We start from the raw sequence: 57028 nt of genomic DNA, 5'->3' as shown, positions 1-57028 counted from the left end.
GGGGGCGACAAAGCCCAGGCGGTGCATGCGCGGCATATAAAGGTGGCTGAAGGCCGCCACCGATCCGCCGCTGCGATCGGCCGCCAGCCCGGTGACGGTGGCGCGTTCCAGCAGGAAGTTGAGCAGATCGGCCTTGGCGAAGATGCGCGTCACCAGCTCGCAGTCCTTCAGGTTGTAGCGGGCCAGCGCCGGTTTGTCTTCGGCGAAGCGCCGGTCGATCTCCGCCATGCGTTGATAAGGGTTGTCGATCGCCTTGCCTTCACCCAGCAGTTCCTGCGAAACGTACTCCAGGCTGAAGGAGGGGAAGTTCCAGGTGGCGGATTTCAGCGCTTCGATGCCGTCGATGATCAGGCGGCCGGCGGCGGCGGCGAAAAAGTGGTTCTGTTTGAAGCCGTGTTCGCGCCACTCCAACAGGTTGCCGCCGCGCCCCAGCCGCAGCGGGATCTGGTAGCGTTCGGCGTGCTTTTGCAGCACCCGCAGATCGAACTGCACCAGGTTCCAGCCGATGATGGCGTCGGGATCGTGGCGCTCCAGCCACGCGTTGAGTCGTTCCAGCAGTTGGGGGCGGCTGGCGCAGTATTCCAGATCGAAATCCAGCGGCGCATCGCCGCCGTTGGCCGGCCCCAGCATGTAGACCTGCCGCTGGCCGCAGCCTTCCAGCGCGATGGAGTAAAGCTCGCCGTGGGCGGTGGTTTCGATATCCAGCGACACCAGCCTGAGCGTCGGGCGGTAGTCCGGCGCCGGCTTCATCTGGCCATTGAGCAACGGCCCGCCGCCGTTGGCCTGGCCGTTGAACCACACTGGCGCGGTGATGAAGCGCTCCATCAGATAGCGTTCGGGCGGGCGAATGTCGGCCTCGTAGACCGTAACGCCGCCTTCCCGCAGCAGTTTTTCCAGCTTGATGAGCTGACGGTGCTGGCGGCAGTACAGCCCCAGCATCGGGCGGTGATGAAAATCCGTCAGTGCCAGCGGTTTCAGTTCCACCTGCCGTTCTTCGCGCAGCAGCAGTTCCGCGCGCTGCTTTTGTTCGGCGGGGATAAACGCCACCGAGATTTGCGGCGGCAAGCGCAGCTGACGCGGGCCCGCGTCGGTCGCCAGCCAAAATTCGACCTCGGTGCCGGCGGGCGTGTCGCGCCAGTGGCGAGTGAGCAGGAAACCCTGTTGCAGTGCTGTCATAACCCCTTCGTCTTCCGCCGGGCGGCGTGCGCGACATTCAGCGAGATGTCGGTTTTGGCGCTAATATAGATAAATTATAGTATGTGTTTTTATACAGTCATTGTCCATCGGCGTTCGGCGCTGCCAAATACGCATACAATTCATCGATTGACTCGCCAGCGGCGGCACTGGAAAATCCTTCGCCCCGTTTGGCCGAATAATCCGCAGAGGTGTAATGGAAGCCTATTTACAAGATTTGATCACCCAGTCGCTGGCTTTCACCCTGATGGTCGTCCTGCTGGTCGCTTTTCTCGAGTCGCTGGCGCTGGTGGGGCTGCTGCTGCCCGGCACGGTGATGATGGCCAGCATCGGCGCGCTGATCGGCAGCGGCAAGGTGGACTTCTACTACGCCTGGGCGGCGGGGATCGTCGGCTGCCTGCTCGGCGACTGGATCTCTTATTTCGTCGGCCGCGCCTTCAAAGGGCCCTTGCACCGCTGGTCGTTCCTGAAGAAGAACAAAGCGCTGCTCGACAAAACCGAGCACGCCTTGCACCAGCACAGCATGGCGACCATTCTGATCGGCCGCTTCGTTGGCCCGACGCGCCCGCTGGTGCCGATGGTGGCCGGCATGCTCGATCTGCCGCCGTACAAGTTTGCCTTGCCGAACATCATCGGTTGCCTGACCTGGCCGCCGGTCTATTTCTTCCCCGGTATCCTGGCGGGCGTGGCGATCGACATTCCCGCCGGCGCCAACAGCGCGATGTTCAAGTGGCTGCTGCTCGCCGCGGCGCTCACGATCTGGCTGGCTGTGTGGCTGAGCTGGCGCTGGTGGCGTGAGGATAAGCGCAGCGCCGATCGGCTGAGCCGTTGGCTGACGCCGCTGCGGCTGCGCGTGGTTTGCGGATTGAGCTGGCTGGCGGCGCTGGCGGTCGGTTATCTGCTGAGCCAGCAGCCCTTGATGCCGGTGTATCGGCACCTGCTGTGGCAGGTGCTGTCCGGGCAATGATTGCGGGGGCGTAAGCCCCCTTCGTATTACTGAAAGAACGCTTCCAGCTGTTCAAATACCCGCACGTCTTCGCTGTGGCGCTTCACCTGCAGCACGTCTTCCAGCTTTTCCACCTGGCTGATCATTTGCTCCAGCCGCTGATCGTCGGCGACCAGTAGCCAAATGCGGCTCTGCTGGCCGTCCTTCAGCGGCAGACACAGAATGCCTTCGACGTTGAACGCGCGGCGAGCGAACAGCCCGCAAACGTGCGACATGACGCCGGGATGGTTGCGCACGGCCAGCTCCAGGATCACCTGGGGTTTATCTTGTGGTTGCAGCATGGCTTATTCTCCAATCATGTCGATGTTGGCGGCGCCCGGCGGCACCATCGGGAACACTTTTTCGTTGATATCGATCAGCGCGTGGATCAGGCAGGGACCCGGGCGTTGGATCGCTTCGGCCAGCGCCGCCTGCGGATCTTCCGCGGCGTTCAAATCGCAGGTATCCAGCCCGAATCCGGCGGCGATCTTCAGGAAGTCGGTGCGCTTCGGATAGGCGGCGGCGAAGATGCGCTGCTGGTAGAACAGGGTTTGCTGCTGGTGCACCAGCCCCAGCGCCTGGTTGTTCATCAAAATGATTTTCACGTCCAAATCGTGTTCGACCGCGGTGGCCATTTCCTGAATGTTCATCATCAGGCTGCCGTCGCCGGAGAAGCACAGCACTTTACGCTCGGGCTCGGCCAACGCCGCGCCGATCGCCGCCGGCAGACCGAAGCCCATGGTGCCCAGGCCGCCCGACGTCAGCCACTGGCGCGGCCGGCTCAGCGGATAGGCCTGCGCCACCCACATCTGATGCTGGCCCACGTCGGTGGTGATAATGGCGCTGTCGTCCACGCAGCGCGCGGCGGCCAGCACCAGGCCGTAATGGCTCAGCGGATCGTCGGCGTTCGGCATGTTGAACGGGAACTCGCGCTTCAGGTCGTTGACGGTGCTCAGCCACGCGCTGCGCGGCTGCGTGTCGATCTGCGGCAGCAGCTGTTGCAGTACCTGGCCGACGTCGGCATGGATCGCCACGTTGGCCTGCTTGACCTTGCCCAGCTCGGCGCGGTCGATATCCACGTGAATGATGGCGGCGTTAGGGCAGAACTGCTCGGTTTTGCCGATTGCCCGATCGTCGAAGCGCGCGCCCAGCACGATCAGCAGATCGGCCTCCTGCAGAATGAAGTTGGTGCTGCGCGCCGCGTGCATGCCCAGCATGCCCAGCGACAGCGGGTGTTCCACCGACATCGCCCCCAGCGCCATCAGCGTCATGGTGGTAGGCAGACCGGCGCGTTCGGCCAGTTCCAACGCCTGCCGGTGAGCCTCGGCGCAGATGATGCCGCCGCCCAGGTAGAGGATCGGGCGTTTCGCCTGGTTGATCATCGCGGCGGCCTGCGAAACCAGCGCCGGATCGAAGCTCGGTGCGGCGTCCGGCACAGCGATCGGCGGCAGCTCTTCCAGGGTGATGGTGGCGGTCTGCACGTCTTTCGGCACATCGATCCAGACCGGGCCGGGGCGGCCGGATTCGGCGATGCGGAACGCGTCGCCGATCACCTGCGGCAGCTCGCGGATATCGCGCACCAGATGGTTGTGCTTGGTGATCGGGATGGAAATGCCGTAGGTGTCCACCTCCTGGAAGGCGTCGGTGCCGATCATCGAGGAGGGTACCTGACCGGTGATGCACACCAGCGGAATGGAGTCGAGCTTGGCGTCGGCGATGGCGGTGACCAGGTTGGTGGCGCCCGGCCCGCTGGAAGCGATGCACACCGCCGCTTTGCCGTTGGCGCGCGCCATGCCCTGCGCCATAAAGCCCGCGCCCTGTTCGTGGCGCGCCAGTACGTGGTGAATGCGGGTGCTTTGGCTCAGCGCGTCATACAGCGGCAGCGCGGCGCCGCCGGGGATGCCGGCGACGGTGGTGATACCCTGCCGCTCCAGCAGATGAACGATCAATTGTGCGCCGGTGAAGCTGGTGCCCGGTTGAGGCGTGCCCGAAGTTGCCATGTTCCTGTCCTTTCTCAAGGCCGGTGAGCTTTTCTGGGCAGGGTGCTAAAACAAGAAACCCCGCCCGGTTTGCGCCGGCGGGGTTTGGGAATCGATGCGTTGATTCGGACCCTACGGCGCATTGCCGACGACCACCACCACACGCACGACGACCACCGCGGCTGGTAGCGCGGTAACTGGTAGGGTCGAAGTCAGCGAGGATGCGATCACAGGGAACCTTATCATCAGTAAAAAGAGTCAGGTTTTTATAAAAACACAGGCGCAAAATTCGCACAACAGGTTTATTGGCGCAGCATAAAAAACGCGCGTCAGATCACGCTTTACCCGAAATGCCCAGCACGCGCGCTTCGGGCGCGCTGCCGTCCAGCAGCGCCTGCGTCGGGCCGTCGTAATAGATGCGGCCGTCGACCACCAGCAGCGTGCGCGGGGCGATGCGCGCGGCGTCGTCGAGGTTGTGCGACACCATCAGCAGCGTCAGGTTGCGCTGTTCGCACACCGTCTGCAGCAGCTGCAGCATCTCGTTGCGCAGCGCCGGATCGAGCGCCGAGAAGGGCTCGTCGAGCAGCAGGATCGGCCGTTGGCGAATCAAACAGCGCGCCAGCGCGGCGCGCTGACGCTGGCCGCCGGAAAGCTGCGACGGCAGGCGCTCCAGGTGCTCTTCCAGGCCGACCTGACGGGCGATATGCGCCCGCTGTTGGCGCTGCTGTTCAGTCAAGCGCAGACCGGGATCTAACCCCAGCCCGATGTTCTGCGCTACCGTCAGGTGCGCGAACAGGTTGTTCTCCTGAAACAGCATCGACACCGGACGTTTGGCCGGCGGCGTGGCGGTGTGGTCTTCGCCGTTCAGCAGCAGCCGGCCGCTGGCCGCCGGCAGAAAACCGGCGATCAGGCTCAGCAGGGTGCTTTTACCGGCGCCGCTGGGGCCGAGTACCGCGACGCGCTCGCCCGGCTGGATGCGCAGATCAAAGCGCATCGGCAGGTGTTCATACAGATAGGTCAGTTTTTCAAGCGTCAGCATGGCGCCCCGGTAAGCGTTCGATCAGGGTAAACAACAGGAAGCACAACAGCAGCAACAGCAGCGCGGTCACCGCCCCGTCGTTGCTGCGGTAGGCGCCAATCTGCTGATACAGGTAAAAAGGCAGGGTACGGAAATGCTCGTTGCCAAACAAGGCGACTACGCCGAAATCGCCGATCGACAGCACGCAGGCGAAGGCCAGCGCCTGCGCCAGCGGGCGACGCAGCGCGCGCAGTTCGATCAGCCGCAGCCGTTGCCAGCCGTGGATATCCAGCGACAGGCACAGTGGGTTGTAACGTTCGGCGAGGTCGCGCATCGGGTTCTCCAACACCTTCAGCGCATAGGGCACCGCCATCAGCGCATTGGTGAGGATCACCAGCGCATAGGGTGACTGCGGCAGCCCGATCGTATCGCTCAGCAGCAGGAAGAAGCCGGTGGCCAGCACGATGCCCGGCATCGCCAGGATCACCATGCCGCTCAGCTCCAGCGCCTGGCCGCCGCGCAGATGCTGCCGCAGCTTCAGCTCGCGGCTGCTCCACAGCAGCATCATCGTGAGCGCCACGCACAACAGCCCGGCGCCGAGGGCGATGCGCAGCGACGTGAACAGCGCCTGCCACAGCACTGGCTGGCGCAGCACGCTGACGATAGCCTGATTGGCGCCGTCGGCGATCACCGCCAGCAGAGGCGGCAATAACAGCAACAGCGCGGCGGCGATCAGCAGAAAATCGCCGACGCGCCGCCACAGGCTGTCTTCCGGGTTGCGCCAGCGCTGGGCGTGGGTATGGCCCACCGGCAGCGCCTGGCTCAGCCGCTGGCTGAGCAACACCAGCCCCAGACAACAGCTTAACTGGATCAGCGCCAGCATGGCGGCGCGACCCAGCTCGTAGTCGTAACTCAGCGCCTGGTAGATCGCCAGTTCGATGGTGGTGGCCTGCGGCCCGCCGCCCAGCGACAGCACGGTGGCGAAGCTGGCGAAGCACAGCATGAAGATCAACGCGCCGCTCGGCAGGATCTGGCGGCGCAGCGCCGGCCATTCGACGAAGCGGAACTGCTGCCAGCCATTCATGCCCAGCTGGGCGGCCAGCTGGCGCTGCTCCACCGGGATATTCTCCAGCGCCTGCAGCAACAGGCGGGTGGCCAGCGGCAGGTTAAAGAACAGGTGCGCCAGCAGAATGCCCTGCAGGCCGTAGGGCGAGAAGCCATATTCGATGCCCAGCCAGCCGCACAGCGTCGCCAGCCAGCCTTGGCGCCCATAGACGCTGAGCAGGCCGAACACCGCCACCAGCACCGGCAGCACCAGCGTCATGGCGCACAGCCGCAGCAGCAGTTGCCGGCCGGGGAAACGGCGGCGATAGAGCGCACGTGCCAGCAGAACGGCGGGCAGCACCGAAATCAGCGCCGACAGTAGCGCCTGCCAGAAGGTGAATCGCACCACGTGCCACAGGTAGCTGTCCTGCCACAGGCCGCGCCAGTCGCTGCCAGGCGCGTGACGCCACAGCGAGCCCATTGCCAGCGCGGCGACCAGCAGGATCACGCCGGCGGCCAGCAGCCCCGGCCAGAGCCAGCGGGGGATCAGCGGCTGACGGCGGTTTGCCATGCCCGGATCCAGCCGCCGCGTTGTTTGGCCACCTCTTCGGCGCTGTATTGCAGCGCGGTCTGCGGCACGTTCATCTGCTCAAAGCCGACGGGCAGTGGGGTGTTGATCACCGGGTACATCCAGTTGCCGGTCGGGATGGTGTTCTGGAACGCCGGCGTCACCATGAACTGCATGAAGCGCTCCGCCAGCTCAGGCTGTTTGGCGGCCTTCAGCTTGCCCGCCACTTCCACCTGCAGGTAGTGCCCTTCGCTGAACGTGGCGGCGGCGTAGAGATCTTTTTTCTCTTCGATCAGGTGATAGGCGGGAGAGGTGGTGTAGCTGAGCACCAGATCGCCTTCGCCTTTCAGGAACAGGCCGTAGGCTTCGCTCCAGCCTTTGGTGACGGTGACGGTCTTCTTCGCCAACTGCTGCCAGGCGGCCGGCGCCTTGTCGCCATACACTTTTTGCATCCACAGCAGCAGGCCGAGGCCCGGCGTGCTGGTGCGCGGATCTTCGTAGATCACTTTCCAGTTGCGATCGCTGCTGACCAGCTCCTGCAGGCTTTTCGGCGGGTTCTTCAGTTTTTCTTTGTTGTAGACGAAGGCGAAGTAACCGTAGTCGTAAGGCACGAAGGTCGCGTCCTGCCAGCCGCCCGGCACCGTCAGTTTGGCGGTGTCGACGCCGCTCGGCGCGAACAGGCCGGTTTGCTGCGCCGCCTGCAACAGGTTGTTGTCCAGCCCCAGCACCACGTCGGCGGCGCTGTTCTTGCCTTCCATGCGCAGGCGGTTCAGCAGCGAGACGCCGTCTTCCAGCGCGACGAACTTCAATTCACAGTCGCACTCGGCTTCGAAGGCTTTTTTCACCGCCGGGCCGGGGCCCCAGTCGGCGGCGAAGGAATCGTAGGTGTAAACCGTCAGCGTCGGCTTGGCGAACACCGGCGCGGCGCACAGCAGCAATAAGCAGGGCAGATATTTTTTGACCACGTTGCACTCCTGAAAAATAAGGGGGCAAGGGCATCTGAGGGGGCGAGGCGGCGTCGCCGGTTCGCTGGGCTCAAATCCCTCCGCCGGTATTGACCGGATCAGGTTCGACGGGTGTGCTCTCAGCGGAAAATCGGGCTTATCACGCGGCCCGACTTACCGCACCCCGTTGAGACGGCGCTATTGTAAAGATTAACCGACCCGGGCGAAAGGCGCTTATGCCTCCGGCGGGGCAAACCAGGCGGACTTGAAGTCGAACCAGCCGAGGGTGTTCATCCGCACGCCGCGCATGCTGCGCTGGCCGTGCAGCTGCAGCCAGTGGTGGAACAGCGGATGCAGCTGGTGGTTGCTGACCAGACGCTGGCAGAACTCCGCCAGCGGCAAGCGGTTGGCGCGCCACAGCGCCGCGTCCTGCGCCAGATCTTCGTTCATGCAGTGCTGCACCAGCGGCAGTTCGTACAGCGTGGCGAACAGCGAAAACTCCAGCGGCAGATAGAAGTTGGCGCTGCCGAGCCACAGATCGCTGCGCGCGTCGCCCTGGTGCCAGGTGGCGTAATCCACGCTTTGCACGATCAGGCGGATGCCGTGCTGCGCCAGCAGCGGTTCGATCGCCTGGCGAATGGCGTGAAACTCCGAATGCTCATTGAAGTGGGTCATCGTCAGTTCGGTCAGGCCCGCGGGCTTGGGCTGCTGCGCCAGCGTGCGGTTATGGTGCCAGCGCGGCAGCAGGCCGTACGCCGGCGACCAATAGCGCTGGTAGAGCGGCCCGGCGTGGCTCAGCAGCGAAATGGGGTTGATCAATTCGCACAGCCAGCTGCGAATGGCGGGATCGGCAGCCAGCGGGGAGCGCTGATCGAACAGCAGGAAATAGCAGCCCTCTTCCAGCCGGCTTTCCAGCTCGCTGTTGCCGGTTTCATCGCCCTGCAGCTGTACGCCGGAGTGCACCAGCTCTTCGGAAAACTCCGGCAGCACCCAGATGTTCACCTCGTCGATCAGCGCCCGGTAGCCGAAATAGTCGTCGAAGGCGTGGATCTTCATCTGGCTGGGATGGTTGCGCACCATGCGGTAGGGGCCGGTGCCGACCGGATGGCGGGCGAAATCAGGCAGTTCGCGCCATTCGCGCGGCAGGATCATGGCCTGCACGCTGCCCAGCAGCCAGGGCAGCCAGTGGTCGGGGCTGCGCAGCTGCACGTCGATCACGAACGGCGTCGGCGAGGTGACGCTCTCGATATGCGAGAACAGCGGTTGCGAGGTCAGACGCGAGAGGGAAGTGATGACGTCCGCCATCTCCAGCTCGCGGCCGTGATGAAAATGGATCGCCGGGCGCAGGTAAAACCGCCAGTGCAGCGGCGTCAGCGCCTGCCAATGGTGGGACAGATCGGACTCGAGTTCCCCGTTTTCCTCATTTATGCGCGTCAGGCCGTTGAAGATCTGGCGCGCCAAATGGGTTTCCGAACGCCGCAGCGCCGAGCCGGGCAGCAGGTTGTACAGCTGCCGGTAGTAGAGCACCCGCAGGATATGTTTCCCCTGGCGGAAGCTGCGCCCCAGCTGCGACAGCAGCATCTGGCGCACCACGTTTTTATCGCCCACCAGCTGCACCAACTGATCGATGCGGTCCTGTTCCAACAGCTCCTCGGCCCGCTGTTGCTGCAGCGCCAGGCCGGTGTAGTGGAAGGTTAGCCGCGAACGTTTGCCGCGCCCCGACTCCGCCTGCCAGGTGAGCCAGCCCTCTCGCTGCATGGCGCTCAGCAGGGAGCGCACGTGGCGCCGCGAGCAGCTCAGCACCTCCGCCAGATCCTGCAGCGTGGTGTCGGTGGTTTCACCGTGGCAGCGCTGCCACAGGCGGATGAACTGCTGCTGCAATCGGGACGTGGACATAAAAGAGGAACGCTCCTGCCTCAACTCGTCAATTTTTCTTTCCCTATATTACGCCGATAATTTTCATCAATAAAAGGGGGAGGGCGTAATGATGAAAGCTTTCTTATCCAGACAGTTCTACCAGCGCTATTTCAGCGCGGTGCGCCGCCAGCGCGCAGACTGGCTGAGCGTGGTGCCCGAGCAGGCGCGGCTGGCGATGCTGGCGCACCTGACGCAATGGGACATCAAAGAGATGACCGATAAGCAGTATCGCGAGCACCTGTAGGGGCTCCGGCAACCAATTTCTGAGTAATGGTGCTGTTTCACCAGCCAGTGGGGCGACCCACTGGTTTTTTTATGCGTGGTCATGGCAATGCGCTTGCATTTTTCTCGCCGTGGCCTAAGGTTCTTTTTTCTGCTTTGAGGTCAGGGAAGACGATATGCAACGCCTGAGCCGGTTGTCACAGCGCATCAATCCCATCTTTGCCGCATTCCTGCTGATTGCTTTTCTTTCTGGCATCGCCGGCGCGTTGCTGACGCCGACGCTCAGCCTGTTTCTGACCACCGAGGTCAAGGTGCGGCCGCTGTGGGTCGGGCTGTTTTACACCGCCAACGCGGTGGCCGGCATCGTCGTCAGTTTTCTGCTGGCCAAACGCTCCGATACCCGCGGCGATCGGCGCAGGCTGATCCTGCTGTGCTGCCTGATGGCGGTCGGCAACTGTCTGCTGTTTGCCTTTAACCGCGACTACCTGACGCTGATCACCGCCGGGGTGCTGATGTCCGCCGTTGCCAACACCGCCATGCCGCAGATTTTCGCGCTGGCGCGGGAATACGCCGACAGCGAGGCGCGTGAAGTGGTGATGTTCAGCTCGGTGATGCGCGCCCAGCTATCGCTGGCGTGGGTGATCGGCCCGCCGCTGTCGTTTGCGCTGGCGCTCAGCTACGGGTTCACCGTGATGTTCCTGATCGCCGCGGCTACCTTCGCGGTCTGCGTGCTGCTGGTAGGATTCATGCTGCCTTCGGTGCCGCGCGCGGCGGATGGCGAAGGGTTGCGGGAAGGCGCTTCCGCGCCGATTGCGCCCGCCAGCGCCTGGCGCAATCGCGATGTGCGGCTGCTGTTCATCGCCTCGATGCTGATGTGGACCTGCAATACCTTGTATATCATCGATATGCCGCTGTATATCACCGCCGATCTCGGCCTGCCGGAGGGGCTGGCCGGGGTGCTGATGGGCACCGCCGCCGGGTTGGAGATCCCGGCGATGCTGTTGGCCGGTTATTACGTCCAACGCTTCGGCAAACGCAACATGATGCTGCTGGCGGTGGCGGCGGGCGTGCTGTTTTATCTCGGGCTGACGGTGCTGGAGAGCAAGCCGGCCCTGATCGCGCTGCAGTTGCTCAACGCGGTGTTTATCGGCATCGTCGCCGGTATCGGCATGCTCTATTTTCAGGATTTGATGCCGGGCCGGCCGGGCGCCGCCACCACGCTGTTCACCAACAGCATCTCTACCGGGGTGATCCTGGCCGGGGTGCTGCAGGGCGCGCTGGTGGAGAATTTCGGTCATGGCTCGGTGTATTGGATGGCGGCGCTGTTGGCGCTGGCGGCGCTCGGGATGAGCGCCAAAGTGCGTGAAGTGTGAGGTCAAACGACGGCATTCTTGATGCAAGTCATTGAGAAGGCTGAACCGGACGCCCAAGCTGAAGACATATGGCGCGCGATCGTTGCGCCCACGCCCATCTCGCTATTGAGATGCCGCCTTGTCGTTTAGAACAGTGGGAACGTTATGGATAAACTCACACCGCTCAAACCGCTTCCTTCCCTGTGCGCCCTTGCCGCCACGCTGATTATCTGGTTCCTCATTCCCGTGCCGGAGGGCGTCGCGCCTAATGCCTGGCAGCTGCTGGCGCTGTTTATCGGCACCATCATCGCCATCATCGGCAAGGCGATGCCGATCGGCGCAGTCTCGGTGATCGCCATCGCCCTGGTGGCGGTGACCGGCGTCACCAATCCCGGCAAGCCGGGCGCCGCGCTGGACGACGCGCTCAGCGGCTTTTCCAACCAGCTGATCTGGCTGATCGGCTTTTCGATCATGATCTCTCTCAGCCTGAATAAAACCGGGCTGGGCGCGCGCATCGGCTATTACTTTATTTCGCTGTTCGGCAAAAAAACGCTGGGCATCGCCTATGCGCTGACGCTGGCGGAAACCACGCTGGCGCCGGTGACGCCGAGCAACACCGCGCGCGGCGGCGGCATCATTCACCCGATCATGAAGTCGATCGCCGACAGCTTCGGCTCCAAACCCGAGCTCAATACCTCCGGAAAAATCGGCCGCTACCTGTCGCTGGTGAACTACAACATCAACCCGGTCACCTCGGCGATGTTTATCACCGCTACCGCGCCTAACCCGCTGATTGTCAGCCTGATCGCCAAAGGCACACACGGCAGCTTCGAGCTGTCCTGGTCGATGTGGGCAGTCGCCGCTCTGGTGCCGGGACTGTGCTCGCTGATCGTGATGCCGCTGGTCATCTATCTGCTGTATCCGCCGGAGGTGAAAAGTACCCCGGACGCGCCGCGCTTCGCGCGCGAAAAACTGCAGGCGCTGGGGCCGGTAACGCTGCCGGAGAAAATCACCCTCGGGGTGTTCGCGCTGTTGCTGGTGCTGTGGGCCGGCATTCCGGCGATGATCTTCGGCCCGGCGCTGGCGGTCAATCCCACCACCGCGGCGCTGATCGGCCTGGCGGTGCTGCTGGCCACCGGGGTGCTGAGCTGGGAGGATGTGCTCAAGCATAAAGGCGCGTGGGACACCGTGGTGTGGTTCTCGGCGCTGGTGATGATGGCCAGCTTCCTCGGCAAGCTGGGGCTGATCGGCTGGCTGTCGCAAACCGTGGGCAACGGCATCGACCATATGGGCATGAGCTGGGTGGGCGGCACGATCTTGCTGACCCTCATCTATTTGTATTCGCACTATTTCTTCGCCAGCACCACCGCGCACGTGACGGCGATGTTCGCCGCCTTCTTCGCCGCAGGCATTGCGCTCGGCGCGCCACCGGCGCTGCTGGGCCTGATCCTGGCGTTCTCTTCCTCGCTGATGATGTCGCTGACGCATTACGGCACCGGCACCGCGCCGATCGTCTTCGGCTCCGGTTACGTGACGCTGGGGGAATGGTGGAAAGCGGGATGGGTGATGAGCGTGGTTAACCTGCTGGTCTGGATAGTGATCGGCGGAGCATGGTGGAAGCTGCTGGGCTACTGGTGATACCCGTCATACTTGAAACTGCCGCTGTGTTGGCTGCGTAAGTGCACCCCTGTCACTTAGTACACTAAGCTCCAGGGGATTTACTGACTTGCCGCCTTGCCGCAGTTCCAATTATTTAGGGTATTCGCCGATGATCAGTTCAAAAACGCCGGCTGCTGTGCTTCGTAGCGGGAGATGTCCGCTTCGTGCTGCAGCGTCAGGCCGATGCTGTCCAGCCCGTTGATCATGCAGTGGCGGCGGAAGCTGTCGATTTCGAACGGATAGCTTTTGCCGCCGGCGTTGACCGTCTGGTTCTCCAGATCCACCACGAACTCCGTTCCCTCGTTGGCGTCCACCAGCTTGAACAGCTCATCCACCTGCTGTTCGCTCAGCGTCACCGGCAACAGCTGGTTGTTGAACGAGTTGCCGTAAAAGATATCGGCGAAGCTCGGCGCGATCACCACTTTGAATCCGTAATCGGTCAGCGCCCAGGGCGCGTGTTCGCGCGAGGAGCCGCAGCCGAAGTTCTCGCGCGCCAACAGGATGCTGGCGCCTTTATAGCGCGGTTTGTTCAGCACGAATTCCGGGTTCGGCTGCTGGCCGGCGTCGTCGAGGAAACGCCAGTCGTTGAACAGGTGCTGGCCGAAGCCGGTGCGGGTGACCTTCTGTAAAAACTGCTTGGGAATAATGGCGTCGGTGTCGACGTTGGCCGCATCCAAAGGCACCACTAAGCCGGTATGTTGAGTAAATTTAGCCACGTTAGCCCCTTAGTGAATATCACGGATGTCGGCGAAGTGACCGGCAACGGCGGCCGCGGCGGCCATCGCCGGGCTGACCAGGTGGGTGCGCCCACCGCGGCCCTGACGCCCTTCGAAGTTACGGTTGCTGGTGGATGCGCAGCGCTCGCCCGGATTCAGACGGTCGTTGTTCATCGCCAGACACATCGAGCAGCCCGGCAAACGCCATTCGAAACCGGCTTCGATAAAGATTTTGTCCAACCCTTCGGCTTCCGCCTGGGCCTTCACCGGGCCGGAGCCCGGCACCACGATGGCCTGCACGCCGCTGGCGACCTTGCGCCCCTTGGCGATCGCCGCCGCCGCGCGCAGATCTTCGATGCGCGAGTTGGTGCAGGAGCCGATGAACACTTTGTCGATCGGCACGTCGGTCAATTTGATGCCCGGTTTCAAGTCCATGTAGGCCAAGGCTTTTTCCGCGGAGGCGCGCTCGACCGGATCGCTGAACGATTCCGGCGCCGGGATCGCCTGATTGACGGCGATCACCTGGCCGGGGTTGGTGCCCCAGGTGACCTGCGGCGCGATCTCTTCGGCGCGCAGCGTCACCACGGTATCGAATTGGGCGTCGGCATCGGACTTCAGCGTGCGCCAATAGGCGACCGCCTGCTCCCAGTTTTCGCCGGTTGGCGCGAACTGACGCCCCTTCAGGTAGGCGAAGGTGGTGTCGTCCGGCGCGACCAACCCGGCCTTGGCGCCCATTTCGATCGCCATGTTGCACAGGGTCATGCGTCCTTCCATGCTCAACGCTTCGATCGCCTTGCCGCAGAACTCCACCACGTGGCCGGTGCCGCCGGCGCTGCCGGTTTTGCCGATCACCGCCAGCACGATGTCTTTGGCGGTAATACCCTCGGCGGCGTCGCCGGTGACTTCAATCTTCATGGTCTTGGCGCGGCCCTGCTTCAGGGTCTGGGTCGCCAGCACGTGTTCCACTTCGGAGGTGCCGATGCCGAACGCCAGCGAGCCGAAAGCGCCGTGGGTGGCGGTGTGCGAGTCGCCGCAAACGATGGTCATGCCCGGCAGCGTCATGCCTTGCTCAGGCCCGATCACGTGCACGATGCCCTGGAACGGGTGGTTCAGGTCATACAGCGAAACGCCGAATTCCGCGCAGTTCTTGATCAGCTCCTGCATCTGGATGCGCGCCATCTCGCCGCTGGCGTTGATGTCTTTGGTCTGGGTCGACACGTTGTGATCCATGGTGGCGAAGGTTTTGCCGGGCTGGCGCACCTTACGGCCCATGGCACGCAGGCCGTCGAACGCCTGCGGCGAAGTGACTTCGTGCACCAGGTGACGGTCGATATACAGCAACGGCGTTTCGTTCGGCGCTTCGTGCACCACGTGGGCGTCGTACAGCTTCTGGTATAAGGTCTTGGCCATGTTATGCCCCCTGAGCTACAAAGCGAGCGATGATGTCGCCCATTTCATCGGTGCTGACGGCTTTGCCGTCACCGGCCAGATCGGCGGTGCGGTAGCCCTGTTCCAACGCCTGGTTGATGGCGCGCTCCACGGCGTCGGCCGCTTCATCGGTGCCCAGGCTGTAACGCAGCAGCAGGGTGGCGGACAGGATCTGCGCAATCGGGTTGGCAATGCCTTTGCCGGCAATATCCGGCGCGGAACCGCCCGCCGGTTCGTACAGGCCGAAGCCTTGCTCGTTCAGGCTGGCGGACGGCAACATGCCCATCGAGCCGGTGATCATCGCGCACTCGTCGGACAGAATGTCGCCGAACAGGTTGGAGCACAGCAGCACGTCGAACTGGGACGGATCCTTGATCAGCTGCATGGTAGCGTTGTCGATATACATGTGCGACAGCGACACGTCCGGGTAATCCTTGGCGACCTGATTGACCACTTCACGCCACAGGATGGAGCTTTGCAGCACGTTGGCCTTGTCGATCGACGTCACCTTGTGGCGGCGCTTGCGGGCGGATTCGAAGGCGATGCGCGCGATGCGTTCAATCTCGAAACGGTGATACACCTCGGTATCGAAAGCGCGCTCCTGCATGCCCTGGCCTTCGCGGCCCTTCGGCTGGCCGAAGTAGATGCCGCCGGTCAGTTCGCGCACGCACAGAATGTCGAAGCCGCGGGCGGCGATGTCGGCGCGCAGCGGGCAGAATGCTTCCAGCCCTTGATACAGGCGCGCCGGGCGCAGGTTGCTGAACAGTTTGAAGTGCTTGCGCAGCGGCAACAGCGCGCCGCGTTCCGGCTGCTCGGCCGGCGGCAGGTGTTCCCATTTCGGGCCGCCTACCGATCCGAACAGGATGGCGTCGGCCTGCTCGCAGCCGGCGACGGTCGCCGGCGGCAGCGGGCTGCCGTGGCGATCGATGGCGATGCCGCCGACGTCGTATTCGGCAGTGGTGATGCGAATGTCAAAGCGTTGACGCACCGCGTCCAACACTTTGCGCGCCTGAGCCATTACTTCCGGGCCGATGCCGTCTCCGGGCAAGACGGCAATGTGATAAGTCTTCGTCATGTTCACACCGTTTCCTGATTATTTTGATGTTTGTTTTGCTGCAGGCGCTGCTTTTCTTTTTCTACCTGCTGTGAGCGCCAAATATTGTTCAACACGTGCACCATCGCCTTGGCGGAAGATTCGACGATGTCGGTCGCCAGACCCACGCCGTGGAAGCGGCGGCCGTTGTAAGAGACCACGATATCCACCTGGCCCAGCGCGTCGCGGCCATGGCCCTTGGCGGTCAACTGGTACTTCACCAGCTCGATCGGGTAGTCGGTGATGCGATTGATTGCCTGATAAACCGCATCGACCGGGCCGTTGCCGGTGGCGGCTTCGGCTTTCTCTTCGCCGCCGCAGATCAGTTTCACCGAGGCGGTGGCCATGATGCTGCTGCCGGACTGCACGCTGAAGTAGCCCAGGCTGAAGTGCTCCGGCTCTTCCTGCTGTTTGTTGATGAAGGCCAGCGCCTCCAGGTCATAGTCGAACACCTGGCCCTTCTTGTCGGCCAGCTTCAGGAAGGCGGCGTACAGGGTATCCAGGTTATAGTCCTGCTCCTGGTAGCCCATCTCTTCCATGCGGTGTTTCACCGCCGCCCGGCCGGAGCGGGAGGTCAGGTTCAACTGCACGTCCTTCAGGCCGATCGACTGCGGGGTCATGATTTCGTAGTTTTCGCGGTTCTTCAGCACGCCGTCCTGGTGAATGCCGGAGGAGTGGGCGAAGGCGTTGGAGCCGACGATCGCCTTGTTGGCCGGGATCGGCATGTTGCACAGCTGGCTGACGATCTGGCTGGTGCGGAAGATTTCCTGATGATTGATGTTGGTGTGCACGTTCATGATGTCCTGGCGCACCTTAATCGCCATGATCACCTCTTCCAGCGAACAGTTGCCGGCGCGCTCACCGATGCCGTTCAGGGTGCCTTCCACCTGACGGGCGCCGGCCTGAACCGCGGCGATGGAGTTGCCGACCGCCATGCCCAAATCGTCGTGGCAGTGCACGGAAATGATGGCTTTGTCGATGTTCGGCACGCGGTCATACAAGGTGGTGATGATGCCGCCGAACTGGTTCGGCGTGGTGTAACCGACGGTGTCCGGAATATTGATGGTGGTGGCGCCGGCGTTGATGGCGGCTTCGACCACGCGGCACAGATTGTCGATCGGCGTGCGGCCGGCGTCTTCACAGGAGAACTCTACGTCGTCGGTGTAGTTGCGGGCGCGTTTGACCGAGCGCACCGCCATCTCCAACACTTCGTCGAACGAGCGCTTCAGTTTCGATTCGATGTGCAGGGTTGAGGTGGCCAGGAATACGTGGATGCGGAATGCTTCGGCGACGCGCAACGCTTCGGCGGCCACGTCGATGTCTTTGTCCACACAGCGGGCCAGGCCGCAGACGCGGCTGTTCTTGATCTGGCGCGCGATGGTTTGCACCGACTCGAAGTCGCCCGGCGAAGAGACCGGGAAGCCGACCTCCATCACGTCGACGCCCATTCTTTCCAGCGCCAGCGCAATCTGAATCTTCTCTTTTACGCTCAGGCTGGCCTGCAACGCCTGTTCGCCATCACGCAGCGTGGTATCGAAAATAATGACTTGTTGGCTCATCGGTGCATTCCTTATCGTGTTGATTTCACGCTAAGCGGGCAAAAAAAAACCCGCGCAGTAGCGCGGGTTTCTTATGGGTGATCGGCTGAGTCAGCTCCGAACTTCGTCCACAGGCATACCGCGCAAACAAGATGCGTTGAGTAGTAGGCCTAGTAGACGATGAGTACGGATCATAAGGGTTCAGCTTCTCTTAAATTGGGTGTCTGCCTAATTTGATACGTGATTGGCCTGGCGATGTCAACACCTGATTGAATGCGGGGACAATGCACCAGCCCATTGGCCAAACAGAGGATCATTCGGCAAAAAAGCGACGCCTTAGAGAAAAAATGGGGCCAGTTTGCGCGCTGCTTAGCATAAACGAATCGAATATATACTGCGCTAATTGCTTCTGGATTTCGTTGCGTTAAGATTTGCGATGAAAAAATAAGAGGGATTAATCACGGGGGGCAACAAAATAACATTTTTTATACAAATGATTTAAATTGAATTCATATGATTAATTGATTATTTTAGTCATAATATAACAAAATAATGTAATTTTACACAAAGTGAGCGGTGTTTTTAGATGGTTTGATTGCTTATGATGTGTTTTTATAGTTTGTCTCATACAGTGCAGCTATGTTGTTTAGTTGTATTAATCATTGTTGATACCTAATTATTAGTACTACCTAGGTGGCATTCTTCCCGCTGACGGGAGAAACTACTGACATGTATTCCATATACGACTTATATCGTGTCGATAACACGAGGTTTTTTATCGGTTGATGACGGTAATGGCAGGATTTGTCGTGCAAAGATATGACAATGCGGCGTTTCATTGTTTGTCGAGCATAAGGATTAGATTATCTACACAGGATTTAGTGGAGTGAAATATGGCTGAATATGATTCAGAAATCACTATGGTCAAAGAGCCGGCGGACATTCATTTGCGCAGCGTCGATCTTAATTTGCTGACGGTGTTTGACGCCGTGATGCAAATGCAAAATATTACGCGAGCCGCTAATTCGCTAGGGATGTCGCAGCCGGCGGTGAGCAACGCGGTAGCGCGCCTGAAGGTGATGTTCAACGACGAACTGTTCGTGCGCTGCGGGCGCGGGATCCAGCCCACCATGCGGGCCAGGCAGCTGTTTGGCCCGGTGCGGCAAGCGTTGCAGCTGGTGCAGAATGAATTGCCGGGCGCCGAGTTCGAGCCGCTGACCAGCACGCGAGCGTTTTCCTTGTCGCTGTGCAGTCCGCTCGACTTGCGCCTGGGCGCCGGGATAATCAATCACGTCAAACAGATCGCGCCGCAGCTTAATCTGCAAATAAAGTCATACATCAACAATAATATCGAACATCAATTGCGTTATCAGGACGTCGAGTTTGTCATCGGCTACAGCCGTTTCGAATCGGCAGAGTTTCGCAGTTTGGCGATGTTCGACGACGAATTAGTGCTGGCGGCCGCGCAGGCGCACCCGAGAATGGGCGAGGAGGCGACGCCGGAGCAAATGCTGGCCGAACAGCACGCGGCGGTATCCCTGGAAAGTTTTGGATCGTTCAGTAAGCCTTTTTATTTAGAGGAACCGATGCTGCGCGCCGTGACGCAGCAGTGCACGGATCTCTACAGCGTGTTGAATATGGTGTCGCAAACGGAGATGGTGGCGATTGCACCTGCCTGGCTGGTGAGACAACAGACGGAGGCGTTGAAAATAAAGGCGGTTCCTTTGTGCGCCAATCACAATAAAGCAACCTGCTATCTTTCCTGGCATGAATCCTCTGAGCGGGATAAAGGGCACCAGTGGATGAAATCCGTCCTGATTGAGGCGGGTAACCCAAAGTAAAGCGATAAAAAATGGGAGCCATATAAAGATAATATTCAACTGAGCGTTTTTTTCTCATGATAAAAACTAAGAACTATCTGTGTTTTTATTAAGATGTTTCTTGGTTTTACGGCGATAAAATAACTTATTTTCATAGTGGGTTTGTTCGTTCAGCAAAAATAATTAATATAAATTAATATTCTGATTTTTACTTTCCGGCTAGTATATTAAACTAACTCGATGCGGCGGCCCGGATGGGCCGCGTTTTATTGCCGCCGGCAAACCTTTTCCTTCCCATTCTGTCCAACTGATGAAAGCGCGAAAGCCGGCCTGAGTTTTGGCTCACACTTCTACGCTGAAATCGCTTTTCCCCCTGCCTGAGAGTAGGTAGACTGCGCGGAAAAAAGTAAACACGTGTAAGCTGAGATGAGGGCCGCAAGGCGTCGTTCAGGCTTAACTGTATGATTCATTTCAGGCTTAGAGCACTATGATCACTAATCTGCTGCAATACCATCTGATCCATCGTATACAGCATCAAATCACCCACCGAGCCGATCGCACAGCTTTTCGCCAATGGTCGCCCAACGGCGAGTTGCAACTGACCTGGGGTGCGGCCGCCGCCCGCATCGATCGCATCGCCGCCGGGCTGCTGGGGCTGGGCGTCGAAGTGCAAGAACGCATCGGTATTTTCGCCAATAACACAATGGCCTGGTCGTTGACCGATCTCGCGATCCTGCACCTGCGTGGCGTCAGCGTACCGCTCTATTCCACCAATACGCCGGCGCAGGCGGCGTTTGTCACCAACGACGCCGACATCCGCATACTGTTCGTCGGTGAGCAGGCGCAGCTTGACGCCGCCATCGCGCTGCGCGGCGTCTGCCCACAGCTGCGGCACATTATCGTCTTCGACGAGGGAGCCGATCTGCGCGGCTGCGAGATCGCACAGCATCTGAGCGCCTTCGAGCGCGCTGCCGATCCGGTGGCTTTTGCCGCTCAACGTCGGCAGCGTATTGAAGAGTGCGACCTGCAGGATCTCTTCACCCTGATTTATACCTCGGGTACTACCGGCGAGCCGAAAGGGGTGATGCTGGACTACCGCAACCTGGCGGCGCAGCTCTACCTGCATGATGAAAGGCTGACGGTCGGCGAAGAGGATGTGTCGCTCAGCTTCCTGCCGCTGTCGCACGTGTTCGAGCGGGCCTGGAGCTTCTTTGTGATGCATTCCGGCGCGCAGAACGTCTTCCTGCCGAATACCGATTGGGTGCGGGAAGCGATGGGGCAGGTCCGCCCGACGCTGATGTGTGCGGTGCCGCGTTTCTACGAGAAGATTTTCAGCGCGGTGCATGAAAAAGTGGCGCGCGCCCCTTGGCTGCGCCGTGCGTTGTTCCACTGGGCGATCGTCTGCGGCGAGCGCAAGTTCCTGCAGGAGCGGGCCGGCAAACCGTTGGGCAAAGTGTTCGACTTCACCCACCGCTGGGCCGACAAGCTGGTGTTGAGCAAGCTGCGCGGTATCCTCGGCGGCCGGGTGCGCTTTTTGCCGGCGGCGGGCGCCAAGCTGGACGACAATGTGATCCTGTTTTTCCAGGCGATGGGCGTCAACATCAAGTACGGTTACGGCATGACCGAAACCTGCGCCACCGTCTCCTGCTGGGAAGAGGGGCATTTCCGCTTCGGCTCTATCGGCAAACCGCTGCCGGAGGTCGAGGTGCGCATTGGCGAGGAAAATGAAATCCAGGTGCGCGGGCCGATCGTGATGCGCGGCTATTTCAACAAACCGTTGGAAACCGCCGCGACCTTTACCGAGGACGGCTGGCTGAAAACCGGCGACGCCGGTGCGATCGATGAAGAGGGCAACCTGTTCATCACCGAACGGCTGAAGGATTTGATGAAAACCTCCGGCGGCAAATACATCGCGCCGCAGATGCTGGAAGGCACGCTGGCGCAGGATCGCTTTATCGAGCAGGTGGCGATCATCGCCGATGCGCGTAAATTCGTTTCTGCGCTGATCGTGCCGTGCTTTGAGTCGCTGGAAGAGTATGCGAAGTCAGTCAACCTGAAATACCAGGATCGCCTGGAACTGCTGCGCAACGGCGAAATCCTCGAGATGTTCGAAAAGCGCCTGCGCGAGATGCAAAAGGAGCTGGCGCGCTTCGAACAGGTGAAGAAGTTCACCCTGCTGCCGGCAGCCTTTTCCATGGAGTTGGGAGAGCTCACGCCAACGCTGAAGCTGCGCCGCAAAGTGATCCTGCAGCGCTATCAGCGCGAAATCGATTCAATGTACCAGGAACAGGCCTGACGCCGCCGCCGGGCCATGTGCCCGGCGAAAAAAGCGGCATATCCTTCACCTGATTTAGTTCTGTAATTTTCCCTCTGTTCGAAACAATGCCTAGCCTGACAACCCTGCGGCTAGCGCATTGTTTTTATAAAGCCATGATATCCAGCCGCTTGGCAATAACCATGCCTCCGCTAAGCCATTTTGTCGTTTGCCTGCCCCAAATTCTGACGTTATGTTAATTCGATAGCGACAACCCATAAAAACTTTGGGGCATTGCCCCGCAGCAGGCGCCACGTTCCGGCGCCAGAGAAGAATAAGCAAGCCTGGAGGCAAACCCATGGAGATGTTGTCAGGAGCCGAGATGGTCGTCCGATCGTTGATCGATCAGGGCGTTAAGCATGTATTCGGCTACCCCGGCGGGGCGGTGCTCGATATCTACGACGCCCTGCATACGGTTGGAGGGATCGATCATATTCTGGTGCGCCACGAGCAGGGGGCGGTGCACATGGCCGACGGCTACGCGCGCGCCACCGGTGAAGTGGGCGTGGTGCTGGTGACCTCCGGCCCCGGCGCCACCAACGCCATTACCGGTATCGCCACCGCCTATATGGACTCGATCCCGATGGTGGTGCTGTCGGGGCAGGTGCCCAGCTCGCTGATCGGCTACGACGCCTTCCAAGAGTGCGATATGGTGGGGATTTCGCGCCCGGTGGTGAAGCACAGCTTCCTGGTAAAACGCACCGAAGACATCCCGGCGGTGTTGAAGAAGGCGTTCTTCCTGGCTTCCAGCGGCCGGCCCGGCCCGGTGGTGATCGATCTGCCGAAAGATATCGTCGGCCCGGCGGTGCGGATGCCTTATGCCTACCCGCAGGACGTGAGCATGCGTTCTTACAACCCGACGGTGCAGGGGCACCGCGGGCAGATAAAACGCGCGCTGCAAACCATTCTGGCGGCCAAAAAGCCGGTGATGTACGTCGGCGGCGGCGCGATCAACGCCAGTTGCGAAGCCGAACTGTTGGCCTTGGCGGAGCAGCTGAATCTGCCGGTGACCAGCAGCCTGATGGGGTTGGGCGCTTTCCCTGGCACCCACCGGCAGAGCGTCGGCATGCTCGGCATGCACGGCACCTATGAAGCCAACAAAACCATGCATCACGCCGACGTGATCTTCGCCGTCGGCGTGCGTTTCGACGATCGCACCACCAACAATCTGGCCAAATACTGCCCGGACGCCACCGTGCTGCATATCGATATCGATCCGACCTCGATCTCCAAAACGGTGGACGCCGATATTCCGATCGTCGGCGATGCCAAACAGGTGTTGGTGCAGATGCTGGAGCTGTTGGCACAGGACGAGAAAGCGCAGGATCACGACGCGCTGCGCGACTGGTGGCAGTCTATCGAGCAGTGGCGTGCCCGCGACTGCCTGGGTTACGACAAGCACAGCGGCACCATCAAACCGCAGGCGGTGATCGAAACCTTGCACCGCCTGACCAAAGGCGATGCGTATGTCACCTCGGACGTCGGCCAGCACCAAATGTTCGCCGCGCTCTATTATCCGTTCGATAAACCGCGCCGCTGGATCAACTCCGGCGGCCTCGGCACCATGGGCTTCGGCTTGCCGGCGGCACTGGGCGTCAAGCTGGCGCTGCCGGAGGAAACCGTGGTGTGCGTGACCGGCGACGGCAGCATTCAGATGAATATTCAGGAGCTGTCCACCGCGCTGCAATATAACCTGCCGGTGGTGGTGGTGAACCTCAACAACCGCTATCTGGGCATGGTAAAGCAGTGGCAGGACATGATTTATTCCGGCCGTCACTCGCAGTCCTACATGGATTCGCTGCCGGACTTCGTCAAGCTGGCCGAGGCTTACGGCCATGTCGGCATCGCCATCCGCACGCCGGATGAGCTGGAAAGCAAGCTGGCGCAGGCGCTGGCGGAAAAAGAGCGGCTGGTGTTCGTCGACGTGACCGTCGATGAAACCGAACATGTTTACCCGATGCAGATCCGCGGCGGAAGCATGGACGAAATGTGGCTTAGCAAAACGGAGAGGACCTGATCATGCGCCGTATTTTATCTGTCTTGCTGGAAAACGAATCCGGCGCTTTGTCGCGCGTGGTCGGGCTGTTCTCCCAGCGCGGTTATAACATCGAGAGCCTGACGGTGGCGCCGACCGACGATCCGACGCTGTCGCGCATGACTATCCAGACCGTCGGCGACGAGAAAGTGCTGGAGCAGATTGAGAAACAGCTGCACAAGCTGGTGGACGTGCTGCGCGTCAGCGAGCTGGTGCAGGGCGCCCACGTTGAGCGCGAGATCATGCTGGTGAAGCTGCAGGCCAGCGGCTACGGCCGTGAAGAGGTGAAGCGCTGCGCCGACATTTTCCGTGGCCAGATCGTGGATGTGACGGCGACGCTGTACACGGTACAGCTGGCTGGCACCAGCGACAAGCTCGACGCCTTCCTGAGCGCGGTGCGTGAAGTGGCGGAGATCGTGGAAGTGGCCCGTTCCGGGGTGGTCGGCGTGTCGCGTGGCGACAAAATCATGCGCTGAGCGCGGTCTGGCGGCGAATAATCGGGGGCGCGGCGTGGCTGCGCCCTTTGTTTTTCGGTATTTTTTGCCCGATTGCTGGCACCTTTCGGCAAAAGCGGTTGCTAGGCAGTGTTTTCTGCTGTTAGATCGCAGAGGCTGGATTGAATAACCGCACGGGATGTCATGGTTAATCCGAGCACAGCCTTCACTTCTATTTTCAGCGTCATTAAGGGGTTCATGTGAAACTGGATGAAATCGCGCGTCTCGCGGGCGTTTCGCGCACGACGGCCAGTTACGTCATCAACGGCAAGGCGAAGCAGTATCGTGTCAGCGATAAAACCGTCGAGAAAGTGATGGCCGTGGTCAGGGAGCATAACTATCACCCGAATGCCGTCGCGGCGGGGCTGCGCGCCGGGCGTACCCGTTCTATCGGTCTGGTGATCCCGGATCTGGAAAATACCAGCTATACCCGCATCGCCAACTACCTGGAGCGCCAGGCGCGCCAACGTGGTTACCAATTGCTGATCGCCTGTTCCGAAGATCAGCCGGACAACGAAATGCGCTGTATCGAGCACCTGCTGCAGCGCCAGGTGGACGCCATCATCGTTTCCACCGCCTTGCCGCCGGAACATCCTTTCTATCAACGCTGGGCCAACGATCCGCTGCCGATTATCGCGCTGGACCGCGCGCTGGATCGCGAGCATTTCATCAGCGTCGTCGGGGCCGATCAGGAAGACGCCTTTGCGCTGGCGCAGGAGCTGCGCACCTTCCCGGCGGAATCGGTGCTGTATCTGGGCGCCTTGCCGGAGCTTTCGGTGAGCTTCCTGCGCGAGCAGGGCTTCCGTCAGGCCTGGCAAGAGGATCCCCGCCATGTCGATTACCTGTACGCCAACAGCTATGAACGTGAAGCCGCCGGCGCGCTGTTCGCCGAATGGCTGAAAACGCACCCGATGCCGCAGGCGCTGTTCACCACCTCATTCTCGCTGTTGCAGGGCGTGATGGACGTGACGCTGAAGCAACGCGGCCGTTTGCCTACCGATCTGGCGATTGCCACCTTCGGCGACCATGAACTGTTGGATTTCCTCGAGTGCCCGGTGCTCGCGGTGGCGCAGCGCCATCGCGACGTGGCCGAACGCGTGCTGGAGCTGGTGTTGGCCAGCCTGGACGAACCGCGTAAACCCAAGCCGGGTTTGACGCGTATCCGCCGCAATCTGTTCCGCCGCGGCAGCCTGAGCCGCAAATAGTCCGCTCTACAGGAGCCCGCTTTGCCGGGCTCCTGGTTTAGACGTAGCCCGCCACCCGGAACAGCCGCCGGCAATATTCCAGGAAATAGCCATACACCACGCCCATCGCCATGGAGACCAGCGCATTGCTGGTGACCGCCGCCAGCATTTGTTGGCCGTCGGCGCCTACGCTCCACAGAATGGCGGCATAAACCGGCGACTGGAAGCTGACGTAGGCCAGCAGATCGGCGAGGTTGCGCAGCACGAACTGGCCGCGCGGGCTGCGGCGCGCCGTGCGGATAAACAGATCGCGATAGCGGCCGTAGGGCCAGGCGATCAGGATGTTGACCGGAATCGACAGCAGGCGCGAAGAGAGGGATTGCTGAAAGCTCATGCCGGAGATCAACACTTCTATCGCCATGCCGGCGATAAAGCAGTACACCACCAGTGCGAACGTATCGGCAGCGGCGCTACGCCAGTGAGCGGCGGGCGAAAGCATATGTCATCCCCTTGGTTAAAGTGCTGTTAAATTATTAATGACTGGATGTTAAGTCTGGGTTTTGCGTTTTTTATAGTGTACTAATCTGCATTATGTTTTTTAACTAGGTTTATATTTTTATTTTTAACATTTGTTCGGTTTTTGTCCCGCGGAACCGGGGATGAGGTGAGGGCGGAGGGATTAAAATCGGCATTTTAGAATAAACTCATTAAAAACATGTGGTTGCGATTTTTTGCTTCAAGTGAAGATTTTTTCCGGCAGAAATTGTGGAAATAAAGGTGTAAGAAAATGAAACCATAATTGTAAACAGGTATTTTGGGAATAATCTTACCAAATTGATTTAAATCGAAATTACTTCTGCTCGTAATATCCGAGCCATTTATTTTTTTCGCGGCCTCATCACGGCCGTGCAAATTGAAGTAAAATAGCGACCGGTTTTACGGTAAATAACGATTGAGCGTTATTAACTCAAGGAGTTATGGCCTTATTCCGCGATCGATTCGCCAGGCGCCGAGCCTTGTCAGGCGCGGCTCGCCAGCGGTTACCGCACTGAGATTGCCGAGCTGAAAAATGAGACATGGCTTGCAGAAGGAAGTAATGAGTTAATTAATCGCCAGTTCGTCAGGTTTTTAATCAGATTCTTTCCGCTTAGAAAATTCTCTCCGTTTATCATGGTGTTAATTTTTAATCGTCGAATAATCAGAGTTTCTTTCGCGAGTCAGCTCCCAAAATGACCAGAGAAATATTGCCAAAGCGCTGGCGCTCTGGCTTGACAAGGTTTTCATACCCTCCGTAAACTCCATTGTGTGGGAATTTGTGGGGTAAAGTGGTGAAAACGGTCACTAAGGGGTAGCTCAGGAATGTTCCGTGGAGCGACGATGGTCAACCTCGACAGCAAAGGGCGGCTCGCCGTACCTACCCGATATCGGGAATTGCTCAACGAGGAATCGCAAGGCCAAATGGTCTGTACCATTGACCTCCATCAGCCCTGCCTGCTGCTTTATCCTTTGCCCGAATGGGAAATTATTGAACAAAAATTATCACGTCTGTCGAGCATGAATCCCGCCGAGCGCCGCGTTCAGCGCCTGTTGCTGGGGCATGCCAGTGAGTGTCAGATGGATAGTGCCGGTCGTTTGCTGCTCGCCAATACGCTGCGGCAACACGCCGGGCTCACGAAAGAAGTGATGCTGGTCGGTCAGTTCAACAAGTTTGAACTGTGGGATGAACAGACCTGGTATCAACAAGTCAAGGATGATATTGACGCTGAACAGTCGACTCAGGAACCGTTGTCTGAGCGGCTACAGGACTTGTCGCTATAAGCATGTTGGAAAACTATAAACACACCACCGTCCTGCTGGACGAAGCCGTCAACGGCCTCAACATCCGCAGCAACGGCATATATATCGACGGTACTTTTGGTCGCGGTGGCCATTCTCGTCTGATTCTGTCCCAACTGGGGCCGGAAGGACGCTTGCTGGCGATTGACCGTGACCCTCAGGCGATTGCAGCCGCCAAATCTATTGAAGATCCTCGTTTTACCATCGTACACGGCCCATTCTCCGAGTTGTCGCACTACGTGCGGGAACGTGAATTGGTGGGCAAGATCGACGGCGTTCTGCTCGATCTGGGCGTTTCTTCGCCGCAGCTTGACGACGCAGAGCGCGGGTTTTCCTTTATGCGCGATGGCCCGCTGGACATGCGCATGGATCCCTCCACCGGTTTGTCCGCCGCCGAGTGGCTGATGAAGGCCGAAGCGGACGACATCGCCTGGGTGCTGAAAACCTTTGGCGAAGAGCGTTTCGCCAAGCGCATCGCGCGCGCCATCGTGGAAAGAAACCGCGTGGAGCCGATGACGCGCACCAAAGCGTTGGCGGATCTGATTGCCGATGCCAGCCCGTTCCGTGAAAAGCACAAGCATCCGGCGACGCGCAGCTTCCAGGCGATCCGCATCTATATCAACAGCGAGCTGGAAGAGATCGAGCGTGCGCTCGACGGCGCGCTGGAAGTGCTGGCCCCACGGGGCCGTTTGTCGATCATCAGCTTCCACTCGCTGGAAGACCGCATCGTCAAACGCTTTATGCGTCACCACAGCCGCGGCGCCCAGGTGCCGGCGGGCATTCCGTTGACCGAAGAGCAACTGCGCAGCATGGGCGGGCGAACGCTGAAAGCGCTGGGCAAAATGATGCCGTCGGAAGCGGAAGTGGCGGACAACCCGCGTGCGCGCAGCTCGGTGCTGCGTATTGCTGAGAGGATGCCCGCGTGATTGGCAACGAACGTCACGGCCTGGTCGGGGTGATTGGCGGCGATCTGCTGCGCAATGCCAAGATCCCTCTGATTTTACTGATTGCGTCACTGGTCTCCGCGGTTTTCGTGGTGACCACCGCGCACCGCACCCGCCTGCTGACCGCCGAGCGCGAACAGCTGGTGCTGGAGCGCGATGCGCTGGATATCGAGTGGCGCAACCTGATTTTAGAAGAGAACGCCCTCGGCGATCACAGCCGGGTTGAACGTATCGCGACAGAAAAACTGCAGATGCAACACGTTGATCCATCGCAGGAAAATATCATCGTTAAACAATGAATGGTTTAACCGGAATAATGACACGGAGTAGAAAGGAAACGCATGAAAGCAGCGCGCCCCGGTAAGTTGAGACGCCAGGAAGATCAGGCCAGCTTTGTCAGCTGGCGTTTTGCGTTGCTGTGCGGCTGCATTTTGCTGGCGATGGTCGGCCTGATGTTGCGCGTCGCGTACCTGCAGGTCATCAACCCCGATCGTCTGGTGAAAGAAGGCGACATGCGTTCGCTGCGCGTGCAGGAAGTGCCGACCGCGCGCGGCATGATCAGCGATCGCGCCGGCCGGCCGTTGGCGGTCAGCGTGCCGGTCAATGCGGTGTGGGCGGATCCGAAAGAGCTGAACGAGCGCGGCGGCATCACGCTGGACAGCCGTTGGAAAGCGCTTTCCGATGCGCTGAACATCCCGCTGGATCAACTCTCAAACCGCATCAACGCTAACCCGAAAGGGCGCTTCGTTTATCTGGCGCGCCAGGTGAACCCGGCGATCGGCGACTACATCCACAAACTCAAGCTGCCGGGGATCTACCTGCGGCAGGAGTCGCGCCGTTACTATCCGGCGGGGCAGGTGACGTCGCATATCATCGGCGTGACCAATATCGACGGGCAAGGCATCGAAGGCGTCGAGAAGAGCTTCGACCGCTGGCTGACCGGGCAACCGGGCGAGAGAACGGTGCGTAAGGACCGCTTCGGCCGGGTGATCGAAGATATTTCCTCCGTCGACAGCCAGGCGGCGCACAACCTGGTGCTGAGCGTCGATGAACGCCTGCAGGCGCTGGTGTATCGCGAGCTGAACAACGCGGTGGCGTTCAACAAGGCCGAGTCGGGCACCGCGGTGCTGATCGACGTGAACACCGGCGAAGTGCTGGCGATGGCCAACAGCCCGTCTTACAACCCGAACAACATGGCCGGTACGCCGAAAGAGACCATGCGTAACCGCGCTATCACCGATATTTTTGAACCCGGTTCAACCGTGAAGCCGATGGTGGTGATGACCGCGCTGCAAAACGGCGTGGTGAGAGAAAACAGCGTGCTGAACACCATCCCGTACCGCATTCAGGGCCACGAGATCAAAGACGTGGCGCGGTACTCGGAGCTGTCATTGACCGGGATCTTGCAGAAGTCGAGTAACGTCGGTGTTTCAAAGCTGGCGTTAGCGATGCCGTCCTCAGCGTTAGTAGATACTTACTCTCGTTTTGGGCTGGGAAAAGCGACCAATTTGGGGCTGGTCGGAGAAAGCAGTGGCATATACCCAAAAAAACAACGGTGGTCTGACATAGAGAGGGCCACCTTCTCTTTCGGCTACGGGCTGATGGTAACTCCGTTACAGTTGGCGCGAGTCTATGCAACGATCGGCAGCCTGGGCGTATATCGCCCATTGTCGATCACCAAGGTTGACCCTCCGGTCGCCGGCGAGCGCGTTTTCCCTGAACCTCTGGTGCGCACCGTGGTGCACATGATGGAAAGCGTGGCCTTGCCGGGTGGTGGCGGCGTGAAAGCCGCCATCAAGGGATACCGTATCGCCATCAAAACCGGTACCGCGAAAAAAGTGGGCCCGGACGGCAAGTACGTCAACCGATACATCGCTTATACCGCCGGCGTCGCGCCGGCAAGTAATCCCCGTTTTGCCCTGGTGGTCGTCATCAACGACCCGCAGGGCGGGAAATACTATGGTGGCGCAATCTCCGCGCCGGTGTTCGGCGCCATCATGGGCGGCGTATTGCGCACCATGAACGTCGAGCCTGACGCGTTGCCTACCGGTGACAAAAGCGAATTAGTGATTAACAAGAAAGAGGGTTCAGGTGGCAGATCGTAATTTGCGCGACTTACTCGCTCCGTGGGTGCCGACGGCACCCGGGCGCGCGCTGCGGGAAATGACATTAGACAGCCGTGTGGCGGCTGCCGGGGATCTGTTTGTCGCCGTTGTCGGCCATCAAACGGATGGACGCCGCTATATTCCGCAGGCCATCGCGCAGGGCGTCGCCGCCGTGATCGCCGAAGCTGACGGTCAGGCCGAAGACGGCGCCATCGTTGAAATGCACGGCGTGCCGGTGATCTACCTGAGCCAACTGAACCAGCGCCTTTCCGCGCTGGCCGGGCGTTTTTACCACCAGCCGGGCGAGCGTTTGCGTCTGGTCGGCGTGACCGGCACCAACGGCAAAACCACCACTACGCAGCTGCTGGCGCAATGGAGCCAACTGCTGGGCGAAACCAGCGCGGTGATGGGCACCGTCGGCAACGGCCTGCTGGGCCAGGTGTGCCCGACCGAGAATACCACCGGTTCTGCGGTGGATGTTCAACACGTATTAAACGAGCTGGCGGAACAGGGCGCGACCTTCGCCGCCATGGAAGTTTCTTCGCACGGTCTGGTGCAACACCGGGTGGCGGCGCTGCCGTTCGCCGCGGCGGTCTTCACCAACCTGAGCCGCGATCACCTGGATTACCACGGTGATATGGCCAATTACGAGGCGGCCAAATGGTCGCTGTTCGCCGCCCACAGCGTGGGGCAGGCGATCATCAACGCCGACGATGAAGTCGGTCAGCGCTGGCTGAGCAAGCTGCCGGATGCGGTGGCGGTGACGATGCAGGGCAACCTGCAGCCGGGCGGCCACGGCCGCTGGCTGAAAACCACGGCGGTCGACTATCACGACAACGGCGCCACTGTTCGCTTCAGCTCCAGCTGGGGCGACGGCGAGATCGAAAGCCGCCTGATGGGCGCGTTCAACGTCAGCAACTTGCTGTTGGCCTTGGCGACGTTGCTGTCGCTGGGCTATCCGCTGGAGGCGCTGGTGGAAACCGGCAGCCGTCTGCAGCCGGTCTGCGGCCGCATGGAAGTGTTTAACGCGCCGGGCAAACCGACGGTAGTGGTGGATTACGCCCACACGCCGGATGCGCTGGAAAAAGCGCTGGAAGCCGCGCGCCTGCATTGCCAGGGGCAACTGTGGTGCGTCTTCGGCTGCGGCGGCGATCGCGACAAGGGCAAGCGCCCGCTGATGGGCGGCATCGCCGAACAGTTCGCCGATCGCGTGGTGATCACCGATGACAACCCGCGTACCGAAGAGCCGCGCGCGATTATCAACGATATCCTGACCGGATTGCTGGACGCCGGGCAGGCGCTGGTGATCCACGGCCGCGCCGAAGCGGTAACCAGCGCCATCATGCAGGCGCAGGAACAGGACGTGGTGTTGGTGGCGGGCAAAGGCCACGAAGATTATCAGCTGGTGGGCAACCGCCGCCTGGATTACTCCGACCGCACGACGGTCGCCCGACTGCTGGGGGTGCTGGCATGATCCCTGTCTCTCTTCAGACACTGGCTGAGGTATTGAGCGCTGAACCGATCGGCGCCGATTGCCAAATTGTCGAGGTGACGACAGACACCCGCAAGGTGACCGCCGGTTGCCTGTTTGTGGCGCTGAAAGGCGAGCGTTTCGACGCTCACGACTTCGCGGCGGATGCCGTAGCCGCAGGCGCCGGGGCGCTGCTGGTCAGTAAGCGCTTATTGGTGGACGTGCCGCAGCTGGTGGTGCAAGACACCCGTCTGGCGCTGGGGCAGCTTGGCGCCTGGGTGCGTCAGCAGGTGCCGGCGCGCGTGGTGGCGCTGACCGGCTCCTCGGGCAAGACATCGGTGAAAGAAATGACCGCCGCCATTCTGCGCGAATGCGGCGAAGTGCTGTATACCGCCGGCAACTTCAATAACGACATCGGCGTGCCGCTGACGTTGCTGCGTCTGGAACCGCAGCATGATTTTGCCGTGATAGAGCTGGGCGCTAACCACATTGGCGAAATTGCTTACACCACCGCATTGACGCGACCGCAGACCGCTTTGGTGAACAACCTGGCGGCGGCTCACCTGGAAGGCTTTGGCTCGCTGGCCGGCGTCGCCCAGGCGAAAGGTGAAATCTTTACCGGCCTGCCGGCCGACGGCGTGGCGATCATCAACGCCGATAACAACGACTGGCCGCACTGGCAGAGCATGCTGGGCGGCAAAACCGTCTGGCGCTTCTCGCCGCAGGCCGCCGCAGGCGTGGACTTCTTCGCGGACGACGTGCGGGTAAACGGCGCGGGCACGCAGTTCACGCTGCACAGCCCGTTCGGCACCGCCGAGATCGCGCTGCCGCTGCCGGGGCGCCACAACGTGGCCAATGCGCTGGCGGCGACGGCGCTGGCGATGTCGGTGGGCGCCACCCTCGAAGCGGTGCGTCAGGGGCTGAAACAGCTGCAGGCGGTGCCGGGGCGCCTGTTCCCGGTGGCGCTGGCCGAAGGCAAGCTGCTGCTGGACGACAGCTATAACGCCAACGTCGGGTCGATGACCGCGGCGGCGCAGGTGCTGGCAGAGATGCCGGGCTACCGCGTGATGGTGGTCGGCGATATGGCCGAGCTGGGTGCGGAAGCGGAAGAGTGTCACCGTCAGGTGGGCGAAGCCGCCCGTCTGGCCGGGGTCGACAAAGTGATCAGCGTCGGCGGTTTGAGCCGCGTGCTGAGCGAAGCCTCCGGCAACGGCGAACATTATCAGGACAAGACTGCAGTGATCGCGCGCGTGGCGGAATTACTGTCGGAACATGCGGTCATTACCGTGTTAATCAAAGGTTCACGTAGTGCCGCAATGGAGCAGGTAGTACGCGCGTTACAGGAGAAAGCACCATGTTAGTTTGGCTGGCCGAGCATTTGGTCAAGTATTACTCAGGCTTCAACGTCTTTTCTTATCTGACGTTCCGAGCCATTGTCAGCCTGCTGACCGCGCTGTTCCTGTCGCTGTGGATGGGCCCGCGGGTGATCAAGCGCCTGCAAGAAATGTCCTTCGGCCAGGTGGTGCGTAACGACGGCCCCGAGTCGCACTTCAGCAAGCGCGGCACGCCGACCATGGGCGGCATCATGATCCTGACCTCCATCACCATTTCGGTGCTGATGTGGGCTTACCCGTCCAACCCGTATGTCTGGTGCGTGCTGTTCGTGCTGGTGGGGTACGGCATCGTCGGTTTCGTCGACGACTACCGCAAGGTGGTGCGTAAGGACACCAAAGGGCTGATCGCCCGCTGGAAGTATTTCTGGCAGTCGGTGATTGCGCTGATTGTCGCATTCGCCATGTACGCCGTAGGAAAAGACACGCCAGCCACCGAGCTGGTTGTGCCGTTCTTTAAGGACGTGATGCCGCAGCTGGGCCTGCTGTATATCCTGCTGGCCTATTTCGTCATCGTCGGCACCAGCAACGCGGTCAACCTGACCGATGGCCTGGACGGCCTGGCGATCATGCCGACGGTATTCGTGGCGGCCGGCTTCGCGCTGGTGGCCTGGGCGACCGGTAACATGAACTTCGCCAACTACCTGCATATTCCGTATCTGCGTCATGCCGGTGAGCTGGTGATCGTTTGTACCGCCATCGTCGGCGCCGGCCTCGGGTTCCTGTGGTTCAACACTTACCCGGCCCAGGTGTTTATGGGCGACGTCGGTTCGTTGGCGCTGGGCGGCGCGCTGGGCACCATCGCGGTGCTGCTGCGTCAGGAGTTCTTGTTGGTGATCATGGGCGGCGTATTCGTGGTAGAGACGCTGTCGGTGATCCTGCAGGTGGGATCGTTCAAGCTGCGCGGGCAACGCATTTTCCGCATGGCGCCGATTCACCACCACTATGAATTGAAAGGCTGGCCGGAGCCGCGCGTTATCGTGCGCTTCTGGATCATTTCGCTGATGCTGGTGCTGATTGGCCTGGCAACGCTGAAGGTGCGTTAATCATGGCAGACTATCAGGGTAGAAAAGTCGTCATCATCGGGTTGGGCCTCACCGGCCTGTCCTGTGTCGATTTCTTCATGGCGCGCGGCGTAACGCCGCGCGTGATGGATACCCGTATCGCGCCGCCAGGGTTGGACAAACTGCCTGAAAGCGTGGAGCGCCATCTGGGCGATCTGAATCAGGACTGGCTGCTGGCGGCGGATCTGATCGTCGCCAGTCCGGGCGTCGCGTTGGCGACCCCGGCATTGAGCGCCGCAGTGGACGCCGGCGTGGAAATCGTCGGCGACGTCGAACTGTTCTGCCGTGAAGCGCAGGCGCCGATCGTGGCGATCACCGGCTCCAACGGTAAAAGCACCGTCACCACCCTGGTGGGCGAGATGGCGAAAGCCGCCGGTTGGGCGGTGGGCGTGGGCGGCAATATCGGCCTGCCGGCGCTGAGCCTGCTGCGTCAGGAATGCCAGCTTTACGTGCTGGAGTTGTCCAGCTTCCAGCTGGAAACGACGTATAGCCTGCGAGCGGCGGCGGCGACCATCCTGAACGTGACCGAAGATCATATGGATCGCTATCCGTTCGGCCTGCAGCAGTATCGCGGCGCCAAGCTGCGCGTGTATGAAAACGCCGCGGTGTGCGTGGTGAACGCCGACGATGCGCTGACCATGCCGGTGCGCGGCGCCGACGCGCGCTGCGTCAGCTTCGGCGCCGACGTGGGCGACTATCACCTGAACCGTCAGCAGGGGGAAACCTGGCTGCGGGTGCGCGGTGAGAAGGTGCTGAATACGCGCGAGATGAAGCTGACCGGCCGCCACAATTACACCAACGCCTTGGCGGCGCTGGCGTTGGCGGATGCGGTCAATATTCCGCGCGCGTCCAGCCTGAAGGCGCTGACCACCTTCACCGGCCTGGCGCACCGCTTCCAGCTGGCCTGGGAGAACAACGGCGTGCGTTGGATCAACGATTCCAAAGCCACCAACGTCGGCAGCACCGAAGCGGCGCTGAACGGCCTGCAGGTAGACGGCACGCTGCATCTGCTGCTGGGCGGCGACGGCAAGTCCGCCGATTTCTCGCCGCTGGCGCGCTATCTGCAGGGCGACAACGTGCGTCTGTACTGCTTTGGCCGCGACGGCGCCCAGCTGGCACAGCTGCGGCCGGACGTGGCGACGTTGACCGAGACCATGGAGCAGGCGATGCGCACCCTCGCCGGCCGCGTACAGCCCGGCGACATGGTATTGCTGTCGCCGGCCTGCGCCAGTCTCGATCAGTTCCGTAATTTTGAAGTGCGCGGCGACGAGTTCGCCCGCCTGGCGCAGGAGCTTGGCGGATGAAACTACGCTTGCCGAACTTCGGGCTGACAGAACGGATGAAAGACTGGGTGACCGGCGCGCGCGACAACGATGCGGTCAACATGGTGCTGTACGATCGCACCCTGCTGTGGCTGACCTTCGGGTTGGCGATCATCGGCTTCGTGATGGTGACCTCGGCGTCGATGCCGATCGGCCAACGCCTGGCGGACGATCCGTTCCTGTTCGCCAAACGTGACGCGCTGTACCTCGGCCTGGCGTTCGGCCTGTCGCTGGTGACGCTGCGTATCCCGATGGAAGTTTGGCAGCGTTACAGCAACGTGATGCTGCTGATGTCGATCGTGATGCTGCTGATCGTGCTGGTGGTGGGGAGCTCGGTAAACGGGGCCTCGCGCTGGATCGCGCTCGGCCCGCTGCGTATTCAGCCGGCGGAGCTGTCCAAGCTGTCGCTGTTCTGCTACCTGGCGAGCTATCTGGTGCGCAAGGTGGAAGAGGTGCGCAGCAACTTCTGGGGCTTCTGCAAGCCGATGGGCGTGATGGTGGTGCTGGCGGTGCTGCTGCTGGCGCAGCCGGACCTCGGTACCGTGGTGGTGCTGTTCATCACCACGCTGGCGATGCTGTTCCTGGCCGGCGCGAAAATGTGGCAATTCCTGGCGATCATCGGCTCCGGCGTGTTCGCCGTGGTGCTGCTGATCATCGCGGAACCGTACCGTATGCGCCGCGTGACCTCGTTCTGGAACCCGTGGGCCGATCCGTTCGGCAGCGGCTACCAGCTGACCCAGTCGCTGATGGCGTTTGGCCGCGGCGAGTTCTGGGGGCAGGGGCTCGGCAACTCGGTGCAGAAACTCGAGTATTTGCCGGAAGCGCACACCGACTTCATCTTCTCCATTTTGGGTGAAGAACTGGGCTATATCGGTGTGGTTTTAGCCCTGTTAATGGTATTCTTCGTCGCTTTTCGCGCGATGTCCATCGGGCGCCGCGCGCTGGAGATCGACCAACGCTTCTCCGGCTTCCTGGCCTGCGCGATCGGCGTATGGTTCAGCTTCCAGGCGCTGGTTAACGTCGGCGCCGCGGCGGGCATGCTGCCGACCAAAGGTCTGACGCTGCCGCTGATCAGTTACGGCGGTTCAAGCTTGCTGATTATGTCGACGGCCATCGTGCTGTTGCTGCGAATTGATTATGAAACGCGCCTGACCAAGGCTCAGGCGTTTGTGAAGAGGTAAGGGATGAGCGGGAAACCTAAGCGTTTAATGGTGATGGCAGGCGGTACCGGCGGGCACGTGTTCCCGGGGCTGGCGGTCGCGCATCATCTGATGGCGCAGGGCTGGCAGGTGCGCTGGCTCGGAACCGCAGACCGAATGGAAGCCGATCTGGTGCCGAAGCACGGGATCGAGATTGATTTTATCCGCATCTCCGGCCTGCGCGGCAAAGGCCTGAAGGCCCAGCTGACTGCGCCGCTGCGGATCTGGCAGGCGGTGCGCCAGGCGAAAGCCATCATGCGCAGCTATCAGCCGGATGTGGTGCTGGGGATGGGCGGTTACGTTTCCGGCCCCGGCGGCCTGGCGGCCTGGCAGTGCGGCATCCCGGTGGTGCTGCACGAGCAGAACGGCATCGCCGGCTTGACCAACCGCTGGCTGGCGCGCATCGCCGCCAAAGTGATGCAGGCCTTCCCAGGCGCGTTCCCGAACGCCGAGGTGGTGGGCAACCCGGTACGTACCGACGTGTTGGCGCTGCCGTTGCCGGCGGAGCGGTTGCAAGGACGCGAAGGCCCGATCCGCGTGCTGGTGATTGGCGGAAGTCAGGGCGCGCGCGTGCTGAATCAGACAGTTCCTGAAGTCGCGGCGCGTTTGGGCGATAGAATTACGCTCTGGCATCAGGTTGGCAAGGGCGCGCTGGAAACGGTGCTGCGCGACTACGAAAGGGTAGGGCAGACGCAGCACAAGGTGACCGAGTTCATCGACGACATGGCCGCCGCCTACGCCTGGGCCGACGTGGTGGTCTGCCGCTCCGGCGCGTTGACCGTCAGCGAAATCGCGGCGGCGGGGCTGCCGGCGATCTTCGTGCCGTTCATGCATAAGGATCGTCAGCAGTACTGGAACGCGCGCCCGCTGGAAGAAGCCGGTGCGGCGAAGATTATCGAACAGCCGCAGTTCAACGCCGATGTGGTGGCCGAACTGCTGGCGAGCTGGGATCGCAAAACGCTGCTGGCCATGGCCGAGAAAGCGCGCGCGGTCGCCATTCCGGACGCCACCGAGCGCGTGGCGGCGGAGCTGGTGCGGCTCGCCAAGTAACGAGTGCAGGGGTTCGGTGCGCCGAACCTGAATAAAAGCAATGTGATGTAGGGCCGGGGTACCGGATCCGGATTAGAGAGAGTGATGAATACACAACAACTGGCGAAACTACGTACTATCGTGCCCGAGATGCGTCGCGTCCGGCACATTCACTTTGTCGGCATCGGTGGTGCCGGCATGGGTGGTATCGCCGAAGTGTTGGCAAACGAAGGGTATCAGATCAGCGGCTCCGACCTGGCGCCGAATCCGGTCACCCAACAGTTGAGCGCGCTCGGGGCGACGATTTACTTCAATCACCGTCCGGAAAACGTGCTGGATGCGAGCGTGGTGGTGGTGTCTACCGCCATCTCCGCCGACAACCCGGAGATCGTCGCCGCCCGTGAAGCGCGCATCCCGGTGATCCGCCGCGCAGAGATGCTGGCGGAGCTGATGCGTTTTCGCCACGGCATCGCTATCGCCGGCACGCACGGCAAAACCACCACCACGGCGATGGTCTCGAGCATTTACGCCGAAGCCCGCCTGGACCCGACCTTTGTCAACGGCGGGCTGGTGAAGGCGGCGGGCACCCATGCGCGACTGGGGTCCAGCCGTTATCTGATCGCGGAAGCGGATGAGAGCGATGCGTCGTTCCTGCATCTGCAGCCGATGGTGGCCGTGGTCACCAATATCGAAGCCGACCACATGGACACCTACCAGGGCGACTTTGAGAACCTGAAGCAGACGTTTATCAATTTCTTGCACAACCTGCCGTTCTACGGCCGCGCGGTGATGTGCATCGACGATCCGGTAGTGCGCGAGCTGTTGCCGCGTGTGGGTCGCCATATCACCACCTATGGCTTCAGTGAAGATGCCGATGTGCGCATCGAAGACTACCGGCAGATTGGGCCGCAGGGGCACTTTACCCTGAGCCGTCAGGACAAGCCGTTGCTGACGGTGACGCTGAACGCGCCGGGCCGCCACAATGCGTTGAACGCCGCGGCGGCGGTAGCGGTAGCGACCGAAGAAGGCATCGACGACGAAGATATCCTGCGCGCGCTGGCGGGCTTCCAGGGCACCGGGCGCCGCTTCGATTTCCTCGGTGAGTTCCCGCTGGAGCCGGTCAACGGCAAAGCGGGCAGCGCGATGCTGGTGGACGACTACGGCCACCATCCGACCGAAGTGGACGCCACGCTGAAAGCGGCGCGCGCCGGCTGGCCGGACAAGCGTCTGGTGATGATCTTCCAGCCGCACCGTTATACGCGCACCCGCGATCTGTACGACGATTTCGCCAACGTGCTGTCGCAGGTGGATGTGCTGCTGATGCTCGACGTGTACGCCGCCGGCGAAGCGCCGATCCCGGGCGCGGACAGCCGTTCGCTGTGCCGCACCATCCGCAGCCGCGGCAAGCTGGATCCGATCCTGGTTTCCGATGCCGATACCGTGCCGGAAACCCTGGCGCAGCTGCTGCAGGATGAAGACCTGGTGCTGGTGCAAGGCGCCGGCAACGTGGGCAAAATCGCCCGTAAACTGGCCGAGCTGAAGCTGCAGCCGCCGAAGAAAGAGGAGGAGCACCATGGCTGATAAAGTTGCAGTTCTGCTGGGCGGCACCTCCGCTGAACGTGACGTTTCCCTGCAATCCGGCGCCGCGGTGCTGGCCGGGTTGCGCGAAGCCGGTATCGATGCGCACGGCGTCGATACCCGCGATTTCCCGGTGACCCAGCTGAAAGAGCAGGGGTTCACCAAGGTGTTTATCGCGTTGCATGGCCGCGGCGGCGAGGACGGCACCCTGCAGGGGCTGCTGGAGTTCCTCGAACTGCCTTATACCGGCAGCGGCGTGATGGCCTCGGCGCTGACCATGGACAAATGGCGCACCAAGATGGTGTGGCAGTCGATGGGCTTGCCGGTGGCGCCTTACGTGGCGCTGAATCGCCAGCTGTATCTCGGTGCTGAAAAAGCGGCGCTGCTGGCGCGCGTGGCGGATCTCGGCCTGCCGCTGATCGTCAAGCCGAGCCGAGAAGGCTCCAGCGTCGGCATGAGCAAGGTCACCGAGAGCGCCGCGTTGGAAGCCGCGCTGGAAGAGGCCTTCTGTCATGACGACGATGTGCTGGTGGAGAAGTGGCTGAGCGGCCCGGAATACACCGTAGCGATGCTGGGCGACCAGGTGCTGCCGTCGATCCGCATCCAGCCGGCCGGCGTGTTTTACGACTATCAGGCCAAGTACATTTCGGACGACACGCAGTACTTCTGCCCGAGCGGTTTGAGCGCCGAGCAGGAAGCCGAGATGGCGGCGTTGGCGCTGCGCGCCTACCGCGGCCTGGACTGCAGCGGCTGGGGCCGCGTCGACGTGATGCAAGACAACGATGGCAGCTTCTATCTGCTTGAGGTGAATACCTCTCCGGGCATGACCAGTCATAGCCTGGTGCCGATGGCGGCGCGCCAGTTTGGATTAAGCTTCTCGCAGTTGGTGGCGAGAATTTTGGAGTTGGCCGACTGATATGTCGCAAGCTGCCCTGAATGCGCGCGATCGCGAGGTGGATAACGGCCCGCGCCGCAGCAATGGAACCCAGTTGGCGGGAATGATTTTCCTGCTGATGGTGTTGGGAACGGTCGTGTGGAGCGGTTGGGCGGTGCTTGGCTGGATGAAAGACGCCAGTCGCCTGCCGCTCTCAAGGCTGGTGGTGACCGGCGAACGCCACTACACCACCAACGATGATATTCGTCAGGCGATCCTGGCGCTGGGCGCGCCCGGCACCTTTATGACGCAGGATGTGGACGTCATTCAGCAGCAGATCGAACGTCTGCCGTGGATCAAGCAGGCCAGCGTGCGCAAACAATGGCCGGATGAGCTGAAGATCCATCTGGTGGAGTACGTCCCGGTGGCGCGCTGGAACGATTTGCACATGGTGGACGCCGAAGGTAAAGCGTTCAGCGTGCCGGCGGAGCGGGCGGGCAAGCAGAAGCTGCCGCTGCTCTACGGGCCGGAAGGGAGCGAGCAGGATGTGCTGGAAGGCTATCGGGCGATGAGCGCTTCGTTGGCGGCCAGCAAATATACGCTGAAAATGGCGGCGATGACCGCGCGCCATTCCTGGCAGCTGGCGCTGGACAACGATGTCCGGCTTGAGCTGGGGCGCGATGACCGCAATGGGCGTTTGCAGCGGTTTATCGAGCTTTACCCGGTATTGCAGCAGCAGGGCCAGGCGGAGAGCAAGCGTGTCAGCTATGTCGATCTGCGCTACGAGTCCGGCGCTTCGGTAGGGTGGGCTCCGGTGTTGGTCGATCCGCAGGCGCTTGGCGGTCAGCAAAACAGTAATCAGCAACAGAATCAGGCACAGGCAAAACAACAATGATCAAGTCGACGGACAGAAAACTGGTAGTTGGACTGGAGATCGGTACTGCAAAAGTCTCCGCGTTGGTAGGGGAAGTTCTGCCCGATGGCATGGTCAACATTATCGGGGTGGGCAGCTGCCCGTCTCGCGGCATGGATAAGGGTGGCGTAAACGACCTGGAGTCGGTGGTGAAGTGCGTACAGCGCGCCATCGATCAGGCCGAGCTGATGGCGGACTGCCAGATTTCCTCGGTGTATCTGGCGCTGTCGGGCAAACACATCAGCTGCCAGAACGAAATCGGCATGGTGCCGATTTCGGAAGAGGAAGTGACGCAGGATGACGTGGAGAACGTGGTGCACACCGCCAAATCGGTGCGCGTGCGCGACGAACACCGCATTCTGCACGTGATTCCTCAGGAATACGCCATCGATTATCAGGAAGGCATCAAAAACCCGGTTGGGCTGTCCGGCGTGCGCATGCAGGCCAAGGTGCATCTGATTACCTGCCATAACGATATGGCGAAGAACATCGTCAAGGCCGTGGAACGTTGCGGCCTGAAAGTTGACCAACTTATTTTCGCCGGTCTGGCCGCGAGCTACGCGGTGCTGACCGAAGATGAACGCGAACTCGGCGTTTGCGTGGTGGATATCGGCGGCGGCACCATGGATATGGCGGTGTACACCGGCGGTGCGCTGCGCCACACCAAAGTGATCCCTTATGCCGGGAACGTGGTCACCAGCGATATCGCCTACGCCTTCGGCACGCCGCCGACCGACGCGGAAGCGATTAAAGTTCGACACGGCTGTGCGCTTGGGTCGATTGTTAGCAAGGATGAGAATGTAGAGGTGCCTAGCGTCGGGGGACGTCCTCCGCGCAGTCTGCAAAGACAGACGCTGGCTGAAGTCATTGAGCCACGCTACACCGAACTGTTGAATCTGGTTAACGATGAAATTTTACAATTGCAGGAGCAACTGCGTCAGCAAGGGGTGAAGCATCATCTGGCAGCCGGTATTGTGCTGACCGGTGGCGCCGCCCAGATTGATGGCCTGGCAGCCTGTGCGCAACGGGTGTTCCACACCCAGGTACGCATCGGCCAACCCTTGAACATCACGGGTCTGACGGATTATGCGCAGGAGCCTTACTACTCGACGGCGGTAGGTCTGCTGCACTATGGAAAAGAGTCTCACCTGAGCGGTGAGACGGAAGTAGAAAAACGCGCCTCGGTGGGCAATTGGTTTAAACGCATCAATAGCTGGCTGAGAAAAGAGTTTTAATGTTTCAACAAAGAGATCATGCTGAGTAATCTTTTTATGATCTCGCAGCGACAGGCACAAAACGGAGAGAAACTATGTTTGAACCAATGGAACTAACCAATGACGCGGTGATTAAAGTCATCGGCGTCGGCGGCGGCGGTGGCAACGCCGTTGAACACATGGTGCGCGAGCGCATCGAAGGTGTTGAATTCTTCGCTGTGAACACGGACGCCCAGGCGCTCCGCAAAACGGCGGTTGGCCAAACCATCCAGATCGGTAGCGGTATTACCAAAGGTCTGGGTGCGGGCGCGAACCCGGAAGTGGGTCGCAATTCAGCGGAAGAAGACCGCGAAGCCCTGCGCGCAGCGCTGGACGGCGCAGACATGGTCTTCATCGCGGCCGGCATGGGCGGCGGTACCGGTACCGGTGCGGCGCCAGTGGTGGCTGAAGTGGCTAAAGATTTGGGTATTCTGACCGTGGCCGTGGTGACCAAGCCTTTCAACTTCGAAGGCAAGAAGCGCATGGCATTCGCGGAGCAGGGTATCGCTGAGCTGTCCAAACACGTGGACTCGCTGATCACCATCCCGAACGACAAATTGCTGAAAGTTCTGGGGCGCGGCATCTCTCTGCTGGACGCGTTCGGCGCGGCCAACGACGTGCTGAAAGGCGCGGTGCAGGGTATCGCCGAGCTGATCACCCGTCCGGGCCTGATGAACGTCGACTTCGCCGACGTGCGCACCGTGATGTCCGAAATGGGCTACGCGATGATGGGTTCCGGCGTGGCTTGCGGTGAAGACCGCGCCGAAGAAGCGGCCGAAATGGCGATCTCCAGCCCACTGCTGGAAGACATCGACCTGTCCGGCGCGCGCGGCGTGCTGGTCAACATTACCGCCGGCTTCGACCTGCGTCTGGATGAGTTCGAAACCGTGGGTAACACCATCCGTGCGTTCGCTTCCGACAACGCGACCGTGGTTATCGGTACCTCGCTGGATCCGGAAATGAACGACGAACTGCGCGTTACCGTGGTTGCAACCGGTATCGGTATGGACAAACGTCCTGAAATCACCCTGGTGACCAATAAACAGGCCAGCCAGCCGGTGATGGATCACCGTTATCAGCAGCACGGCATGTCGCCTCTGCCGCAGGAAGTGAAACCTGCCGCCAAGGTGGTCAACGACCAAGCTGCGCAACCGAATAAAGAGCCCGACTATCTTGATATTCCAGCCTTCCTGCGTAAACAGGCAGACTAAGAATATCCTGAGAATTTGGAATCTCCGCTCTTTGTGCTAAACTGTCCCGCCAGCCATGCTGTATGCTTGGCTGGTAGGATGGATAACATTGCGAGATAAAACGATGATCAAACAAAGGACATTAAAACGTATTGTTCAGGCGACTGGCGTCGGTTTGCATACCGGCAAGAAAGTCACGCTGACAATGCGCCCAGCGCCGGCTAATACCGGGGTCATCTATCGTCGCACTGACTTGAATCCACCGGTTGATTTTCCGGCTGATGCAAAATCCGTGCGTGATACCATGCTCTGTACTTGCCTGGTGAATGAGCATGACGTGCGTATTTCGACCGTTGAGCACCTCAACGCCGCGCTGGCTGGGTTGGGCATCGACAACATCGTTATCGAAGTCGACGCCGCTGAAATCCCAATCATGGACGGCAGCGCCAGTCCGTTCGTGTTCTTGCTGCTGGATGCCGGCATCGAAGAACTGAACTCGGCGAAGAAATTCCTGCGTCTGAAAGAGACCGTGCGTGTTGAAGATGGCGACAAATGGGCCGAGCTGTCACCGCATAACGGGTTCCGCCTGGACTTCACCATCGACTTCAACCACCCGGCTATCGACGCCAGCTCTCAGCGCTATCGTCTTGATTTCTCGGCTGAGTCGTTCGTGCGTCAAATCAGCCGCGCGCGCACCTTCGGGTTCATGCGCGACATCGAATACCTGCAGTCCCGCGGCCTGGCCTTGGGCGGCAGCTTCGACTGCGCCATCGTGGTGGATGACTACCGCGTGCTGAACGAAGACGGCCTGCGTTTCGAAGACGAATTCGTACGTCACAAAATGCTGGACGCCATCGGCGACCTGTTCATGTGCGGCCACAACATCATTGGCGCGTTTACCGCGTACAAGTCTGGCCACGCGTTGAACAACAAACTGCTGCAGGCCGTGCTGGCCAAGCAGGAAGCGTGGGAATACGTGACCTTCCAGGACGAAGCCGAAATGCCGTTGGCATTCAAGGCACCGTCTACCGTATTGGCGTAAGGTCTGAATTCCTCGCCTGCTGCGAATAACGGCAGGCGCATCCTCTGAGAGCCTGAGCATTCAGGCTCGTGATGCGGTCTGATGTTTTGCAGTTATGTCGCTGATTACTTATCACGACTGGTTGTGTTGGTACCCTCTCCGGCCAATGCAGCCAGCCGTTCCAATATCTTGCGCAGTTTTTCCGGGCTACGGCTCGCCAATCCTCTCAGTTCTTCCGCACTTTCCAGACTCAAATGCCGCATCGGCACCGGTTTTTCCGGCGCTTTCTCTGCGTTTTGCACCTGGTGGCTGCCTTTCGCCATCAAGGCCGGATTAATCCTGATGTCGATCGACGACAATGATGGTAGAATTTGCGCTCGTAGTGCAGACAGCAAAGCGGGTTGTTCGTAGCGCAAGCGCATCATCCAACTGGCATTTGCCGTTTCGAGCACTAAAATACCCTGTCGGAAATTCGCGACGCGGCACCAGGGATGCAGGGGAGCGGGCAACAGGCCCTTCACTGCACGGTTAAGCTTGAGCAGCGCCACCGCGCGTTGCTGGACGTTATGCAGCGGCCCTTTGCTGCCGGCAGACGCGTCGTCGAACAGGACATCTAATAATTGTGGACGGCTATCGCGCATAATGGGCTCCGGCGGATTATAAACTCGTGATCGGTATTCTAAATCGTTGGCGACAATTTGGCAGACGTTATTTCTGGCCCCATCTCCTGTTAGGGATGGTTGCGGCCACGCTTGGCGCGTCTTCCAGTTTGTCCGGCGCCCCCGATCAGGCCGCACTGCCGAATACATCGTCCAGCCTTAACCGGCAAAATGCGGCCAATGGCACCTTCAACAGCCTGGCCCTGCTGCAGGACGCGCACCGCCGTCCTACCTTCAGCGTAGATTATTGGCAGCAACATGCGCTGCGCACCGTCATTCGTCACCTTTCTTTCGCGCTGGCACCGCAGACGGTTTATGCGCGGGTGCAGGAGAGCGAAGCCGAAGCGGAACCCCCTTTGCAGGTGGCGCAACTGGCGCTGCTGTCCACCCTCAACGCGCTGCTGACGCACGAGCCGAAGCCGCCGACCATCATTCGCCATACCCACCTTGAGGTGCTGCCAACGCTGGCACGGCACCAGACCGGCCTGTGGGTGGCGCAGGTACAGGGCATTCGCGCCGGGCCTGCCGCGCTCGTCTGACTCCGCCCTTCGGGCACAAAAACCATAAATAATAGCAAGTTGACTGCCGTATCAGGCCGTCATGACAGAGATATCAAACATCATGTTAGTGAAATTATTAACCAAAGTTTTTGGCAGCCGTAACGATCGTACCCTGCGCCGCATGCGCAAAGTGGTTGAGCAGATCAACCGCATGGAACCGGACATGGAAAAACTGTCCGATGATGAGCTGAAAGCGAAAACCAACGAATTCCGCGCGCGCCTGGAGAAGGGTGAATCGCTGGAAAGCCTGATCCCGGAAGCCTTCGCCGTGGTGCGTGAGGCGAGCAAGCGCGTGTTCGGCATGCGTCACTTCGACGTGCAGCTGCTGGGCGGCATGGTGCTGAACGACCGCTGCATCGCCGAGATGCGCACCGGTGAAGGTAAAACCCTGACCGCCACGCTGCCGGCTTACCTGAACGCCCTGAGCGGCCGCGGCGTGCACGTCGTGACCGTCAACGACTATCTGGCGCAGCGTGACGCCGAAAACAACCGTCCGCTGTTCGAGTTCCTCGGCCTGAGCATCGGCATCAACCTACCGGGCATGCCGGCGCCGGCCAAGCGTGAAGCTTACGCCGCCGACATCACCTACGGCACCAACAACGAATACGGCTTCGACTACCTGCGCGACAACATGGCGTTCAGCCCGGAAGAGCGCGTGCAGCGCAAACTGCACTATGCGCTGGTGGATGAGGTGGACTCCATCCTGATCGATGAAGCGCGTACGCCGCTGATCATCTCCGGCCCGGCCGAAGACAGCTCCGAGATGTACATCAAGGTCAACAAGCTGATCCCTAAACTGATCCGCCAGGAAAAAGAAGACTCCGACACCTTCAAGGGTGAAGGGCACTTCTCGGTGGATGAGAAGGCGCGCCAGGTTCACCTGACCGAACGCGGCCTGATCCTGATCGAAGAGATGCTGGTGGAAGCCGGCATCATGGATGAGGGTGAGTCGCTGTACTCGCCGACCAACATCATGCTGATGCACCACGTTACCGCCGCGCTGCGCGCCCACGTGCTGTTCACCCGCGACGTTGACTACATCGTGAAAGACGGCGAAGTGATCATCGTCGACGAACACACCGGCCGTACCATGCAGGGCCGCCGCTGGTCCGACGGCCTGCACCAGGCGGTGGAAGCCAAAGAAGGCGTGGAGATCCAGAACGAGAACCAGACGCTGGCTTCGATCACCTTCCAGAACTACTTCCGTCTGTACGAGAAGCTGGCGGGGATGACCGGTACCGCCGATACCGAAGCCTTTGAATTCAGCTCGATCTACAAGCTGGACACCATCGTGGTGCCAACCAACCGTCCGATGATCCGTAAGGATATGCCGGATCTGGTTTACATGACCGAGAAAGAGAAGATCGGCGCCATCATCGAAGACATCCGCGAGCGTACCGCCAAAGGCCAGCCGGTGCTGGTGGGCACCATCTCGATCGAGAAATCCGAAGTGGTTTCCCGCGAACTGACCAAAGCGGGCATCGAGCACAAGGTGCTGAACGCCAAATTCCACGCCATGGAAGCGGATATCGTCGCCCAGGCCGGCCAGAGCGGCGCGGTGACCATCGCCACCAACATGGCGGGCCGTGGTACCGATATCGTGCTGGGCGGCAGCTGGCAGGCCGAAGTGGCGCTGCTGGAAGCGCCGACCGAAGAGCAGATTGAAGCCATCAAAGCCGCCTGGAAAGAACGCCACGACGCGGTGCTGGCGGCAGGCGGCCTGCATATCATCGGCACCGAGCGCCATGAATCGCGCCGTATCGATAACCAGCTGCGCGGCCGTTCCGGTCGTCAGGGCGATGCCGGTTCATCCCGCTTCTACCTGTCGATGGAAGATGCCCTGATGCGTATCTTCGCTTCGGATCGCGTGTCCGGCATGATGCGTAAACTGGGTATGAAAGAAGGCGAAGCGATTGAGCACCCGTGGGTGACCAAGGCGATCGCCAACGCCCAGCGCAAGGTAGAGAGCCGCAACTTCGACATCCGTAAGCAGCTGCTGGAATACGACGACGTCGCCAACGATCAGCGCCGCGCCATCTACAGCCAGCGTAACGAATTGCTGGACGTGTCCGACGTGAGCGAAACCATCGCCAGCATCCGCGAGGACGTGTTCAAGAGCACCATCGACAACTACATCACGCCGCAGTCGCTGGAAGAAGAGTGGGACATTCAGGGGTTGGAAGAGCGCCTGAAGAACGACTTCGATCTGGAGATGCCGATCGCACAATGGCTGGACAAAGAGCCGGAGCTGCACGAAGAGACGCTGCGCGAACGCATTCTGGAGAACGCCAAAGAGCAGTACCAGCGTAAGGAAGACGTGGTCGGCAGCGAAATGATGCGCAACTTCGAGAAGGGCGTGATGCTGCAGACGCTGGATTCCCTGTGGAAAGAACACCTGGCGGCGATGGACTACCTGCGTCAGGGTATCCACCTGCGCGGCTATGCGCAGAAGGATCCAAAGCAGGAGTACAAGCGCGAATCCTTCAACATGTTCGCCACCATGCTGGAATCGCTGAAATATGAAGTGATCAGCGTGCTGAGCAAGGTTCAGGTGCGGATGCCGGAAGAGGTGGAAGCGCTGGAACAGCAGCGCCGTGAAGAGGCCGAGCGCCTGGCGCAGCACCAACAGTTGAGCCACCACGACGAGAACGCGCTGGTGACCGAAGATCCGAACGCGCCGGCGACCGCCGAGCGTAAAGTGGGCCGCAACGATCCATGCCCATGCGGCTCCGGCAAGAAATACAAGCAGTGCCACGGCCGCCTGCAGTAATGCCGGCCGTGGTTAACCGATAACACCAGGGGTTCAGCTTGCTGAGCCCCTGTTTTTTGACACCCATCAGGAGGGTGAGATGAAACATCTGAATATCGCCGTGGGCATCATCCGCAATGCGCAACGGGAGATCTTTATTACCCGCCGCGCCGCCGACGCGCACATGGCCGGGTTCTGGGAGTTTCCCGGCGGCAAGATCGAACAGGGTGAAACGCCGGAACAGGCGCTGAGCCGCGAGCTGCGGGAAGAGACCGGTATCGAAGCCGAACGTGCCGAGCTGCTGGAGGTGGTGGAGCATCGCTTCAGCGATCGCATCGTGACGCTGAATTTTTATCTGGTGGAGGCCTGGGCAGGCGAGCCGTTCGGCCGTGAAGGGCAACCGATGCGCTGGGTAAAACAGGCGGATCTGCGTGAAGACGAATTCCCGGAAGCCAACGTCGGCATCATCCGACTGTTGGTGGCGCAGGCGAACGCCGCGCAATGACAAGCGTGGCCTGGCGCCCGCCAGGCCAACCGTGGGCGATCAGCGATCGTCCATTTCACTCCAGTCTTCGCTTTCCGACAGATCGCTGTTGCTCGGAATGCGCTTCTCTTCATCGGCCCACTCGCCGAGATCGATCAGCTGGCAGCGCTTGCTGCAAAACGGCCGGAACGGGCTGACTTCACCCCAAACCACGCCGGTGCCACAGGTTGGGCATTTTACTACGGTCGTCATAACGGTTCCTTACGCCTTCTGTCAGTGCTGAGAAGGCTTTCTTTCAGAAGTTCAACAACAGGCCAGTTCGAACGTCAGGCGTTCAGGCACCACGCCATTTTCGCTGTCCAGCGGCAGGAAACGAATGGCATAGCGGGTCTTGTGGCCGGAAATCTGCGGATAAAGCTGCGGCGCCAGATGGAGGCGCAGGCGCAGCAGATCTGCCCCTTCGGCATTATCCTGGAAAAAGCCGTTCAGGCTGATTTGATTGCGGAACGGTCCGGACTGGCGGATCAGATCCAGCACCATGGTCAGCGCCTGGTTCAGCGGATCCAGCGACTGCAGCCAGGTGGCGACGTCGGCGTCGCGATCCTGCTGCGGCGCGTGCATCCACATGTGCAGGGTCGGCAGATCGAAGCTGCAGCAGCCGCCGGGAATGTTCAGCCGTTGACGCACCAGGCCGATCAGCCGGTCTTCACGCAGCGCCTGGCCGAGGCGCGGCGCCGCCATCAGCGCCGATGCACGCGACTTCAACTGGCCGCGCAGCTGGTCGATCAGCGCCATGTCCACGCCCGGCACATCGGCCCAGGCCAGCAGTTTTTGCTGCTGGCGCTCCAGCTCTTTGAGCAGTTCGGTGCGCACTTCACCGCGTTCCAGCACGTCGAGCAAGTCGGAGACGGTGCGAAAGAAGGTGAGGGCGATGGCGGTTTCACTCAGGGCGCGTTGGCCGTGCAGCTGTTGCAGCAGGAATTCGATGCGCAGCCAGGTGCGCATTTTTTCGTTCAGCGGGTGTTCAAAGAGAACGGTTGGGGAAACATCACTCATGCAGTTTAATCCTGTTGGGGCGCTGTTGCCGCCAGTTCAAGGTAGCGACGATGCAGTGCGGCGACCTGTGGCTCTATCCCCTGAGCGGCGCCGCTGTTGTCAATAATGTCATCCGCCACGGCGAGGCGCTGCCGGCGCGTGGCCTGGGCGGCGAGAATGCTTTGCGCCTGCTCACGGCTGACGCCGTCGCGCGCGATGGTGCGAGCCAGCTGGGTTTCGGCGTCGACGTCGATCACCAGCACCCGATCGGCGCGATCCTGCAGGCCGTTTTCCACCAGCAACGGCACCACCCACAGCGCGTACGGGCTGGCGGCCTGCGCCAGTTGGCGCTGGGTTTCACGGTGTATCAGCGGATGCAGCAGCTGGTTCAGCCAGGTTTTGTCATCGGGATGGCTGAAGATGCGCTGACGCAGCGCAGCACGGTTCAACGCGCCGTCCGGCAGCAACATTTCATTACCAAATCGTTCGGCGATCGCGGCCAAGGCAGGGGTGCCTGGCTCGACGACCTGACGGGCGATCACGTCGGCATCGACAAGGGTTGCGCCGTGGCGCGCAAAGGCGTTCGCGACGGTCGTCTTGCCGCTGCCTATGCCCCCGGTCAACGCAACAATGTAGGCCATGGTGTTAGGTGCATCCGATGTTCATAAAAAAATAATAGTCGAATCATAAAGCGATCGCGCAGAAGTGCAAGTCGGCAGGCGGCGCTTGCGCGTCGGCACCGTTCGGGCGGCGAGAAAAAGCGCAGCGGCACGGCAAAAATGAGCGGGCAATCACACTGCGATTATGCAGGTAAATTTGTCGGATTGTAGCGTAAATAAAGGCGAATTCGCAGTCTTGTTCGGCGATTATTAGCGCGTATTATAACGTCACTGGAACTGGCATTAATCTCGCCGCCGTCTTTTTGCGCCACTGGAAAGCCGTCGGGCAGAGATTCGAACATCCTCCTTGCGATCCGTCGCCATTAACCAGGAAATCATAAGTCATGCGTATTGAAGAAGATTTGAAGTTGGGCTTTAAAGACGTGTTGATCCGCCCTAAGCGCTCCACGCTGAAAAGCCGCTCCGAGGTTGAACTGGAACGTCAGTTTACCTTCAAGCATTCAGGTTGCAGCTGGTCCGGCGTGCCGATTATCGCCGCCAACATGGACACGGTGGGCACCTTCCGCATGGCCGAGGCCCTGGCTTCTTTCGACGTTCTCACCGCCGTACACAAACATTACAGCGTCGAGCAATGGGCTGACTTCGTACAGCGCATGCCGGAATCGGTGCTGCGCCACGTGATGGTGTCCACCGGCACCTCCGAAGCCGACTTCGCCAAAATGCAGCAGATCCTGGCTCTGTCTCCGGCGCTGAAATTCATCTGCATCGACGTGGCCAACGGCTACTCTGAACACTTCGTCGCCTTCCTGCAGAAAGCGCGCGAAGCCTGCCCGAATCACGTGATCTGCGCCGGCAACGTAGTGACCGGCGAGATGGTGGAGGAGCTTATCCTCTCCGGCGCCGACATCGTTAAGGTTGGCATCGGCCCGGGCTCAGTCTGTACTACCCGCGTGAAGACCGGCGTGGGCTACCCGCAGCTGTCGGCGGTGATTGAATGCGCCGATGCGGCCCACGGGCTGGGCGGCCAAATCGTCAGCGACGGCGGCTGCTCGGTGCCGGGCGACGTCGCTAAAGCCTTCGGCGGCGGCGCTGACTTCGTGATGCTGGGCGGCATGCTGGCCGGCCACGACGAGTGTGAAGGCACCGTGGTGGAAGAGAACGGCGAAAAGTTCATGCTGTTCTACGGCATGAGCTCCGAGTCGGCGATGAAGCGCCACGTCGGCGGCGTGGCGGAGTATCGCGCGGCCGAAGGCAAAACCGTCAAGCTGCCGCTGCGCGGCGAGGTGGAGTTTACCGTGCGCGATATCCTCGGCGGCCTGCGCTCTGCTTGCACCTACGTTGGCGCCGAGCGCCTGAAAGAGCTGACCAAGCGCACCACCTTTATCCGCGTGGCGGAGCAGGAAAACCGCGTCTTCGGCAGCAAATAAGCCGCACCTTGCATTCGGGCGTCGCGTACCGCGGCGCCCGCTATCCTCTTTTTTATCCCAGCACGCTGCCCAGTTGAAAGATAGGCAGGTACATGGCGATCACCAAAGCGCCGACAATCCCGCCCACCACCAGCATCAGCAGCGGCTCCAGCGTTTGCGCCAGCGTATCGGCCAGCTCGTGCGTCTGCCGTTCATACCACTGCGCCAATTTATCCAGCAAGACGTCCAGCGAGCCCGATTCTTCGCCCACCCGCACCAGCTGCCGGCACAGCGGCGGAAACAGCGGTTGCAGGGCGAGGGCGTGATGAAACGCCTCGCCTTCGGCGAGCTGCCGCTGCACCTGCTCCAGCGCCTGCCGGTACAGCAGATGGTCGGCCGCCAGCGCCGCCGCGTTCAAGCCTTCCACCAGCGTCAGCCCCGCGCGTTGGGTCATGGTCAGAATTCGAAACGTTTGGCTCAGCGCGCCGCCGCTCACCAGCCGGGCGATCAGCGGCAGGCGCAGCAAGGCGGCCTGCTCACGTCGGCGCCACGGCGGGCGCGGATGCAGCCAGCGGCAATAGCCGAACAGCAATGCGCCGAGCAGCAGCGCCAAATAGGGGCCAACGGCGATCAGCAGCGCGGACAACCCCAATAACCCTTGGGTAAACCAGGGCAGCGGCGCATCGAACGACTGATAAACCTTGGCGAATTCCGGCAGCACCATCACCAGCATCAGCACGCTGACCAGCAGCGCCACCGCACAGATGAAGAGGGGATAGCGCAGCGCTTTGGCCACTTTGCGGCGCAGCAGCAATTGGGCTTCCTGCTGCTGCGCCAGCTGCAGGCAGCAGCGATCGAGATTGCCGGTTAGCTCGCCGATGGCGATCAGTTGGCGATAGATAAGTGGAAAAACGCCTGGCTGCGCGGCAAGGGTTTCGGAGAGCGGCTGCCCTTCGCGCACCTGTTCTGCCAACTGGCGCAACAGGCAACGCCAGGCCGCCGAAGGGTGCTCTGCCGCCAGAAGCTGCAGCGTATTGACCAGCGGCAACCCGGCCTGCAGCAGGGTGGCGAGTTGGCGGGTGAAGTGGATCAAAGGTTCTCCGCGCCACTGGCCGGGCGTGACGCGTTTGCCGTGCCCGATCCGCCAGGGTTGCATACCTTGCTCAATCAGTAACCGGCTCACCTGCCGTTTTTCATCGCTCATCAGTTCGCCGTGGCGCAGGGCACCCTGGGCGTCGAAAGCCTGCCACAGAAACAGCCGGCGCGCTTTCATGGCGCGGTTACGCCGAGCTGGACGACGTCGATCACGCGGTACAGCTCTTCCAGCGAGGTCGCGCCTTCGCTGGCCAGCGCCAGGCCCGCCTGCAGCAGCGAAAGCTGCCCCTGTTCGCGGGCGATATCCGCCAGCCGGCTGGGAGCGGCGTTCGCCAGCAACGCCGCCTGTATTTCCGGCGTAATGGGCAACAGTTCATACACGCCGATGCGCCCGTAGTAGCCGCCGAAGCAATGCTCGCAGCCGTCGGCGCGCCAGGCGGTCAGCGGTTCCGGCCAGACCGAGGCAGGAAAATGCGTCGGTTGGCTGTGCGGGTAGCGGCAGTGGCGACATAGCCTGCGCACCAACCGCTGCGCGATGACCAGTTTCAGACAGCCGGCGAGCAGGTAGCCGGGGATACCCATGTGCATCAGGCGCGTCAGGGTTTCGCCGGTGGAGTTGGTATGCAGCGTCGACAGCACCAGATGGCCGGTTTGCGCGGCCTTAACCGCGATCTCGGCGGTTTCCGCATCGCGGATCTCGCCGATCATGATGACATCCGGATCCTGGCGCAGCAGGGCGCGCAGCACCCGGGCGAAGCTCAGCTCGGTTTTGGCGTTGATCTGGGTTTGATTGACGCCGAACAGCGGGATCTCGATCGGATCTTCGACGCTGCACAGGTTGCTTTGCGCATCGTTCAACTGGCGCAGGCCGCTGTACAGCGTTACCGTCTTGCCGCTGCCGGTCGGGCCGGTCACCAGGATCAAACCTTGCGGGCAGGCCAGCGCCGCCGCGTAGCGCGCCAGGTCCGCTCGGCTCATGCCCAGTTGATCCAGCGGCAGCTCCTGCTGTTCGCCCTGCTGAACGCGCAGCACCACCTTTTCGCCGTGCAGCGTCGGCAGAGTGGCGATACGCATGGCATAGCGCGCGCCGTCCAGCGTCAGGCTGAGCTGCCCGTCCTGAGGCTGACGGCGCTCGGCGATATCCAGCTGGCCGAGGATCTTCAGCCGGGCGATGAGGCGTGCGGTCAGCTGGGGTGACGGCGAGGCGAGGGTTTGCAGCACGCCGTCGATGCGCAGGCGAATGCGAAAATGCTGCCGAAAGGGCTCGAAGTGGACGTCCGAGGCGCGCCGCTGAATGGCCAGGCGCAGCGTCTGGTTGATGAACTGCACCACCGGCGCGTCGCCGTCGTCGGGGTAGGCGATGTCGGCGTTGTCTTCTTCGGCCGCCAGCGGCGCCGGCAGCGGTTCCTGGTGTTGGTTCAGCGCCTGCTCCAGCCTGGCCGCCGGCCATTGCTCCAGATGGATGCGCTTGCCGGTGGCGAAACGCAGCGCCGCCAGCAGCCCTTGCGGCGCCTCTTCGTTGAGGGCGATCGTCAGGGTGGTCGGATCTTCGTTCAGCGCCAGCGCCTGATAGCGCCGGCACAGGGCGTGAACTTCTTCGCTGATTTGCGCGTTCATCGCCGTTACTCCGCCGCGTTGTCGAAGCGGAAGACTTCCTGGCACACTTCAACCAGCGTTGCGTTTTCGCTGCTGCACAGCCGGCTCCAGCGGGTCAGCCCATCGGCGTTCGCTTTGGGGGTTAATGCCACCGCCAGCCCCTGCAGCGTTTGGGTGCCGGTCAGCGTGATCACGCCTTTGACGACTTTCACCCCGCTGACGTAACGCGACGTGCCGCCGGTGGGAATGCCTTTGCTGCCGGCTTCACAGCCGGTGGGGGTGCCTTCGTCCAGCACGCACAGCTCGACCGCCAGTTTGTACGGCGACATGGTTTGCAGCATGTCGGTCATCGCCGCTTTCTGGATGTAGCGCTGGTAGGCGGGAATGCCGATGGCGCTGAGGATGGCGATGATGGCGATCACCACCATCAGTTCTATCAGGGTAAAGCCGCGTTGCGTTTCCATGCGTTGTTTCCTCCATTGGGGTGTGGAAGGCAACGGTAGCGGTTTGCGCGGGGGCACGGCGAGGGGCTTTTGCGCGTTTCTCGGCGCGCTTCCATCAGTAATGACGTTGTTTGCAGCGGTGAATAAAAGGGTGCGAGGGGCTTCGCAATTTTACGGTAACGCCCCCGGCAGCGGCCGGGGGGCGAGGGGATCATTTGAAGCGCATCGACAGATCGAGCGCGGTCACATGCTTGGTCAGCGCGCCGACCGAAATGTAATCCACGCCGGTCTCGGCGAAGGTGCGCAGCGTCTCACTGGTGACGTTGCCGGATACTTCCAGCTGGGCGCGGCCCTGGGTTTGGGCGACCGCCTGGCGCATCATCTCGACGCTGAAGTTGTCCAGCATGATGATGTCGGCGCCGGCGTCCAGCGCCTGCTGCAGTTCATCGAGCGATTCGACTTCCACTTCCACCGGCACGTCGGCGTGCAGCCAGAAGGCTTTTTCCACCGCGTTCTTGATAGAGCCGGAGGCGATGATGTGGTTTTCCTTGATCAGGAAGGCGTCGGACAGCCCCAGCCGGTGGTTGCTGCCACCCCCGCACAGCACGGCGTATTTCAGCGCGGTGCGCAGGCCGGGCAGGGTTTTGCGGGTATCGAGCAGGCGAGTCCGGGTGCCTTCCAGCAGAGCCACATAGCGGCTGACCTCGGTCGCCACGCCGGAGAGCGTCTGCACGAAGTTCAGCGCGGTGCGCTCGCCGGTCAGCATCACCCGCGCGGGGCCGCGCAGCCGGCAGAGCGGTTGGTTCGGCGTCAGGCGGTCGCCGTCCGCCACCAGCCACTCCACCTGCACCTGATTGCCCAGCTGAATAAAGACCTCATTCAGCCAGCGGCGGCCACAGAATACGCCGGCTTCGCGGGTGATGACGGTGGCTTCGGCCTGCTTGTCCGCCGGTAACAGTTGCGCGGTAATATCGCGCCCGGCGTCGACTTCACCCCCCAGGTCTTCGCGCAGCGCCTGGGCGACGGCATAGGGAATATCACTTTCAATTCGTTCAAGAAGCTCGGTGCGGCGACTGTCGGCACTGTAGCGGCGTGTCGGCATGGAAAACTCCGAAATGGACGGTTAGATCGTAGGGGAACATGCTACTCTGTTGCAGGAATAAGTACCACCGCAGAGAGGTGTCTGATGCAGTTGGAAAATGGCTGGATTATCGGGGTGACGCGAGTGGTCTCGCCGCACTGCGATCGGCGCCCGGATGACGAGCCGCCGTCGCTGCTGGTCATCCACAACATCAGCCTGCCGCCCGGCGAGTTCGGCGGCCCCTATATCGACCAGTTGTTTACCGGCACGCTCGATCCCGCGCAGCATCCCTATTTTGCCGAGATCCATCAGCTGCGGGTGTCGGCGCACTGCCTGATCCGCCGCGACGGGGAGATCGTGCAGTACGTGCCCTTCGACCAGCGCGCCTGGCACGCGGGCGTTTCCCTGTATCAGGGGCGCGACCGGTGCAACGATTTCTCCATCGGCATCGAGCTGGAAGGCACCGATCAGTTACCCTACACCGAGGCGCAATACCGCGCGCTGCAGGCGGTCACCGCGCTGCTGGCCGAACATTATCCGCCGCTGGTGGCCAATATCGCCGGGCATTGCGATATCGCCCCCGGCCGCAAGACCGATCCCGGGCCG

At 61.0% G+C, this 57028-nt stretch carries 51 protein-coding genes and 1 riboswitch (2 of these 52 only partly in view); of the genes, 30 read left to right on the top strand and 21 right to left on the bottom strand.

Annotation, left to right across the window (positions count from 1 at the left end):
• A protein-coding gene (locus tag ACJ8IN_RS03125; protein ID WP_308325419.1) for a DNA polymerase II crosses the window boundary here: on the bottom strand, positions 1 to 1176 show its start. Its footprint begins 1191 nt before the window's first position; the window shows 1176 of its 2367 coding nt (coding positions 1-1176); the start codon lies at positions 1174 to 1176; its stop codon lies beyond the left edge, outside the window.
• Positions 1177 to 1390: 214 nt separating this feature from the next.
• Between ACJ8IN_RS03125 and ACJ8IN_RS03120 the strand changes: the two genes are divergently transcribed.
• Positions 1391 to 2161, top strand: coding sequence for a DedA family protein (locus tag ACJ8IN_RS03120; protein WP_033637083.1), 771 nt, complete (start codon positions 1391 to 1393; stop codon positions 2159 to 2161).
• Between the two features lie 26 nt (positions 2162 to 2187).
• On the opposite strand, the gene ilvN (ACJ8IN_RS03115) is transcribed toward ACJ8IN_RS03120, so the two are convergent.
• The 7 genes from ilvN (ACJ8IN_RS03115) to sgrR form a co-directional block, all read right to left on the bottom strand.
• On the bottom strand, positions 2188 to 2481 hold the full coding sequence (gene ilvN, locus ACJ8IN_RS03115) for an acetolactate synthase small subunit (RefSeq protein WP_016929110.1): 294 nt from the start codon (positions 2479 to 2481) through the stop codon (positions 2188 to 2190).
• Positions 2482 to 2484: 3 nt separating this feature from the next.
• A complete protein-coding gene (ilvB, locus tag ACJ8IN_RS03110) occupies positions 2485 to 4179 on the bottom strand; it encodes an acetolactate synthase large subunit (protein WP_308325420.1) in 1695 nt (564 codons plus the stop codon).
• 111 nt (positions 4180 to 4290) lie between these two features.
• On the bottom strand, positions 4291 to 4404 hold the full coding sequence (ivbL, locus tag ACJ8IN_RS03105; RefSeq protein WP_373275756.1) for an ilvB operon leader peptide IvbL: 114 nt from the start codon (positions 4402 to 4404) through the stop codon (positions 4291 to 4293).
• 88 nt (positions 4405 to 4492) lie between these two features.
• Positions 4493 to 5197: a thiamine ABC transporter ATP-binding protein ThiQ gene (gene thiQ, locus ACJ8IN_RS03100; protein ID WP_025301552.1), complete on the bottom strand. Its 705-nt coding sequence runs from the start codon at positions 5195 to 5197 to the stop codon at positions 4493 to 4495.
• Complete coding sequence (gene thiP / locus ACJ8IN_RS03095) at positions 5184 to 6791, bottom strand: thiamine/thiamine pyrophosphate ABC transporter permease ThiP (protein WP_308325422.1); 1608 nt, start codon at positions 6789 to 6791, stop codon at positions 5184 to 5186. The genes thiQ and thiP overlap by 14 nt, the downstream gene beginning before the upstream one ends.
• A complete protein-coding gene (gene thiB, locus ACJ8IN_RS03090) occupies positions 6767 to 7753 on the bottom strand; it encodes a thiamine ABC transporter substrate binding subunit (protein ID WP_033652905.1) in 987 nt (328 codons plus the stop codon). The genes thiP and thiB overlap by 25 nt, the downstream gene beginning before the upstream one ends.
• A 57-nt stretch (positions 7754 to 7810) precedes the next feature.
• Positions 7811 to 7929, bottom strand: a riboswitch (TPP riboswitch).
• Between the two features lie 37 nt (positions 7930 to 7966).
• Positions 7967 to 9628, bottom strand: a complete 1662-nt coding sequence (gene sgrR / locus ACJ8IN_RS03085; RefSeq protein WP_047569343.1) for an HTH-type transcriptional regulator SgrR — start codon at positions 9626 to 9628, stop codon at positions 7967 to 7969.
• A gap of 88 nt (positions 9629 to 9716) precedes the next feature.
• On the opposite strand from sgrR, the gene sgrT reads away from it, so the two are divergent.
• From sgrT to ACJ8IN_RS03070, 3 genes are all read left to right on the top strand, one after another.
• Positions 9717 to 9893, top strand: coding sequence for a glucose uptake inhibitor SgrT (gene sgrT, locus ACJ8IN_RS03080; RefSeq protein ID WP_170310358.1), 177 nt, complete (start codon positions 9717 to 9719; stop codon positions 9891 to 9893).
• A 154-nt stretch (positions 9894 to 10047) separates the two neighbouring features.
• A complete protein-coding gene (locus tag ACJ8IN_RS03075) occupies positions 10048 to 11244 on the top strand; it encodes a sugar efflux transporter (protein ID WP_033652907.1) in 1197 nt (398 codons plus the stop codon).
• Between the two features lie 144 nt (positions 11245 to 11388).
• Positions 11389 to 12861 carry a DASS family sodium-coupled anion symporter gene (locus ACJ8IN_RS03070; protein WP_308325423.1) on the top strand — a complete coding sequence of 491 codons (1473 nt, stop codon included), beginning with the start codon at positions 11389 to 11391 and terminating at the stop codon, positions 12859 to 12861.
• Positions 12862 to 12995: 134 nt separating this feature from the next.
• On the opposite strand, the gene leuD is transcribed toward ACJ8IN_RS03070, so the two are convergent.
• From leuD to leuA, 4 genes are read right to left on the bottom strand one after another with little or no spacing between them, the layout of a single operon-like run.
• A complete protein-coding gene (gene leuD / locus ACJ8IN_RS03065) occupies positions 12996 to 13598 on the bottom strand; it encodes a 3-isopropylmalate dehydratase small subunit (protein ID WP_025159634.1) in 603 nt (200 codons plus the stop codon).
• A 9-nt stretch (positions 13599 to 13607) separates the two neighbouring features.
• Entirely contained in the window at positions 13608 to 15008 is a 1401-nt protein-coding gene (gene leuC / locus ACJ8IN_RS03060) for a 3-isopropylmalate dehydratase large subunit (RefSeq protein WP_033637093.1), read from the bottom strand.
• 1 nt (position 15009) lies between these two features.
• Positions 15010 to 16101, bottom strand: a complete 1092-nt coding sequence (gene leuB, locus ACJ8IN_RS03055; protein ID WP_060423347.1) for a 3-isopropylmalate dehydrogenase — start codon at positions 16099 to 16101, stop codon at positions 15010 to 15012.
• 2 nt (positions 16102 to 16103) lie between these two features.
• Entirely contained in the window at positions 16104 to 17678 is a 1575-nt protein-coding gene (gene leuA / locus ACJ8IN_RS03050) for a 2-isopropylmalate synthase (RefSeq protein ID WP_004932820.1), read from the bottom strand.
• A gap of 872 nt (positions 17679 to 18550) precedes the next feature.
• On the opposite strand from leuA, the gene leuO reads away from it, so the two are divergent.
• The 5 genes from leuO to cra all read left to right on the top strand — a co-directional run bounded on the left by leuO (position 18551) and on the right by cra (position 25525).
• On the top strand, positions 18551 to 19498 hold the full coding sequence (gene leuO / locus ACJ8IN_RS03045) for a transcriptional regulator LeuO (RefSeq protein ID WP_033649194.1): 948 nt from the start codon (positions 18551 to 18553) through the stop codon (positions 19496 to 19498).
• Positions 19499 to 19964: 466 nt separating this feature from the next.
• Positions 19965 to 21773 (top strand): AMP-dependent synthetase/ligase, encoded by a 1809-nt coding sequence (locus ACJ8IN_RS03040; RefSeq protein WP_060422470.1) that lies wholly within the window; start codon positions 19965 to 19967, stop codon positions 21771 to 21773.
• A 316-nt stretch (positions 21774 to 22089) separates the two neighbouring features.
• A complete protein-coding gene (gene ilvI / locus ACJ8IN_RS03035; RefSeq protein ID WP_060422467.1) occupies positions 22090 to 23808 on the top strand; it encodes an acetolactate synthase 3 large subunit in 1719 nt (572 codons plus the stop codon).
• A 2-nt stretch (positions 23809 to 23810) separates the two neighbouring features.
• On the top strand, positions 23811 to 24302 hold the full coding sequence (gene ilvN, locus ACJ8IN_RS03030) for an acetolactate synthase small subunit (protein ID WP_004932806.1): 492 nt from the start codon (positions 23811 to 23813) through the stop codon (positions 24300 to 24302).
• A 218-nt stretch (positions 24303 to 24520) separates the two neighbouring features.
• Entirely contained in the window at positions 24521 to 25525 is a 1005-nt protein-coding gene (gene cra / locus ACJ8IN_RS03025; RefSeq protein ID WP_004932801.1) for a catabolite repressor/activator, read from the top strand.
• A gap of 37 nt (positions 25526 to 25562) precedes the next feature.
• Here the strand turns inward: cra and ACJ8IN_RS03020 are convergent, their stop codons facing one another.
• Positions 25563 to 26003, bottom strand: coding sequence for an L-alanine exporter AlaE (locus tag ACJ8IN_RS03020; RefSeq protein ID WP_308325424.1), 441 nt, complete (start codon positions 26001 to 26003; stop codon positions 25563 to 25565).
• Between the two features lie 860 nt (positions 26004 to 26863).
• Here ACJ8IN_RS03020 and mraZ point away from each other — a divergent pair.
• From mraZ to lpxC, 16 genes are all read left to right on the top strand, one after another.
• Positions 26864 to 27322, top strand: coding sequence for a division/cell wall cluster transcriptional repressor MraZ (mraZ, locus tag ACJ8IN_RS03015; protein ID WP_025159638.1), 459 nt, complete (start codon positions 26864 to 26866; stop codon positions 27320 to 27322).
• 2 nt (positions 27323 to 27324) lie between these two features.
• On the top strand, positions 27325 to 28266 hold the full coding sequence (rsmH, locus tag ACJ8IN_RS03010) for a 16S rRNA (cytosine(1402)-N(4))-methyltransferase RsmH (RefSeq protein WP_033637099.1): 942 nt from the start codon (positions 27325 to 27327) through the stop codon (positions 28264 to 28266).
• The gene (gene ftsL, locus ACJ8IN_RS03005; protein ID WP_012005204.1) at positions 28263 to 28583 is read left to right on the top strand and encodes a cell division protein FtsL; all 321 of its coding nucleotides are present in this window, start codon (positions 28263 to 28265) and stop codon (positions 28581 to 28583) included. Before rsmH ends, ftsL begins: the two co-directional genes overlap by 4 nt.
• A 42-nt stretch (positions 28584 to 28625) precedes the next feature.
• Complete coding sequence (locus ACJ8IN_RS03000; protein WP_004932790.1) at positions 28626 to 30389, top strand: peptidoglycan glycosyltransferase FtsI; 1764 nt, start codon at positions 28626 to 28628, stop codon at positions 30387 to 30389.
• Positions 30376 to 31863, top strand: coding sequence for a UDP-N-acetylmuramoyl-L-alanyl-D-glutamate--2,6-diaminopimelate ligase (gene murE, locus ACJ8IN_RS02995; protein WP_033652911.1), 1488 nt, complete (start codon positions 30376 to 30378; stop codon positions 31861 to 31863). Before ACJ8IN_RS03000 ends, murE begins: the two co-directional genes overlap by 14 nt.
• The gene (murF, locus tag ACJ8IN_RS02990) at positions 31860 to 33221 is read left to right on the top strand and encodes a UDP-N-acetylmuramoyl-tripeptide--D-alanyl-D-alanine ligase (RefSeq protein ID WP_049213087.1); all 1362 of its coding nucleotides are present in this window, start codon (positions 31860 to 31862) and stop codon (positions 33219 to 33221) included. The genes murE and murF overlap by 4 nt, the downstream gene beginning before the upstream one ends.
• A complete protein-coding gene (mraY, locus tag ACJ8IN_RS02985) occupies positions 33215 to 34297 on the top strand; it encodes a phospho-N-acetylmuramoyl-pentapeptide-transferase (protein ID WP_004932782.1) in 1083 nt (360 codons plus the stop codon). The genes murF and mraY overlap by 7 nt, the downstream gene beginning before the upstream one ends.
• Positions 34298 to 34299: 2 nt before the next feature.
• Positions 34300 to 35619, top strand: coding sequence for a UDP-N-acetylmuramoyl-L-alanine--D-glutamate ligase (gene murD / locus ACJ8IN_RS02980; protein WP_308325425.1), 1320 nt, complete (start codon positions 34300 to 34302; stop codon positions 35617 to 35619).
• Positions 35616 to 36818 (top strand): cell division protein FtsW, encoded by a 1203-nt coding sequence (gene ftsW, locus ACJ8IN_RS02975; RefSeq protein ID WP_004932776.1) that lies wholly within the window; start codon positions 35616 to 35618, stop codon positions 36816 to 36818. The genes murD and ftsW overlap by 4 nt, the downstream gene beginning before the upstream one ends.
• A gap of 3 nt (positions 36819 to 36821) precedes the next feature.
• A complete protein-coding gene (gene murG, locus ACJ8IN_RS02970; RefSeq protein WP_004932773.1) occupies positions 36822 to 37886 on the top strand; it encodes an undecaprenyldiphospho-muramoylpentapeptide beta-N-acetylglucosaminyltransferase in 1065 nt (354 codons plus the stop codon).
• Positions 37887 to 37970: 84 nt separating this feature from the next.
• Entirely contained in the window at positions 37971 to 39446 is a 1476-nt protein-coding gene (gene murC / locus ACJ8IN_RS02965) for a UDP-N-acetylmuramate--L-alanine ligase (protein WP_025301571.1), read from the top strand.
• Positions 39439 to 40359: a D-alanine--D-alanine ligase gene (locus tag ACJ8IN_RS02960; RefSeq protein WP_308325426.1), complete on the top strand. Its 921-nt coding sequence runs from the start codon at positions 39439 to 39441 to the stop codon at positions 40357 to 40359. Before murC ends, ACJ8IN_RS02960 begins: the two co-directional genes overlap by 8 nt.
• A 1-nt stretch (position 40360) precedes the next feature.
• Positions 40361 to 41212: a cell division protein FtsQ gene (ftsQ, locus tag ACJ8IN_RS02955; protein WP_033637108.1), complete on the top strand. Its 852-nt coding sequence runs from the start codon at positions 40361 to 40363 to the stop codon at positions 41210 to 41212.
• Positions 41209 to 42465 carry a cell division protein FtsA gene (ftsA, locus tag ACJ8IN_RS02950; protein WP_004932758.1) on the top strand — a complete coding sequence of 419 codons (1257 nt, stop codon included), beginning with the start codon at positions 41209 to 41211 and terminating at the stop codon, positions 42463 to 42465. The genes ftsQ and ftsA overlap by 4 nt, the downstream gene beginning before the upstream one ends.
• 74 nt (positions 42466 to 42539) lie before the next feature.
• Positions 42540 to 43694, top strand: coding sequence for a cell division protein FtsZ (gene ftsZ / locus ACJ8IN_RS02945; RefSeq protein ID WP_004932757.1), 1155 nt, complete (start codon positions 42540 to 42542; stop codon positions 43692 to 43694).
• A gap of 103 nt (positions 43695 to 43797) precedes the next feature.
• Complete coding sequence (gene lpxC / locus ACJ8IN_RS02940) at positions 43798 to 44715, top strand: UDP-3-O-acyl-N-acetylglucosamine deacetylase (protein ID WP_025159644.1); 918 nt, start codon at positions 43798 to 43800, stop codon at positions 44713 to 44715.
• A 104-nt stretch (positions 44716 to 44819) separates the two neighbouring features.
• Here lpxC and ACJ8IN_RS02935 read toward each other — a convergent pair whose 3' ends face one another.
• Positions 44820 to 45335: a DUF721 domain-containing protein gene (locus tag ACJ8IN_RS02935; protein WP_033637110.1), complete on the bottom strand. Its 516-nt coding sequence runs from the start codon at positions 45333 to 45335 to the stop codon at positions 44820 to 44822.
• Positions 45336 to 45361: 26 nt separating this feature from the next.
• Here ACJ8IN_RS02935 and secM point away from each other — a divergent pair, with 26 nt between their 5' ends.
• From secM to mutT, 3 genes are all read left to right on the top strand, one after another.
• The gene (gene secM, locus ACJ8IN_RS02930; RefSeq protein WP_049234071.1) at positions 45362 to 45892 is read left to right on the top strand and encodes a secA translation cis-regulator SecM; all 531 of its coding nucleotides are present in this window, start codon (positions 45362 to 45364) and stop codon (positions 45890 to 45892) included.
• A gap of 82 nt (positions 45893 to 45974) precedes the next feature.
• Complete coding sequence (gene secA / locus ACJ8IN_RS02925) at positions 45975 to 48683, top strand: preprotein translocase subunit SecA (protein WP_049213091.1); 2709 nt, start codon at positions 45975 to 45977, stop codon at positions 48681 to 48683.
• Positions 48684 to 48762: 79 nt separating this feature from the next.
• Complete coding sequence (gene mutT, locus ACJ8IN_RS02920) at positions 48763 to 49167, top strand: 8-oxo-dGTP diphosphatase MutT (protein ID WP_033652916.1); 405 nt, start codon at positions 48763 to 48765, stop codon at positions 49165 to 49167.
• A 39-nt stretch (positions 49168 to 49206) separates the two neighbouring features.
• Here the strand turns inward: mutT and yacG are convergent, their stop codons facing one another.
• From yacG to coaE, 3 genes are read right to left on the bottom strand one after another with little or no spacing between them, the layout of a single operon-like run.
• On the bottom strand, positions 49207 to 49398 hold the full coding sequence (gene yacG / locus ACJ8IN_RS02915; RefSeq protein WP_004932737.1) for a DNA gyrase inhibitor YacG: 192 nt from the start codon (positions 49396 to 49398) through the stop codon (positions 49207 to 49209).
• A 51-nt stretch (positions 49399 to 49449) separates the two neighbouring features.
• Positions 49450 to 50202 (bottom strand): cell division protein ZapD, encoded by a 753-nt coding sequence (gene zapD / locus ACJ8IN_RS02910; protein ID WP_039568833.1) that lies wholly within the window; start codon positions 50200 to 50202, stop codon positions 49450 to 49452.
• Positions 50203 to 50207: 5 nt separating this feature from the next.
• A complete protein-coding gene (coaE, locus tag ACJ8IN_RS02905; protein WP_033637119.1) occupies positions 50208 to 50822 on the bottom strand; it encodes a dephospho-CoA kinase in 615 nt (204 codons plus the stop codon).
• Between the two features lie 362 nt (positions 50823 to 51184).
• Between coaE and ACJ8IN_RS02900 the strand changes: the two genes are divergently transcribed.
• Positions 51185 to 52228, top strand: coding sequence for a GMP reductase (locus ACJ8IN_RS02900; RefSeq protein WP_015376656.1), 1044 nt, complete (start codon positions 51185 to 51187; stop codon positions 52226 to 52228).
• Positions 52229 to 52280: 52 nt separating this feature from the next.
• On the opposite strand, the gene hofC is transcribed toward ACJ8IN_RS02900, so the two are convergent.
• The 4 genes from hofC to nadC all read right to left on the bottom strand — a co-directional run bounded on the left by hofC (position 52281) and on the right by nadC (position 56443).
• On the bottom strand, positions 52281 to 53480 hold the full coding sequence (hofC, locus tag ACJ8IN_RS02895; RefSeq protein WP_060423366.1) for a protein transport protein HofC: 1200 nt from the start codon (positions 53478 to 53480) through the stop codon (positions 52281 to 52283).
• Positions 53477 to 54919: a type II secretion system protein GspE gene (gspE, locus tag ACJ8IN_RS02890; RefSeq protein WP_049213094.1), complete on the bottom strand. Its 1443-nt coding sequence runs from the start codon at positions 54917 to 54919 to the stop codon at positions 53477 to 53479. Before gspE ends, hofC begins: the two co-directional genes overlap by 4 nt.
• 5 nt (positions 54920 to 54924) lie before the next feature.
• A complete protein-coding gene (ppdD, locus tag ACJ8IN_RS02885; protein ID WP_103772791.1) occupies positions 54925 to 55362 on the bottom strand; it encodes a prepilin peptidase-dependent pilin in 438 nt (145 codons plus the stop codon).
• Between the two features lie 190 nt (positions 55363 to 55552).
• Positions 55553 to 56443, bottom strand: coding sequence for a carboxylating nicotinate-nucleotide diphosphorylase (nadC, locus tag ACJ8IN_RS02880; protein WP_019455086.1), 891 nt, complete (start codon positions 56441 to 56443; stop codon positions 55553 to 55555).
• Positions 56444 to 56527: 84 nt separating this feature from the next.
• Between nadC and ampD the strand changes: the two genes are divergently transcribed.
• Positions 56528 to 57028, top strand: partial view of a 1,6-anhydro-N-acetylmuramyl-L-alanine amidase AmpD gene (gene ampD / locus ACJ8IN_RS02875; protein ID WP_033652921.1) — the 5' portion only. 96 nt of this gene lie beyond the right edge of the window; the window shows 501 of its 597 coding nt (coding positions 1-501); the start codon lies at positions 56528 to 56530; its stop codon lies off the right edge, out of view.

The sequence above is a fragment of the Serratia sp. CY31944 genome (genome assembly GCF_052169175.1).
Classification (GTDB): domain Bacteria; phylum Pseudomonadota; class Gammaproteobacteria; order Enterobacterales; family Enterobacteriaceae; genus Serratia; species Serratia sarumanii.
This window is presented reverse-complemented; position numbering and strand designations above follow the sequence as displayed.

What these genes read in the sequence shown, in the direction of transcription:
- ACJ8IN_RS03120 (WP_033637083.1), top strand. Translation starts at nt 1,391, where the DNA reads ATGGAAGCCTATTTACAAGATTTGATCACCCAGTCGCTGGCTTTCACC.
- ilvN (WP_016929110.1), bottom strand. Translation starts at nt 2,481, where the DNA reads ATGCTGCAACCACAAGATAAACCCCAGGTGATCCTGGAGCTGGCCGTG.
- ilvB (WP_308325420.1), bottom strand. Translation starts at nt 4,179, where the DNA reads ATGGCAACTTCGGGCACGCCTCAACCGGGCACCAGCTTCACCGGCGCA.
- ivbL (WP_373275756.1), bottom strand. Translation starts at nt 4,404, where the DNA reads ATGATAAGGTTCCCTGTGATCGCATCCTCGCTGACTTCGACCCTACCA.
- thiQ (WP_025301552.1), bottom strand. Translation starts at nt 5,197, where the DNA reads ATGCTGACGCTTGAAAAACTGACCTATCTGTATGAACACCTGCCGATG.
- thiP (WP_308325422.1), bottom strand. Translation starts at nt 6,791, where the DNA reads ATGGCAAACCGCCGTCAGCCGCTGATCCCCCGCTGGCTCTGGCCGGGG.
- sgrR (WP_047569343.1), bottom strand. Translation starts at nt 9,628, where the DNA reads ATGTCCACGTCCCGATTGCAGCAGCAGTTCATCCGCCTGTGGCAGCGC.
- sgrT (WP_170310358.1), top strand. Translation starts at nt 9,717, where the DNA reads ATGATGAAAGCTTTCTTATCCAGACAGTTCTACCAGCGCTATTTCAGC.
- ACJ8IN_RS03075 (WP_033652907.1), top strand. Translation starts at nt 10,048, where the DNA reads ATGCAACGCCTGAGCCGGTTGTCACAGCGCATCAATCCCATCTTTGCC.
- ACJ8IN_RS03070 (WP_308325423.1), top strand. Translation starts at nt 11,389, where the DNA reads ATGGATAAACTCACACCGCTCAAACCGCTTCCTTCCCTGTGCGCCCTT.
- leuC (WP_033637093.1), bottom strand. Translation starts at nt 15,008, where the DNA reads ATGGCCAAGACCTTATACCAGAAGCTGTACGACGCCCACGTGGTGCAC.
- leuB (WP_060423347.1), bottom strand. Translation starts at nt 16,101, where the DNA reads ATGACGAAGACTTATCACATTGCCGTCTTGCCCGGAGACGGCATCGGC.
- leuA (WP_004932820.1), bottom strand. Translation starts at nt 17,678, where the DNA reads ATGAGCCAACAAGTCATTATTTTCGATACCACGCTGCGTGATGGCGAA.
- leuO (WP_033649194.1), top strand. Translation starts at nt 18,551, where the DNA reads ATGGCTGAATATGATTCAGAAATCACTATGGTCAAAGAGCCGGCGGAC.
- ACJ8IN_RS03040 (WP_060422470.1), top strand. Translation starts at nt 19,965, where the DNA reads ATGATCACTAATCTGCTGCAATACCATCTGATCCATCGTATACAGCAT.
- ilvI (WP_060422467.1), top strand. Translation starts at nt 22,090, where the DNA reads ATGGAGATGTTGTCAGGAGCCGAGATGGTCGTCCGATCGTTGATCGAT.
- ilvN (WP_004932806.1), top strand. Translation starts at nt 23,811, where the DNA reads ATGCGCCGTATTTTATCTGTCTTGCTGGAAAACGAATCCGGCGCTTTG.
- ACJ8IN_RS03020 (WP_308325424.1), bottom strand. Translation starts at nt 26,003, where the DNA reads ATGCTTTCGCCCGCCGCTCACTGGCGTAGCGCCGCTGCCGATACGTTC.
- mraZ (WP_025159638.1), top strand. Translation starts at nt 26,864, where the DNA reads ATGTTCCGTGGAGCGACGATGGTCAACCTCGACAGCAAAGGGCGGCTC.
- rsmH (WP_033637099.1), top strand. Translation starts at nt 27,325, where the DNA reads ATGTTGGAAAACTATAAACACACCACCGTCCTGCTGGACGAAGCCGTC.
- ACJ8IN_RS03000 (WP_004932790.1), top strand. Translation starts at nt 28,626, where the DNA reads ATGAAAGCAGCGCGCCCCGGTAAGTTGAGACGCCAGGAAGATCAGGCC.
- murF (WP_049213087.1), top strand. Translation starts at nt 31,860, where the DNA reads ATGATCCCTGTCTCTCTTCAGACACTGGCTGAGGTATTGAGCGCTGAA.
- mraY (WP_004932782.1), top strand. Translation starts at nt 33,215, where the DNA reads ATGTTAGTTTGGCTGGCCGAGCATTTGGTCAAGTATTACTCAGGCTTC.
- murD (WP_308325425.1), top strand. Translation starts at nt 34,300, where the DNA reads ATGGCAGACTATCAGGGTAGAAAAGTCGTCATCATCGGGTTGGGCCTC.
- ftsW (WP_004932776.1), top strand. Translation starts at nt 35,616, where the DNA reads ATGAAACTACGCTTGCCGAACTTCGGGCTGACAGAACGGATGAAAGAC.
- murG (WP_004932773.1), top strand. Translation starts at nt 36,822, where the DNA reads ATGAGCGGGAAACCTAAGCGTTTAATGGTGATGGCAGGCGGTACCGGC.
- murC (WP_025301571.1), top strand. Translation starts at nt 37,971, where the DNA reads ATGAATACACAACAACTGGCGAAACTACGTACTATCGTGCCCGAGATG.
- ACJ8IN_RS02960 (WP_308325426.1), top strand. Translation starts at nt 39,439, where the DNA reads ATGGCTGATAAAGTTGCAGTTCTGCTGGGCGGCACCTCCGCTGAACGT.
- ftsQ (WP_033637108.1), top strand. Translation starts at nt 40,361, where the DNA reads ATGTCGCAAGCTGCCCTGAATGCGCGCGATCGCGAGGTGGATAACGGC.
- ftsA (WP_004932758.1), top strand. Translation starts at nt 41,209, where the DNA reads ATGATCAAGTCGACGGACAGAAAACTGGTAGTTGGACTGGAGATCGGT.
- ftsZ (WP_004932757.1), top strand. Translation starts at nt 42,540, where the DNA reads ATGTTTGAACCAATGGAACTAACCAATGACGCGGTGATTAAAGTCATC.
- lpxC (WP_025159644.1), top strand. Translation starts at nt 43,798, where the DNA reads ATGATCAAACAAAGGACATTAAAACGTATTGTTCAGGCGACTGGCGTC.
- ACJ8IN_RS02935 (WP_033637110.1), bottom strand. Translation starts at nt 45,335, where the DNA reads ATGCGCGATAGCCGTCCACAATTATTAGATGTCCTGTTCGACGACGCG.
- secA (WP_049213091.1), top strand. Translation starts at nt 45,975, where the DNA reads ATGTTAGTGAAATTATTAACCAAAGTTTTTGGCAGCCGTAACGATCGT.
- mutT (WP_033652916.1), top strand. Translation starts at nt 48,763, where the DNA reads ATGAAACATCTGAATATCGCCGTGGGCATCATCCGCAATGCGCAACGG.
- yacG (WP_004932737.1), bottom strand. Translation starts at nt 49,398, where the DNA reads ATGACGACCGTAGTAAAATGCCCAACCTGTGGCACCGGCGTGGTTTGG.
- zapD (WP_039568833.1), bottom strand. Translation starts at nt 50,202, where the DNA reads ATGAGTGATGTTTCCCCAACCGTTCTCTTTGAACACCCGCTGAACGAA.
- coaE (WP_033637119.1), bottom strand. Translation starts at nt 50,822, where the DNA reads ATGGCCTACATTGTTGCGTTGACCGGGGGCATAGGCAGCGGCAAGACG.
- ACJ8IN_RS02900 (WP_015376656.1), top strand. Translation starts at nt 51,185, where the DNA reads ATGCGTATTGAAGAAGATTTGAAGTTGGGCTTTAAAGACGTGTTGATC.
- hofC (WP_060423366.1), bottom strand. Translation starts at nt 53,480, where the DNA reads ATGAAAGCGCGCCGGCTGTTTCTGTGGCAGGCTTTCGACGCCCAGGGT.
- gspE (WP_049213094.1), bottom strand. Translation starts at nt 54,919, where the DNA reads ATGAACGCGCAAATCAGCGAAGAAGTTCACGCCCTGTGCCGGCGCTAT.
- ppdD (WP_103772791.1), bottom strand. Translation starts at nt 55,362, where the DNA reads ATGGAAACGCAACGCGGCTTTACCCTGATAGAACTGATGGTGGTGATC.
- nadC (WP_019455086.1), bottom strand. Translation starts at nt 56,443, where the DNA reads ATGCCGACACGCCGCTACAGTGCCGACAGTCGCCGCACCGAGCTTCTT.